Raw genomic sequence first — 56,164 nt, 5'->3', positions numbered from 1 at the left:
CATGACCGAGCTGTCGCTGGTGTGCGGCGACCTGCAACGGCGCGGCATCGGTGTGCTCGATATCAACCAGATCTACGCCGAGTTCGCCACCCAGGCCGACGGCCCGAGGCGCCAGCCGCCGTTCAAACTGGGCATCGTCGGTGGCGTCGGCCCTGCGGCCACCGTGGACTTCATGGGCAAGGTGGTCGCCCACACACCGGCTGGCAAGGACCAGGATCATATCAAGATGGTGGTGGAGCAGAACCCACAGATCCCTGATCGCACCGCCAACCTGTTGCGCGACGAAACCGACCCCACCCTGGCGCTGTACGCCACCTGCAAACGCCTGGAAAGCGCTGGCGCCCAAGCCATCGCGATCCCGTGCAACACCGCCCATGCGTTTGTCGAACGCATCCAGGCGCATTTGCGCGTGCCCATCGTCAACATGCTCAGCGAAACAGTGGAGTGGATCGTGAGCACCTACGGCAGTGGCCAGGCGGTTGGCCTGCTGGCGACCTCCGGCACCCTGCAAAGCCAGGTCTACCACCAGGCGGCGCGGCGTTCTGGGTTGCAACTCATCACACCCGGTTTCGATTACCAGGCGCTGGTGATGAAAGCGATTTATGGCGAGCGGGGTATCAAGGCTGGGTTTATCGAGGGCGTCTGCCGCGAGCAATTGCTGCTGGCGGCAGAGCATTTGTGTGAGCAGGGGGCGAGGGTGTTGATTTTGGGGTGTACGGAGTTGCCGTTGGTGTTGGCGCACAGTGAGTCGTTCCGGGTCGGCAACTATCGCGTTGCCTTGGTGGACCCCACCACAATTCTTGCGCGACGTTGCATCGGTCTGTCTTCAGATGGTCGCAACACTGTGTGAAACCTGGGGTAGGCGCCGTTAGGGCGCCCAATGATTAACAGTCATTTGCTGACAGCTGAGGGCGCCGATCGGTAAGTTTAACCCGTTTCTTTTGTTCCAGACCGCTGCCGGGCAAGGGCTGGTTTTGTACATCGGATGTTTTCGAGAAACATATTGGCCCACGTGGCCAAACTCATCCAGATAAGCAATGTATTGAGTCAAATTCGATTTCCCCATCCATGAGAAACACGAAAGCCCGTGCGATTTTTCGCAACGGGCCTCGGAAGGTGGGCACATGGTTACCCATATGCGTTGAGAAGGAATCTAGCGAAAAAGTGGCGCGGGCTCCAGTCGGTTGATGAGAATCAGGCAGATCCTACGCGTCATCAGGAAATTGCCTCGCTTGCATCAGCGCATCCCAAATTTCTCCAGCGTCGGCGCCAACCCCAGCAGGTCAACCGTACTTTTCCCTGCCTCCAGCCCCGCCCGAATCCCATCCTCCTTATCTTCCCGACTACGGCTCAATCGGATCACTTCTTCAACTCGATCCTGTTCCACCACCACCAGCCCATCGCGGTCGCCGATGATGATGTCGCCGGGGTTGATGTTCACGCCGCCTATCACAATGGGCACGTTGACCTTTCCCGGCTGGCATTTGTTGGTGCCCTTGATGCTCAGGCCGCGGGAAAAGGTCGGGAAGCCCATTTCGATGATGGCATTGGCGTCGCGCACGGCGCCGTTCATCACCAGGCCGACAATCCCGAGTTTCTGCGAGGCCAGGGTCAGCAGGTCGCCCCAGGGGCCGGCTTCCATGAAGCCCTTGGCGTCCACCACCAGCACATCGCCGGGTTTGGCTTTGGTCAGGGCATAGTGGATGGCCAGGTTGTCGTCGGGGCGGCAGTCTACGGTCAAGGCCGGGCCAGCCAGGCGCAGGCTCGGGTCGACCGGGCGCAGGCCGCTGTCCAGAGCGCCTTTCTGGCCCTGGGCTTCGTGGATGGTGGCGGTGCCCAGTTGTTTGAGGGTGTCGAGTTGGTCTTGGGTAACAGGCATGGTGGCGTTCCGTTTTTATAAGGGCTGTTCAAGCGGCTGGGGTGTGACGGCCGAGCCAGTCCAATGCTTGGGCAAGGCTCGGTTGTTCTTCGGTGATCGGTTCCTGCTCCAGGCCTTCGCTGCTGTGGCTGAAGCGCTGGCGCACGCCGCCGAGTACGCTGCTGGCAATGCCGAGCGAGGCCAGTTGGCGCTCGGCTTCTTCGACTTCATGCAAGCGCCGCGTGGCGTGCACCACGTGGGTGGACACGAGCATTTCCAGGAAGGCGGGCAGAGGTGCCTGGTCGATATCCTTGAGCACTTCATAGAGGGCAGGGCGCAGTTGTTGGCGTTCGGCCGCCAGCAATACGTCTACCGCGAGTGCTTCCATGCCTTTGGTGAAGACGCTGCGCAGGATTTTCAGCGTGATTGCATCGCCGGGTTGGCTGGCGGGCAGGGCGCGCGCGGTGGCCCCAGCGCTGAGCAACAGTTCGACAAAGGCATCCGCCTTGGCGCCGGAACACAGCAGCGGGGTCTTTTCGCGCAGGTAGGCAATAGCACCCATGATCGCCACATCTACGTAGTCGACCCGTTGCTGTGCGGCCTCTGCACCAGCCAGGCGCTTGCGCTCGGGGGCAGCGGTGGTGAGGTCGGCAAACAGCGTGCCGGGCTTGAGGTGCGCCATGCATTCGCGGGTCACTTCCAGGGACTGGGTGCCCACCACGCAGGACAGCACGCAGTCCGATTCGACCAGCCAGTCGCCGATGCCAGGGTGGATCTGCACACCCAATTCGTCCGCCAACCGTTGTGCAGCGGGTGCAATGCGTTGCTCACAGAACAGCAACTCCACGGTGGTACGGGACGCCAAGGCCTGGGCATAGCAACGGCCGACTTCGCCGAGACCTACGATTGTTATTTTCATGTCGCCTCCGGATTCAGGTGGCAATACAATTAAAATACAATTTAGGCGATTGCAAACGATTTTTGTACAAAGTGCGCGGACGGTACACTGTCATTGGTGTGCGACAAGCCTCAGAATCCGCTGCTGGCACTCCGGGGCAGAGCCCTGACCCACCTCGACACAGAAGGCAAACATGGCCAACGATCTCATCTACGAGACCTTGAGAAACCGCATCATCGCCGGCCAATACGAGCCTGGTACGCAGCTCAAGGAAGAACCGCTGGGCAAGGAATTCGGCCTGAGCCGCACGCCGGTGCGCGCGTCGCTGAAGAAGCTGGTGGACGACGGCCTGGCGGTGATCGAGGCCAACCGTGGGGTGTTTGTCGCCGGCTGGACCCAGTGGGACCTGGAAGAAATGTTCAGCTTGCGCGAGCTGCTCGAACCCCACGCAGCCTTGCTCGCCGCCCAGCGCGCGACCCCGCAGGACGTGGCTGAACTGCACCGTATCAACGCGCTGATGGCGGACGCCATTGCCAGCAAAGGGCCGGACGTGACCCTGCGCGTGCAGGAGGCCAACCGTGCGTTTCATGCCCAGGTGCTGGAGATCGCCCGCTCGCAGCGGCTCAAGTCGATGCTCGCCACCCTGATCGACATGCCGGTGATCACCCGTTCGTTTTTCCTTTACCGCCCGGCAGACCTGGAGCGCAGCCTGCAGCAGCACCTGGACATCACCTATGCCATCGAGCAGAACGATGGCGAGTTGGCCCAGCGCGCCATGCAAACCCATATCCGCATGGCCTACCTGCGCTTCATGGCGCGGCGCAGTGAGTCGCCCGTTCGTCGATAAAAAAATACAAAAATAAAACAATATGCGTTAGAGTCGGCGCCACGAGACCGGGCAATGACTCCTGCCTGACATTCACAAGGACCCGCAGAAAAACCAGACCTGAGGCGGCTGAAAAGGCCTCAGCGGGAGCCTGCACCCCGGATTCGACACACACGGCACATTCCAATAATAAAACCAGGTATCCCGTATGAGTATTCAGGTCCCCACCGCTGAAAAACCGTCGCGTTTCCGCTGGATCGTCGCAGGGCTGTTTTTTCTCGTGTACACCGTGGCCTCGGCTGACCGCGCCAACCTGGGCGTGGCCTTGCCGTTTATCCGCGAGGAATACCCGATGACCAACGCCGAAGCCGGCGCGTTGCTCAGTGTGTTCCTGCTGGCCTATGCCCTGGCGCAGATTCCCTCGGGTTTTGCCTCCAGCCGTTTCGGGGTGCGCAAGATCTTCTCGTTTTCGATGATTGCCACCTCGGTGTTCACCGCCTTGATGGGCACGGTCAATTCGGTGCTGGCCTTGAAGATCTACCGTTTTGCCCTGGGGATTGCCGAAGGCCCGCTGCCGATTGGTATCGCGTCGACCATCAACCAATGGTTTCCGGCCAAAGAGAAGGGCACCGCCACCGGTATCTTCCTGGCCGCGGTGAAGTTTGGCCCGGTGATCGTGCCACCGTTGTGTGTGGCGATCGTGGCGATGTGGGGCTGGCGCGAGATCTTCTACATCTTCGCCGTGCCGGGCATTGTGTTGTCCATTGCCTGGTACTTCCTCGTGGCCAACCAGCCGGCGCAAAGCCGCTTTGTGAATGCCGGCGAACTGGCGCATATCACTGATGAAACCAACAACGTCATCACCCAGAAAACCGAAGGCGCGCAACGGCACTTCAAGCGCCTGGACGCCTTTATCCGCGTCAAGCCGGTGGAACCTATCGCCACCAGCCGCGGGCTGTTTCGGTCCTGGAATGTGGTCGGTTGCGCCCTGAGCTACAGCTTTCAGGTGGGCATTACCATGGTGTTGTTGTCGTGGATCCCCACCTACCTGATGACGGTCAAGCAGTTCTCGATCATGAACATGGGCTTTGTCTCGGCGGCGCCGTGGGTGGGGGCGATCTGCGGCAACCTGCTCGGTGGCATCCTGTCCGACCGCGTGCTGGGGAAGCGGCGCAAGCCCGGCATGATGCTCTCGGCGTTGGCTACGGTCGGCACCATGTACGCGCTGATCAACTCACCGAATGACCCGACGTTGTACGCTGCGCTGCTGTTCCTCACCGGCACCTTGATCAGTATCGGTTATTCGTCCTACATGGTTTACCCGATGGGCCTGGCCACCAAGAAGACCTTTCCGATTGCCAGTTCCATCGTCAACATGGGCGGGCAATTAGGCGGTGCGGCGGCGCCGTTTCTGGTGGGGCTGCTGCTCGACAGTTATGGCTGGTCCCAGGTGTTCCTGTTTATGGCGATCGGCTCCTTTGCCAGTTTCCTGGTGCTGTTGACCATTGCCGAGCCGGTGCCGGTGAGCCAATGATGGTCATATTTTTAAAGTATCCAAACCCCGTTATTTAGATATTTTTCATAGGTGGACAGCACTGGTAGGCTCGTAAAAAAACAAGAGAAGCGCCCGGCCATGTCGATAAGCCTGTCCACCAAACCCTTCACCACATTGCTGGCTACCTTGGCCTTGATGGGCACGCTGACCAGTTGCGCCAAGGTCGACGTGCATAGCGAAAGCGCCGACAAACCCGAGGCCGATGCCCGTCAGGTCCTGCGCCTGGGCCACGATGGCAGTGCCTACCCGTTCCTGGTGTACGCCAACGCTGATCTCTACAACCCGCCCAGCACCATTGAGCGCGCGGTGGTGATCGTGCATGGCGTGCAACGTGACGGTGACCAGTACTTCAAGACCGGCCGCAAATTGCTCGGCAACGCCCACCTGAAAAACACCCTGTTGCTGGCGCCGAATTTCCTCACCCCCACCGACGCCGGCGTCAGCGACGACATGCCGCTGTGGCCCCGTGACAAATGGATGCACGGCATCGAGTCCCAATTCGGTCACAAAGGCATCCCGGCCTTCCAGGTACTGGACGATGTGGTCGCCTACCTGTCTGACCGCCAGCGTTACCCGGCGCTGAAGGAAATCGTGATGGTCAGCCACTCGGCGGGCGCGCAATTGATGCAGCGCTACGCGGTGGTGAATGACCTGGATGGCGGCCTCAAGGCCCACGGCTTGAGCATCCGCTACGTCGTTGCGAGCCCGTCGAGCTACGTGTATTTCGAAGAAAGCCGCCTGCAGGACGGCGTGTTCAAGCCCGTCGTGACCGTGATGTGCCCCAGCTACAGCCGCTATCGCTACGGTATCGACGGCGCCCCCGCGTACCTGCTCAACCAGCACCTCAGCAGCCGCCAGTTGTTTGCCCGCTATGCCGCGCGCGACATCACCTACCTGGTCGGCGCCCAGGACAACAACCCCACCAGCCGCGTACTCGACAGTTCCTGCGGTGCCAATTACCAAGGCGCAACGCGGTTGGATCGCCAGCTCAACTACGTGAGCTACGAGCAGTTCCTGTCCCGCCAGTGGCAGATTCCATTGCGCCATCCACAGCACACTCTCCCCGGGATCGGCCATAACGCGGCGCGATTGCTCGGCGATAAAGCCGTTGCACGGATGCTGTTTCCCTAAGCCTAGCCCTACGCTGCGTCTCGATAAAAACAATAAGAGAACTGTATGAGCCCACACTTCCCCTCCACCCGGGCGCCCCGCGCCTGGGGGCCTGGCGCGTTGTCGCTGCTGGCCGCTGCCCTGATCGCCGCCCAGGCCCAGGCCGATACGCTGCCTTCGTCCGGCACCTTGTTCGATAACAGCCGCTCGGTACTGCGCCCCACGGACAACGTGCAACCGGCGCCCCCCGGCAGCGTACGCATCGAAAGCCAGGGGGATGAGCCCGCGCCCACAGCCAGCACCTCGACCCTGCAACTGCAGGTCAAGCGCTTCGTGGTGAAGGGCAATCGCGAACTCAACGACGGGCAAGTGCAGGCCGCGTTGCAACCCTATGTGGGCAAGACGCTGGGTCTGGAAGGACTGCGCGAGGCCGCGGCGCAGGTCACCGCGCTTTACCGGGCGCGGGGCTACCTGGTGGCGCGCGCCTATCTGCCAGCCCAGGACATTCAAGACGGCCAGGTCGTCGTGGCGGTTTCCGAAGGGGTGATCGGCCAGGTCAGCACCCTGCCGGATTCCAATGTGCGCCTGCGTCCCGGCGTGCAGCAGCAGTTCGTCAATGCCTTGCCGGCGGGCACCATCATTCGCGAGCAGGACCTGGAGCGCGTGCTGCTGCGCCTGTCGGACATCACCGGGGTTTCGGTACACGCCATCCTGCGTCCGTCACAGCAACCGGGCGCCGCCGACATCGTGCTCAAGCTCAGCGAAATGACCGCCTGGACCGCCCGCGCCGCCATCGACAACTACGGCAACTACTACACCGGCGCCAACCGCCTGACCTCCAGCGTCAGCCTTAATGACGCGCTGGGGATTGGCGACAGTTTCACCGTCACCTCACAGAACTCTTTCGAAGGCCTGGACATCAAGGGCGTCGGCTACCAACAGCCGCTGGGCGCCACCGGCATCTCGGTGGGCGCCAACTATGCCGAGCTGGAATACAACATCGGCAAGAACCTCAAGGGCCTGGATGCGGACGGCACGGCCGAAGTGTCTTCGGTGTTTATCAACAGCGCCTTGCTGCGCTCGCGGGACAGCAACATCAGCCTCAACCTGGCCGAAGACCATCGGCGCTTCGAGGACTCGGCGGGCGGTTTCACGGTGAATAAATCTGCGGTGTTTCGCAGTGCCACGCTGTATGGCAACTGGCGTGATGCCTGGCAGGGCAACAACAGCTGGAGCCTGGCCTACGGCATCGGCGACCTGGATAAAAACACCGCCGCCGACGCCGCGCTGGATGCGCTCACCGCCAATGCAGCCGGACGCTACAAGAAAGCCAATGCCAATTTCAGTCGCCTGCAATACCTGGGCAACGGCTATTCATTGTTGGGTTCGTTGACCGGTCAGTGGGCCGACAAGAACCTTGATTCGTCGGAAAAACTCAGTCTCGGCGGCCCCAATGGCGTGCGCGCCTATCCCGTGGGTGAAGTGGCCGGTGACGAAGGCATCCTCGGCCGCCTGGAGCTGCGCAAATACCTCGGGCGCTTCAAAGGCGCGATAGCCGAGGGCACCTTGTTTGCGGATGCAGGCAAGGTCACGGTCAACAAGAACCCCTGGGACAACAGCGAAAACACCCTGACGCGCTACGGCTATGGCGTGGGCCTGAACCTCTACCACCGCGACCTGGTGATGAACGCCAGCCTGGCCTTCTCGCCCGGCGAAGACCCCACCAGCGACGACCGCGCCGCCAAGCGCCTGTGGTTCTCCATTTCCGGCTCGCCCCAAGCGTTTGCCGGGTTGGCCAGTGACATCGGTTCCAAGGGCGAAGACTTCGAAGTGGCCGAGACCGATACCGTGATCTACGGCAATATCGGCATTATCCCGGAGTACGTCGACCGCCATGGCTCAACCCCGGCCGCGCCCGCCGACCAGAGCCGTCTCGCCACCCCCAACGGGCGCAACATGGCCAGTTTCTGGCGGGCGCGCGACAACGTCTCGGCCATCGGCGTGCACGGCGGCTATGGCTTGACCGACGATTGGAAACTGCTGTGGCAGCTCGAATACGGGATCTCGATGAACTACATCGAGAGCAACGACAAAACACTGAACACCTCGGCGTCGCCCAGCACCAAGTTGCGCAACACCGGTGCGGCGTTCAACAACACCGACTACGGCACGCTGCTGTATGGGGTGTGGGACATGCCGATGAAAGAGTCCACCACCAGCCTCGACCCGTTCAACGGCAAGACCAGCGCGGCGTACTTCAACATCATCGGTTCGCCGGGGTTCAGTGCCGGGTTGTCGACCAACGTCAACGGCCCGCAAAGCTACAACGACACGGCCGTCAATGGCGATGCGGCGTTCAACCGGCGCCAGGCCGGCGTGGTGGAATACTGGACGCCGGTGTGGAACGGCCTGCAACTCAAACTGGCGTATTCGAACAACGGCATGCGCGCCGCCAGCGATGTGGACAAGGGCTATATCTACGGCAGCAGCCTGACCTACAACAACGGCGGCTTCATGGCGGTGGTCGCGGCCGAGCGGCACATCAACTACTTCGGCATTGCCGACCTGGGGCGCAACGCCCGTGGCCTGGGCAGCACCACCCATGTCACCGACGGTACTTCTTCGGATGACTTCAGCTTCCGCTACGGCCTGGCCTATGACTTTGGCGCGACCAAGCTCTCGGTGATCGCCGATGACCTGTCGTACTCCGAAGATGGCGTGATCAACAACAGCACGGCCACCAGCGACTTGTCCCACTACCGTCGCCGCGCCTACCTGCTGGGCGCGACCCACAAGATCGGCGCCTGGACCTTGAAAGCCAGCTATGGCAAGGCCCTGGCGGGCAAGTGCGAGATGATCCGCGCCACCCCCGTGGAGTGCGACACCCATGGCATGGGCGCCACCCAGTACGCGATGGGCTTCAACTACAAGCTGACCAAGAACATCGACCTGTTCTCCCAGTACGTGTTGCTGAAGAACCAGTCCCTGGCCAACTACAACTTCGCCTTGACCGGCGTGACCGCCGCCACCGGCTATTCGCCCGGCGTGGGCACCACCATCAGTGCCGTTGGCACTGGCATCAACTATTCGTTCTGAGGAGCCGGTCATGCGCCAACCCCATGTTCTCAAACCCCTGACGTTTGCCGTGCTCTGCGCCCTCTACGGCCTGGTGCCGATGCCCGCGCTGGCGCTGGACAACAACGCGTTGCCCACCAACGGCCAAGTGGTTGCCGGCAGTGGCGTCATCAGCAGCAACGGCAATGTACTCACGGTGAACCAGGGCAGCGACCGCCTGATCGCCACCTGGGACACCTTCAATATCGGCAAGAACGCCCAGGTGAACTTCCTGCAACCGGGCGCGTCGTCGGTGGCGCTCAACCGCGTGATCGGCAGCGACGGTTCGCAGATCCTTGGGCACCTGAATGCCAATGGCCAGGTATTCCTGATCAACCCCCAAGGCGTGTTGTTCGGCGCCGGCTCCATGGTGGACGTGGGCGGGCTGGTGGCCAGTTCGCTGAACATTTCCAACAGTGATTTCATGGCCGGCAAAAACGTGTTCGCCGGCCAGGGCGGCGGTGCGGTGGTCAACCAAGGCACGATCAGTGCGCGGGACGGCGGCAGCGTGGCGTTGCTCGGCGCCCAGGTGCGCAACGAAGGCACGGTGGTCGCGCGGCTGGGCTCGGTGGTGCTGGGCGGTGGGGAAAAGATCACCCTGGATTTCACCGGGGACGGCCTGATCAATGTCGAGGTCAACGACCCGGCCATCGGCGCCAGCGTGATCAATCGTGGCCTGCTCAGTGCCAACGGCGGCGCGGTGACCCTGACCGCCCGCGACTCCCAGGCCATGCTCAGCAACGTGGTGAACAACGAAGGTGTGATCGAGGCACGCAGCCTTCAACAGCGCAACGGCCGCATCATCCTCGATGGCGGCGACAGTGGCGTGGTGGTCAACAGCGGCGTGTTGGATGTCTCGGGTAAACAGAGCGGTGAGCGCGGCGGCAACGTGACGATGACTGGGCAATACGTCGGCCTGTTCGACAGCGGCCGTATCGATGCCGATGGAGACATCGGCGGCGGCACCGTGTTGATGGGCGGCGACTACCAGGGCAGCGGCAACCTGCACCAGGCCGACAGCACGTTCATGGGCAGCGATGCGCGCATCAGCGCGAATGCCCTGAGCCGCGGTGATGGCGGCAAGGTCATCCTGTGGTCCAAGGACAGCACCCGGTTCTACGGCGACATCAGCGTGCGCGGCGCCGGCAGCCAGGGGCGTGGCGGGTTGGTGGAAACCTCCGGGCATGCGCTGGATGTGTCCGGTATTGTCGACCTGAGTGCGGTGTCGGGGCAGGGCGGCAGCTGGTTGATCGACCCGTTCAACATCAATATCACCAACGGCGCCAGCACCGGCACCTCCACCAGTTCGCCGTTCACGCCGAATGCCGGGGCCAGTTCCAACCTGAGTTCGGCGACCCTTAATGCATCGTTGTCCGAAGGCGCAAATATCCTCGTGACTACGTCGTCGGGCGCTGGCACTTCGGGGGATATCAACGTGCTGTCCAACGTCAAGGGCGTCGGCAACGCCACCCTGACGTTGCAGGCCCACCGCAATATCGTGATGACCAACACCAGCATCAGCAATGGCACCGGCAAGACGCTGAACGTGTCGCTGGTGTCCAACTTCAACAACAGCGGCAACGGCTCGGTGGCGTTGAGCAACGCGAGCATCAGCACCAACGGCGGTAACCTGACCATCAGCGGCGCGGTGGATCCGGCGACGTCCTGGGCGAGCACCAACGTCAGCAATGGCGTGGGCATTTCGATGACCAACGGCACGCGCATCAGTACCAGCGGCGGCGACATCACTTTGCGTGGCGCCACCTCGTCGAGCCTGGCCGCAGGCTCCACGGCCACCGCGATCAACATCAGCCGCAGCACCCTGGATGCGGGCGGCGGTAACATCAGCATCACCGCCGTGCAGGCCAGCAGCACCGGAAGTGGTGATGCGTTTGTGCTGACGGGCGGCAGCAATATTCTCACCTCGGGTACCGGTTCCATCAGCGTCGACAGCACCAACCTGGGCATCGGCAACGGCACGCGGATCTTCAGCACCAGCAACACCATCGCTACCACCGGCAGCGGCAACCTCACCCTGCGCGGCAGTGCGGTGTCGGGCAGCGGCGTGCTGGTGTGTTCGACGGCAACGAGTTCGACGCAAACCTTGAGCGTGGGCAGCGGCACCTTGACGGTGCAAGGCACCGCCGATTCCGGGAAGGGCGTGTTCCTGGCGGCTTCCACCACGGGCGTGGTGACCCTGAGCGCAGGGGCGGGTGGCACTCTCGCTATCGACGGTTTCAGCGCAGGCGACTCCGGCACGGTGGTGAATTCCACGGGCACCAGCTCGGTGATCAACCTGACAACGCAGGATGGCAGCCTGTCCCTGAGCGGCACGGCCGGCGCGGCGTCAAGTGCGCCAGGCCTGAGCATCCGCAGTGGCGCCTCCGGGGCGGGCAATGGGGTGAATATTCTGTCCGGCAGCGGTGATATCCGCCTGCAAGGCACAGCGCTGGGAGCGGGGTCGGGGTTGTCGTTCAATGCCACCAATGCGCGGGGCTTCAACAACGTGATGAGCGGCGGCAGCGGCAACCTTACCGTCACCGCGCGCAGTGCCGGGGGTTCGGCATTGAGCTTCGACAACGGCGCCAACACCCTGCAAGTGGTGGACGGCACCCTGCGCCTGGATCTGGAGGCGCCAGCGGGCAATTACATCAGCCAGAGCAACGGCACCTCGTCGATTACCGCCACCGGTAATGGCGCGGTGTTGATCAATCGGGGCGGGTTGATCCACAACGGCTTGCTGGAGGCGACCAGCGAGCCGACCCGCCAGTATCATCAGGGCCAGATGGTCGGCGGAACCTGGAGCCAGGTGCTCAAGCCCACGGCCACCGACGAGGTGAGCATCGACGTGGTGCAACCGCTATGACCGACCAACCCTTTTCCCTGGAAGCCTTCGAATACCTTTGCTACAGCCGCGACCACGAAGGCGGCGCGCGCGAACTCGTGCGCCTGCTGCAATTGATCGACCGCAACTACGGCAAGTTGTCCGAACAGTTTTCCCTGAGCGTGTCGCCCGCGCTCACACCAGGAGAGCTGGAAAGCCACGTGCTGACGCGGCTGACCTGCGCCATTACGGCGCTGTTCTCCGACCCGACGTTCAGCCTCAGCCCCAGTGGCTTTGGCCAGTTGATCAACTTGCAGCGCTGGCTGTCGTCGTTGTTTGCCGCCAGTGCCTTTATCAACGGCGACCACATCCTGCGCTCGCTGAACCTGCTCGGGCCGCAGGGTAGCGACTACCGCATCACCGAGCAGAATTTGGTGAAGTTCTGCCTGCTGTACTCGCCGGAATCCCAGTTACCGCTGGATGTTGACCTGCTGTGGGCGCAGAATCCGACGTTGGCGGCGGCCCTGTTCATGGCATTGTTGTCGCCGCGCTTTCTCGGTACTCCGGCGGCGCACTCCAAGCGCGAGGCATTGCTGGCGTGGTTGCCGGGGCGTTTGGAACAACTCGACAGCCTGGATGCACTGCCGCTCAATGTGCTGCATGACGTGTACATGCATTGCAGTTACGCCGACTTGCCCGAGCGCCATCGCATCAAAGCGTCGATCAATACCTTGATCGAACGCAAGCTCGCCAGCCTGGGCATCCACAGCGTGCCCGTCGCCGTGGCGCCGCCGCGCGCCAAGCCGCTGATGCTGGTGCTGCTGGAATGGTTCTCCGGCGGGCATTCGATCTACCGCACTCACTCGCTGACGCTGCAGGCGGCGCGTCGGGATTTCCAGGTGGTGGCCGTGGGGTATGCGGCGAATGTGGATGCGCTGGGTCGCGAGGTGTTCGATGAATTTATCGAGCTGCGCGAGCCGGATGACCTGTTCGCGTGCCTGCGCCAGCTCACTGCCCTCGCCAGCGCACGCCGCCCCGAGGTGTTCTACATGCCCAGCGTCGGCATGTTCCAGGTCACGCTGTTTGCCAGTAACCTGCGTTTTGCGCCGTTGCAGGTGGCTGCGCTGGGGCATCCGGCGACCACGGCGTCGCGGCATATCGACCTGGTCAGCGTGGAGGAAGATTTTGTCGGTGACCCGGCGTGTTTTACCGAACGCCTGTTGCAACTGCCGGCCAATGGTCAGCCGTATCGGCCGTCCGCCATCCCCATCGACTTGCCGCACGTCATGCGTGAAGACCACGCCTGGGTCAACATCGCCATCGCCGCCACCACGATGAAACTCAACCCCACCTTCCTGCGCGCCTGCCAGGCGATTGCCGTGCGCACGTTGCACCTCTACGGCAAACGCGTGCGCTTTCACTTCCTGGTAGGCCAGGCCCAAGGGCTGTTGTTCCCGCAACTGGTGCGCTTGATCGAGCGTTATGTGGGCGATGCGACGGTGTACCCGCACCAGCCCTATGCCGACTACATGGCCACGCTGAACCGCTGCGACCTGTTCCTGAGCCCGTTTCCGTTCGGTAATACCAACGGCATCATCGATGCCTTCACGGCGGGTTTGCCCGGTGTGTGCAAGACCGGGCCGGAGGTGTTCGAGCATATCGATGAGGGCTTGTTCCGGAGGGTGGGGTTGCCCGATTGGACGGTAGCGCGCACCCATGAAGACTATGTGCAGGCGGCGGTACGGTTGGCGGGCGACTACACCGAGCGCGCCGATTTATACCGGCATCTGGGAACAGACGCACCACTGCAGCGCCTGTTCGGCGGTGAGCCCTATGCCTTGAGTGACGCGCTGTTGGCCAACCTGCCGGGCTTGCTATAGTTTTGCAGGCTTGAGTGGATACCCGGTGTCACCCCTATGAAGCGCCATTTCGAAGATTTGCAGCTGGGCAGTATCGAACTCTTCTGCCTCGCCGCCGAAGCCAGCAGCTTCACCGCCGCCGCGCAGGTGGCGGGTGTCACCCCGGCGGCCGTGAGTCGCAGCATCTCGCGCCTGGAAGAACGCCTGGGTTCACGCCTGTTTGTGCGCACCACCCGCAGCATCCGTCTTACCGACAGTGGTCGGACCTTTTTCGAGCAATGCCGCCAGGCCTTGACCCAACTGGTGGAGGCGCAGCAGGAAGTGATGGGCGCGCAGGCCGTGCCGTCGGGCTTGCTGCGTATCAGCATTCCCACCACCTACGCGCATCACCGCTTGCTGCCGCTGCTGCCCAGGTTTCGCGCGCTGTACCCGCAAGTTACGGTGGATATCCACATCAGCAACCGCAATATCGACTTTGTCGCCGAAGGGTACGACCTGGCCATCCGCGTGCGCGCCCAGCCGGACTCGTCGCTGATTGCCCGCCTGTTGGAAGACGGCGAACTGGTAGTAGTGGCATCGCCGTCTTACCTGAAGCGCGCCGGCATCCCACAGACGCTGGAAGATTTGCCCACCCACGAATGTATCCAGTACGAACTGCCGAGCAATGGCCGGCGCATCTCCTGGTTGTTCCAGGTAGACGGCAAGCCGCAGGAATATGCGGGGGAGGCGGGGTACAGTTGTTCCGACGATGTGCTCGGCGGCGTGACCCTGGCCAAGCATGGCGCGGGGTTGTTCCAGACCTATAAGTTTATCGTCGAGCAGGAGTTGGCCACGGGTAGCCTGGTGGAGGTGTTGCAACCGTTTGGCGGGCGTTCGCGGCCGTTTACCTTGTTGTATCCCCATGGGCGCTATGTGCCGCATCGGGTTAGGGCGTTTGTGGATTTCCTGATGCAGTGTCGGGACGAATGGGCGGCGCCGTAGAGGCGGCGATATCCCAGGTCAGCAGGAGTTGGCTGATTGCCGCGTCGATAGTGGCATGGGGCACGTTGTCCCGCGCCAGGATCGAAACGCCCTGCAGGAAGCTGTCAAACACCGTCGCCATCACCGCCGGGTCGAGCGTCTGCGGCAACTGGCCCAGGCGCGTCGCCCGCTCCACACACGCCACAATCCCCGCACGGGTGCGCCGCCGCGACTGGGTCAACCCATCCGCCACCCTTGCGTTCTCCGGGCTCGGCGCGCTCATCACCCCCAGCGCCACCATGCAGCCCTTGGGGTGGCCGTCTTCGCACTGCATGCGCGCCGACTGGCGCAGCGCTGTTTCAACCGCCTGACGCGGTAACAGGCTTTCGTCCCACAGGCATTCGGTGACCTGGGCGTAGGTCGCCAGGTAACGCTGCACGCATTCGTCGAACAGCGCCTCTTTGGAGCCGAACGCCGCATAAAAACTCGGTGCGGAGATGCCGCCACCCAGGCCGGCCTTGAGCTGGGCGAGGGAGGTGGCGTCGTAGCCGTGTTGCCAGAACAGGTGCAAGGCCTGGTCCACGGCGTGTTCGCGGTCGAAAGTGCGGGGGCGGCCCATCTGTGCCATGTCAGGTCTCCGGTGGATAGCGAGATAAATACTAGTCGATACATAAGTCGTTGACAACGTGATGTATACGCCTGCAACATTTATATCGATCAGTATCTAAGTCCCGTTCAAGGAGTTTCCCGTGACACCCTCACTTACGTTATCGGCGTCATCCGACCGCTTGCCCATCGGCGCTTTGCTCGCCCTGGCCATGACCGGCTTTATCTGCATCGTCACCGAAACCCTGCCGGCGGGCCTGTTGCCGTTGATCAGCGAGGGCCTGGAGATTTCGCCGTCGATGGCCGGGCAGATGGTCACGGCCTATGCGTTGGGCTCGGTGCTGGCAGTGATCCCCATGACCATCGCTACCCGCGGCTGGCGGCGGCGCAATGTGTTGCTGCTGACCATCATCGGCTTTTTGCTGTTCAACTCGATCACCGCGTTGTCGTCTCACTACGGTGTGACCCTGGTGGCGCGGTTCTTTGCCGGTGTGGCGGCGGGGCTGGCGTGGAGCCTGCTGGCCGGTTACGCCCGGCGCATGGTTGCGCCACACCAACAGGGCAAGGCACTCGCGCTGGCGATGGTCGGTACACCGATTGCGTTGTCATTGGGTGTGCCGTTGGGCACGTGGCTCGGTGGGCTGGTGGGGTGGCGCACGACCTTTGGCCTGATGTCCGCGGTAAGCCTGGTGCTGATTGCGTGGGTGCTGGTGAAAGTCCCGGACTACGCGCCTCAACCGGCGCACCAACGGCTGTCCCTGGGCAAGGTGCTGACCACGCCGGGCGTGCGGCCGGTGCTGGCGGTGGTGATCAGCTGGATGCTGGCGCACAACATTCTCTACACCTACATCGCGCCGTTCGTAGCGCCGGCTGGGCTGGCAGAGCGGGTTGACCTGGTGCTGTTGGTGTTCGGGGTGGCCGCGTTGGCGGGGATCTGGCTCACGGCCAAGTTGGTCGAGCCGCTGCTGCGCCAGACCGTGCTGGTGAGCCTGGTGACCTTTGCGGCGATAAGCCTGGTGTTCGGCTTCCTGGGCAATGTGCCCGAGGTGATTTATTTCGGCGTAGCGGTGTGGGGCCTGAGTTTCGGCGGCGCCGCGACCCTGCTGCAAACCGCCCTGGCCGATGCGGCGGGGGATGGCGCGGACGTGGCGCTGTCGCTGAATGTGGTGGCGTGGAACAGCGCGATTGCCGGCAGCGGTGTGGTCGGCGGGGTGTTGCTGGACACCTGGGGCGTGGCGTCGTTTCCATGGGCCATGCTGGTGTTGATCGGCGTATCGCTGGTGATCGCCTGGGGGGCCAGTGCCCACGGCTTCACGCCTGGCGCGCGGGATGCAGGAAAACCTACAGCAGCCGGGCACTAATCTGACATTCGTTAGTCAATAATCCTCGCAATATCATCCACTTGGCTCCGCTCGGCGGAGCCTGCCGCTTCACTTCCTTTCGAAGATTTAATGCATGTACCTACGCAAAATTGCCGTTGGGCTGACCGCCCTTGTTTTGCTTTCCTCTGGGGCCAACGCCCGAAGCTTGCCGGACCTCTATTCCAAGCAGGAAAAACAGCTCAACTTCGACAGCTGCGCCGACCTGTTCCCCGCCGCCCCGATCAAGACCGCCACCGTGCCGGCCGCGATGAAACCCCTGGCGCTGTGCTCCGACCATTTTGCGGTGCTTTACTCGCAAACCAGCAAGACGCCACTGGTGGTGGTCGAACGCCTGAATGCTGCGCTCCTGAAGGACGCCAAGGGCGAGGAGCGCACCAACCAGTTCTACGCCGACCCGCGCATTCCCAAAGGCGGCCGAGCGGAGTTGAGCGACTACCGCGCCCAGCATCCCGCCGTGGACCGTGGCCACCAATCCCCAGCTGCCGACGCGCCGAATGCCAACGCCATGGCGCAGTCGTTCGCGCTGTCGAACATGGTGCCCCAGGACCCCACGAACAACCGCAAGATCTGGAGCAAGGTCGAGGCTGACGTGCGCAAGTTTGCCGTGCGCGCCGGTGGCGATGTGTACGTGTTTACCGGCCCGCTGTTCGACCCTGGCTACGGCACCATCGGCGCCAACAAGGTCTGGGTGCCGACGCGCCTGTTCAAGCTGGTGTACGACGCTTCCAGCAAACGTGCCTGGGCGTATGTGCTGCCCAATGCCGAGACGCGCATTCAAAAACCGATGGATTATGAGACGTTTGTGAAGAGCACCGGGCTCAGGTTGTTGGGGGATCTTCCGGTGTCGGGGTCGGTGGGGCGGAGTTGACCAAGCCCGCTCACCACAATGTCTTGCCTTGGGGTTTATACTCGCGCCCATTCAAATCTACCGAGATATCCCATGAACACCTCTGTTCCTCTCGCTCCCGCGCGCGCGCCCGTCGCACCGTTGGTGGCCTTTATCATCCTGGTGCTGGGCGCCCTGTTCCTGCAAAACAGCGTCGGTTCGCATCAGGTGCTGTTGCTGGTGGTCGGCGCGGCACTCGGCTTGACCCTCTACCACGCCGCCTTCGGGTTCACCTCGGCCTGGCGCGTGTTCATCAATGATCGCCGTGGCGCCGGCTTGCGTGCGCAGATGGTGATGCTGGCGATCGCGGTGCTGTTGTTCTTCCCGGCATTGGGGGCGGGCAGTTTGTTTGGGCAGCCGGTGGTCGGGCTGGTGGCGCCGGCCGGGGTGTCGGTGGTGTTTGGGGCGTTCATCTTTGGCATCGGCATGCAGTTGGGCGGCGGCTGTGCGTCGGGCACGCTGTTCACCGTGGGTGGCGGCAATGCGCGCATGCTGGTGACGTTGTTCTTCTTTATCTGTGGCTCGCTGATCGCTACGCACCACGTGGACTGGTGGTTTGCGCTGCCGGCCTTCCCGGCGGTGTCCATCGTCAAGAGCTTCGGCGTGGTGCCGGCGATGGGCCTGAGCCTGGCGGTGTTTGCGATCATTGCAGTGGTGACCGTGCGGCTGGAGAAGGCTCGTCATGGTCAATTGGAAGAGGGTGTGAAAAGCGAACATCAAGGCCTGCGCCGCTTCCTGCGCGGCCCGTGGCCATTGGTGTGGGGCGCCATCGGCCTGGCCTTGCTCAACTACGCCACCCTGGCACTGGCGGGTCGGCCTTGGGGCATTACCTCGGCGTTTGCGTTGTGGGGCGCCAAAGTTGCCAGCGGCCTGGGAGTGGACGTGGCCAGTTGGGCGTTCTGGCAGATGCCGGGCAACGCCAAGGCGCTGGCTGCGCCGGTGTGGGAAGACATCACCAGCGTGATGGACATCGGCATCGTCCTCGGCGCGCTGTTGGCCGCCGGCCTGGCCGGGCGTTTCGCCCCCAGCCTGAAGATTCCGGCGCGTTCGCTGGTGGCAGCGGTAATCGGCGGCCTGTTGCTCGGCTACGGCTCGCGCCTGGCGTACGGCTGCAACATCGGTGCGTACTTCAGTGGCATCGCCTCGGGCAGCCTGCATGGCTGGGTGTGGCTGGTGGCGGCGTTCATTGGTAACAGCGTGGGCGTGCGGTTGCGGCCGTTTTTCTTCGCGGGTGAGCGGCCGCAGGTGGCGTTAAGCGGTTGCTGAGTCAGTCCTGAACGGAACTGTCTGGCGCCTGAGCCGCTTCAGCCGCCAGCTTTTCCCGGTCCGCCTTGCTGATGTATTTATCCTTTTTCTTCGGCGCCAATTTGGCGTTGGCCTTCTTGGCTTTTTCCTTGAAGAGCTGCTGGAGTTTTTTCTGGCGGTTCATGGGGTTCTATCCGGGTTGTTCAGGCTCGGGATGATACCAGCTTCGCCCACTGGGTCGCTTTTTAGCACCGATCTGTGCATTGAATCGCCTGTCCTTTCGCCAATAATCGGGTGTTCCACCGCACAACGGAAGACACTCGATGAGCCTCCACACCCGCACCAAACGCCTGACCGTCCCGCAATTGGTCGCCATGAAGGGCCAGCAGAAGATCGTTTCCCTGACGGCCTACTCCAGCGCCATCGCCAAGCTGATCGACCCGTGGGTCGATTTCATCCTGATCGGTGATTCCACGGCCATGGTCGGTTACGGCCGGTCTTCGACCTTGAGCATGCAGCTTGAAGAAATCATCGGCCATACCCGCGCTGTGGTCGACAGCACGCGCCTGGCGTGTGTCATTGCCGACATGCCGTTTGGCAGTTATCAGGAATCCAACGAGCAGGCCTTTCGCAATTGCGCGCAGGTGTTGGCGCGCACCGGCTGCGATGCGGTGAAGCTGGAGGCCAACCAGGCCTTGGCCGGGACTGTCGAGTTCCTGGTGGCGCGGGGAATTCCGGTCATGGCGCATGTGGGGCTGATGCCGCAGTTCGTCAATGTGATGGGCGGCTTCAAGGCCCAGGGCCTCACCGCCGAAACCGGCGCGCGGATTGCCGAGGACGCGCGGGCCAACCTGCAGGCGGGTGCGTTCAGTCTGGTGCTTGAGGGCGTGGCTGAAGGTGTGGCCCGTCAGATCACCCTCGACTCAAAAATGCCCACCATCGGCATCGGCGCGTCACCGGCCTGCGACGGCCAAGTGCTGGTCACTGAAGATGTGCTGGGCCTGGGCGGTGAACACCTGCCGCGCTTCGTCAAACAGTACGCGGATGTGGGGGCAGTGATCCGCGACGCCTGCGAGCGGTTTGCCGAAGACGTACGCCATGGCCGTTTCCCTGAGGCGCGGCACTGCTACGGGCTCTGACGAACCGCCTGCGACAACTGTTCGACGGCCTGGGCAATATCCTTGCTCCAATCGAGGGTGAAGCTCAGGCGCAGGTGCTGTTTCCAGCTGCCTTGCTGGCTGAACAGTTCACCAGGCGCAATCACGATGCGCTCGGTCAGCAGGCGTTCGAACACCCGGTGCATGTCGACCGGGCGCGTGGCCTCAAGCCAGAAGCATGCGCCGCCCTGTGGAATCGTCCCCTCAAACGCGCCATTGGCGTACTCGTCCAGCAGGGCTTTCATGCGGGTCATGCAGTCGTGCAACAAGCCCCGCAGTTTGTGCAGGTGCGCGTCGATGCGCTTGGACGTGAACAGCTTGGCAATCGCTTTCTGACGGATCGGCGAGAGGCGAAACGCCCGCTCCAGGAACACACGCTGCAACTGCGGCCCACACCCACGGCACAGCACATAACCGTAGGGGGCCTCCGAGCCGATCACCTTGTCGAACGTCGAGAAAACCAAGAGTTTCTGCGGGTCGGCAAAGTCACGGTAGCGCGCCGGCGGGGTCGCGAAATACAAGTCGCCGTACGTGTCGTTTTCGAACAGCCAGATAGCCCGTGCCGCCAGCCACCGGCAGATCTGCTGTTTATCCTCGGCTGGCATGCGGCTGCCGTGGGGAATGTTCACGGTGGATGACAGTACCGCCAGGCGGATGGGCTCACGTTCGAGCAGTTCATTGAGCACGCGCAGGTCGAAGCGGCCGTCGGCGTCGAGGTGCAGTTCGATCACGCGGATGTTCGCCGCCTGCAACTGGCGCAGGATGGCCCACGAACACGGCGACTCCACCAGCGCCACGCTGCCCGCCAGGCCCAGGGCGTTGAGCGATAGCTCCAGCACGCTGTGCAGATCTGCGCCGATGTACACCTGATCGGCCTGCCAGTAGTTGTCCGTGGCACGGGTGTAGCGTTCGGCCAATGCCGCGCGCAACTCGGGCTCGCCGAAGGGCAGGTACTGCGGTGTGAGGGTGCGCGGGTAGTGGCGGGCCAGTTCGCGCTCGATCATCAGCAACGGGTTTTCCAGCGACAGCAGGATGGCCGGGACGTCGGCGCTCAGGGCCAGCATGCCCGGTTGGCGGGAGGTGGCGAAGACCTGATCGAGCAGATTAGCTGAGCGTCCAGCCGACAGAGGCGCCGGCGTCAAACGGGTGAAATAACCCAGCTTGGGCTTGGCGACGATTCGGCCTTCATCCTCCAGCAGCGAATAGGCGTACTTGGTCGTCGACACCGATACGCCGAGGCGCTGCGCCAATTGGCGCAGCGACGGCAGTTTTTGCTCGGTTTGCGCAGGGCTGGCCTCGATCAACTCGACGAGGTAGCGATACACCGCTTGATAGGCGAAAGCGGTGTGCTTGGGGTTAGCCATGCGTGTTCAAGAGGTGACGGTCGCGTGCGCGTCAGCGCTCTGCGGCTTATGCATGACAAACGTTGCCTTTACCCGTTTGGATACCAGCATGTAAGGCACCCATACAAACAAGGCGAACAATGCCCGTGCCATTTCTTTTGCGGTGTTGTTGTCGAAGATGGGGTTATCCACCAGAACGAAGGAGCACGCCCAGGCATCAAGAGGCACGAACACAACCGATGCAATCACCGTGGCGATATAAACCTTGGGGAACAGGTAATGCTTGGTGAAGAACAGATAGACCAAATAAGCGTAGGTGGCCACAAACAATCCGTTGATCAGCGTTTCTGAAATCAGGATCGGCCCCCACAGTGGGCTATATAGGGGCAATCCCGGCGTACTGACGGCGGTGAATGTGCCATTTGTGAAAATCGGGTAATAAATGGTGAGGAGGTTAAAACTCAGGCGGATAATCGAGATGAACAGACCTATCCCGACCAATACGAGCCAGCCGCTTAGCCCCTTTAAATCTTTGCTTTCTTGCATGTCGTGCTCCGTGGGTGACTAACGTTTCGAATAATTGATCAATGGCTGGACGATTGGCGCAGAAACGCAGTGATCAGTTCTATCACCTGTTGTTGGATTTCCGCCCTCGGCCGCCCCCCCGTACCATCCCGGCAAATCATGCCATCGCCCGGCGAGCTTTCTTCAATCAGCTCCATCCCGCCCGGCTTGCAGATCGACATGAACGTGAAGTGAGTGGCATCGCCGATCTCCACGTACTGAGTCGAGGCTTTGGGCAGGCGCTTGACCAACGCGGCGGACTCCAGGTTAGGGTCCATGTCCTCTGTGGGCACGCCACCCGCAATCACCAAAGCCGGCACCGGAAGGGCGGCGAGACTGGCGTCGGTGAAGCCGGGCGCGAGGCCCAGGTCCAGGGACACAATGGCGGTGACGCGTTTATCGCTCAAGTCAGCGGCCAGCTTGGCTTTCCCTTCGGGCGTGCCGGCGGGGTTCATCTCGTGGTAACCAATGCAACCGCCGAGCTTGGGGTGTGCGTTGCAGGCTTGGGTGAACAAATCGGGATCGAAGCGTGCGCCGGCAATCTCCAGCACGGTCCAGCCACCGAGGGAGTGGCCGACGGCGGCAATGCGATTCTTTGCCACCGCGCCAAATTGCTTGGGCTGCGCCAGGACCGCGTCAATGGCGCGACTCAGGTCGGCCGGGCGCTTCCATAACTGAGCGGCGGCCTGCGGGCTACGGTCCTTGGTGGTGGTGCCGGGGTGATTGACCGCCGCCACGGTGTACCCTTTGTGCGCCAATGCACTGGCCAACCACACCTGTTTGCCCCAATTACCGCCGTAGCCGTGGGAGAGCACGACCAAAGGATGCTCACCGGCAGCCGGTGGTGCATCTGTCACCGCGAGGGCGCCGATGAACACCCCGTTGTCGGCGATCAGTTGGGGTTTGGCGGTGCTTGCAGCGGGATACCAGACCACCATTTCCAGCGGGCGGCTGGTCTGCGCGTCGGGCAGGGTGGTGGTTTTGAAGCCGACGGGGCTTTCGGTCGCGAGGGCGGGCGTGGTCAGGCAAAACACAAGCAGGGCGCGCAAGGCGGTTTTCATTGTTGTTATCTTCCTTGATTTTGGTCGCGCATCATTACCTGAAACCGATCGTCTGGGTACCCCCCTTAACCCTTGGTATTTGCCAACCCAACCCCATAACTGGCCTGTATCCATTGCGCGGAAGAACCGACCATGACCAACCCAACCGAAACCGCCATCCTCGCCGGCGGCTGCTTCTGGGGCATGCAAGACCTGTTGCGGCGTTACCCCGGCGTGCTGCACACCCGCGTCGGCTACACCGGCGGCGATGTGCCGAATGCCACCTACCGCAACCATGGCAACCATGCGGAAGCCATCGAGATCGTGTTTGACCCGGCGGTGATCAGTTATCGGCAGATTCTGGAGTTCTTTTTCCAGATCCATGACCCGAGCACACCGAACCGACAGGGCAATGATCGTGGGCCGAGTTATCGCTCGGCGATCTATTACCTGAGTGAGCAGCAACGGGACGTGGCCGAGGATACGGCAGCGGATGTGGATGCTTCGAAGCTATGGCCGGGCCGGGTGGTGACCGAGATTGAACCGGCCGGGCCATTTTGGGAGGCGGAGCCGGAGCACCAGGATTATCTGGAACGAATTCCCAATGGGTACACCTGCCACTTTATCCGGCCGAACTGGAAGTTGCCCAAGCGCGGTTAAGTCAGCGCAACGGCAAAAAATGAAGGGGCCGGATCAATCCGTCCCCTTCACGGTCAGCCAGCACAGGTCTGCTTGTCGATTTCGAACCGCCCCACTTCTTTTTCGTTTTTGCTGCCAAAAATATAAATCAAAGTGCCGCCCAGCGTGAGGATTGGCGAGCCTTTAGACATCTGCGCGGCGCAAACAACCTCGGTGATGTCGGCGAATGTCGCGTCCAGGTCAAAGCTATCGGGCTGGGTATCGTAGTTGACCAGCGTGTAATAGAACTTTATCGCGTGACTGTTGGCCGCTTCCGCCCGGTCGAACCTTATGTCCTCGTTGACCATCCAATTACGAGCCGTCGTTCGCGCGGTCAGGATGATCAGGTCGCTGAGGTAGCTGGGTTTGCTGGGCTCGGGTGTTTCTTCGAAGGCCTGTTTTATCAGCACGCCGGCCAAACCAACAAACAGCAAGCCCCACGCGGAATACCAAAACACTTTCCTGGTTTTTTCTGTTGCCACGTTGTTGTCTCCTAGACCCGTCACCTATTTCCCTAAATCCCCGACGGCCAGGACCTGCGGTGCATATTGGAGGTACCACGCACGTTGGCCGACAAGCAGGTCGCGGGCGAGTTCGAGCTCTCGCTCGGACATGGCGGCATAAACCCGCTCACTGCGGTCAACGTGTTGCACTTGGTTGTTGACCACTGTGTAGAGCGCCCAGCCTTTGCTTTCCATGCACAGGCGGCTGCCCTGATTGATGATTTGCGCTTCGGTGTAGCCCAGGGAGCGAAAGACCTGCACACCCTGGCCATTCTTTTGGTAGGTAGCGACCTGAAATTGAACACAGGTGTTCAGGCTTTCGCTGAACTGTGTAGCGGAAGACACGTTGTGAGGCACTTTGAAATAGACGTTGCCATCCTTGAAGTCCATATCCGCTCGATCGGAGACCACGCTTTGCGCAGAACTCAAATAACGGGTCTGAGGCGTCGAGGTCGATGCACAGCCGTTGAGGAGGCTGCCGACCACGGCCAGCGTAAGCAGAGAAAGGGTGATTCGCATCGAGACGTCCTTGAGGTGTTCCCAGGTAAATCCATTGGCCATTGAAGTCGGGCATAGCGCAGCTTTGGGAGGGCGGTGGCGCAGTGCGCAATGTTGACACAAACAGGGCTTTAACCGAAGAAACGCCTTCGTAGTGATGGGAGATCAGCGCTTTTCGTACGCCCTGTACTCATTCTGCAGCACGATATGGTCCGCCACGTACTTCGCATCGTGCCAAACCCCATAGATAAACGACGATGCCCTGTTTACCAGATTGGGCAACCCCAGGAAGTAGATCCCGCTCTGCGCGGAGATCCCGCGCTTGTGGAACGGCTCGCCTTTCTCATCGAATGCGTCCACCTTCAACCAGCTGAAATCGAACGTGAAGCCAGTGGCCCAGAGAATCGTGGTCACGCCCGCTTCAGCCAGGTCCAGGCTCACCATCGGATTCATCAAGCACTCAGGGTCAGGCAACAGTTCCCAGGCTTGCGGTTCCGGCGGAAACGGCAAGCCGTTGGCCTCGATATAGGCGTCTGCATCGCGCAGCACATCAAAGTAGGCGCGATCCCCTTCAGCTACGTTCCCGGCCAAGCCCGGTTGGAAGGTCATGACGCCGTCTTTCCAGTCCTGGGTGACGCCCACCAAGTGAATCCCTTGGTGTGCCAGTCGGCGGAAGTCGACGGTCTTGCCACCTTCATAGCCACTTACTGCAAAGGCCACGTGTTTTTTCTTCGGCTGGATTTTGACTTCATCCCACAGGCCCAGCGCACCCAGCCACCAACAGTAGTCACGGCCGCGATAGGCGCGGGGCGGGCGGTAGTGTTCGCCCACCGAGAGGTATACGGTCTTGCCGGCCTTTTGCAGTTCTTCGGCGATTTGTGAGCCGGAGGCGCCTGCGCCGACGACCAGTACAGCGCCTTCAGGGAGTTGACCGGGGTTCTTGTAGCTGGACGAGTGCAGTTGGTGCAGCGGCGCGGTGGTCGGGACGATGTCCGGGATGGAAGGGCGCTGGAACGGGCCGGTGGCAGCGACCACATTGGCGGCTTCGATCACGCCGGCCGATGTCGTCACCTTGAAGCCGGGTCGTCCCACATGACGTTCTACCTGTTGCACTTCTACTCCGGTGCGTACAGGCGCCTGCAACTTGTCCACGTACGCTTCGAAGTAGTCGGCCATGCGCTCTTTGGGGGGAAAGGCTTCCGGCGAAATGCCTTCGAATGTGAGGCCGGGAAACCGGTCATGCCAGGCCGGGCCGTTGGCGACCAGGGAATCCCAGCGCTCTGAACGCCAGCGTTCGGCGATGCGGTGGCGTTCCAGCACGATATGCGGCACGCCCATCAGCGACAGGTGTTCGCTCATGGCGACGCCGGCCTGGCCTGCGCCGACGACCAGGGTGTTGATTTTTTCGACGGACATAGACGGTTCCTGCACAGTCATTACGCGGTTTGGTCCAGCAATTCGGCCACGGCCGTCAGTGCCAGTTGGTAACCCAGCGCCCCCAGCCCGGCGATCACACCGGTGGCGGCCTTGGATACATAGGAGTGGTGCCGAAAGCTTTCGCGCTTCCAGATATTGCTCATGTGCGCTTCGATGATCGGCCCGTCGAAGGCCAGCAGCGCATCCAGGATCGGCACCGAGCTGTAGCTGAGCCCGGCGGCGTTGATCACGATGGCGTCGGCGTTCAAGCGTGCCTCTTGAATCCAGTCCACCAGCACGCCTTCATGGTTGCTCTGGCGAAAGTCCAGGGTCAGGCCCAATGTCGCGGCGAGGTTTTGGCAGCGGGCTTCGATGTTGGAGAAGCTCTCGCTGCCATAGGTGCCGGTTTTGTCCAGGCCGTAGAGGTTGGCGTTGGGCCCGTTGAGGAAAAACACGGTGTGGGTCATGGCGTACTCCAGGTTGTTCAGGGCTGCCAGTCATCCGGCACAACCGCAATCACGTCGATTTCCATCAACCACTCCGGCTGGCCCAAGCCTGAGATCACCAGTCCGGTCGAGATCGGGAATACGCCTTTGAGCCACTTGCCGACTTCCTGGTACACCGGCTCGCGATAGCGTGGGTCGATCAGGTAGGTGGTGGTCTTCACGATGTGTGACAGGTCAGAACCCGCCTCTTCCAGCAGTTGCTTGACGTTCTTCATTGCCTGTTCGGCCTGGGCGCGCGGGTCGCCCAAGCCCACCAGGTTACCGTCGAAATCGGTGCCGATCTGGCCGCGCACATAAATGGTGTTTCCGGCGCGCACGGCCTGGCACAGGTCATTGTCCAGCGCCTGGTTGGGGTAGGTCTGTTGGGTGTTGAACATGCGGATGCGAGTATGGGTCGGCATAACGGCAACTCATGGGAAACGGGATGCAGCCAGCTTCACACCGGCCCGATTGCAACGAAACCAGCATTTGCGCGGGGTAGTGCTTAGGAAAAACCGAAGCCCGTGCAGGTCATCGGTTGGCGCGTGACCCGGCACGAACCCTGCAACGCTCCCCGTACAGTCATTGTTGAGGGGCAGGCGTGATGCTCAGTCGTATTACTCAGCGTCAACTGGAGTATTTCGTTGCGTCGGGAGAGGCGGGCAGCATCAGTGCGGCCGCTGAACGCATCCATGTGTCGTCGCCTTCGATCTCGGCGGCGATCACCCATATGGAGGCCGAACTGGGCATCCAACTGTTTATCCGCCACCACGCCCAGGGCATTTCCCTCACGGCGGTGGGGCGCCTGGTGATGCAGGAAGCCAAGCTGATCCTGGAGCAGATGACCAACCTCTACACCATCGCCTCGGAGTCCTTGAACACTGTGCGCGGGCCGTTGCGGGTCGGCTGCCTGGCGTCGCTGGCGCCGATGATCACGCCGGAACTGGTGTTTGGTTTCGGCCGCGCGTTTCCCGGCGTGCGGCTGACGCAAGCCGAAGGCAACCATGAAGAACTGCTGGAAAAGCTGCGCAGTGGCGAGCTGGATATCGCCCTCACCTACGACTTGGTGACCAGCCCTGATATCGACTTCCAGCCCCTGGCCCAGCTGCCGCCGTATGTGATGGTGGGCGAGTATCACCCGCTGGCGAACTCGCCGGCCGTCAGCATGCAAGACCTTGAGGCTTACCCGGTGGTGCTGCTCGACACGCCGTGGAGCCGCGACTATTTCCTCAGCCTGTTTATCCAGGCCGGCACCACGCCGAACATCATCATGCGCTCCACCAACCTCGAAACGGTGCGCGCCATGGTGGGCAACGGCATCGGCTATTCCTTCGCGAATGCGCGACCCAAATCGAACCTGTCCCAGGACGGCAAACGGGTGATCCGCCTGCGCCTGGCCGGTTCACACCGGCCGATGCGCCTGGGCTACGCCACGGCCTGCAACACCCAGCCGTCGCGGGTGGTGTCGGCGTTTGCCGAGCGCTGCCGCATGTTTGTGTCCGACCAGTACATCCCCGGCATGGCGCCGCCGAGCTTTTTTGACCCGCATGCGGTGCGGGTCTTGAGTGGGGTGAGCTGATTTTCTCAGGTGTTCGCACCAAAAAGTGGCGAACGGGTCTTTTTGGGGCTGCTTCGCAGCCCAACGCGGGGCAAGCCCGCTCGCCACACACAGCCTTCTAGGCTGCATAGGTTCTGCCTACCCAGTGCCCCGGCTTTTACGAATTGACCCTAAGTGCCTCCCCCCACGACTCTGAACCCATCGATGTAGATCAACTTCTCAGGGCACAGCGACGATGACATTCGACTGGAATTACATGTTTGGTTTGCTGGGCGATGCCGAGTTCTGGCGTGCGACGTGGACGGTGATCAAGCTCAGTACCCTGACCTGGGTCTTGAGCATCGGCCTGGGCTTTCTGCTGGCGCTGGCCAAGCAGTCCAAGCATGGCCTGCTCAGCGTGCCGGCGCGCGGCTATATCTGGCTGTTCCGCAGCCTGCCGCTGCTGGTGCTGCTGATCTTTATCTACAACCTGCCGCAAGCGTTGCCCGGCACCTCGGCGGTCCTGGCTGACCCGTTCTGGTCCGGCCTGCTCGCGCTGGTGATCTGCGAGACCGCCTACGTGGCCGAGATCCATCGCGGCGGCCTGCTCTCGATTCCCAAGGGCCAGGGCGAAGCGGCGCGGGCACTGGGCCTGAAGTTCTTCGGCACGCAATGGCGCGTGGTGATTCCCCAGGCGTTGCGGGTGGCCTTGCCGTCGCTGGCCAACGAATACATCTCCATCGTCAAGCTCACCTCGTTGGTGTCGGTGATTTCCCTGACCGAGATCCTGATGGTCGGCCAGCGCCTGTATTCGCAGAACTTCCTGGTGATCGAGACCATGGCGGCGGTGGCGTTCTTCTACGTGTTCATCGTCACGGTGTTCGACTTCCTGCTCAAACGCCTGGAGCGCTTTCTCGACGTCAACCAGCGCAACGTGTCCCGTGTTCCCGATGCGGCGGTGCTGGCCCTGGCCACCCAACAGCGCACCGCCTTGGCGCGCCCGGCCACCAACGGCGAACCTGCGTTGCAGGCCGCGCGGCTGCACAAGGCCTACAACGATATCGAGGTGCTGGGCTCGGTCAACCTGCAGATCCAGCCCGGTGAAGTGGTGTCGGTGATCGGCCCGTCCGGCTCTGGCAAAACCACGCTGATCCGCCTGCTCAATGGCCTTGAGCAACTGGACAACGGCGAGATCAGGATCAACGGCCAGCCGTTCATTCACCTGAACAAAGTCGGCGCGCAGAAGCCCCAGTACATCGAGCACGCCGAGCATCGCCTGAACATCGGCATGGTGTTCCAGAGCTTCAACCTGTTCCCGCATTTGAGCGTACTCGACAACCTGCTGATGGCGCCCAAATACCATCGCCTGGGCGCGACCTCCGAGCTCAAGCAACAGGCCTACGCGCTGCTGCACAAGGTCGGCATGCTCGATCACGCCTGGAAGTACCCGCACCAGCTGTCCGGCGGCCAACAGCAACGCGTGGCCATCGCCCGCGCCCTGATGATGCGCCCACAGATCATGCTGTTCGACGAGCCCACCTCGGCCCTCGACCCAGAGAAAGTCAACGAAGTGCTGCAAGTCATCGAAGCCCTGGCCGAGGAGGGCATCACCATGGTGATCGTCACCCACGAGATGAACTTCGCCTTCAAGGTCTCCGACCGCATCGTGTTCATGGAGAAGGGCCGCGTGGTCTGCGACGACACGCCGGGCGCCTTGCGCAGCGGCCACAACCCACGCGTGGAGGCGTTCCTCAAGGACGTCTCGCTGGCGTGACCCCCTCAACGTTCAGGAAAAACACAATGATCGAGCAAGCGCACATCGAACAATTCCAGCGTGACGGTTTCTTGGTGGTCGAAGGCGTGTTGTCGCCGGAGGAAGTGGCCGCGTTGCAACACGATTTCGACCAGTGGGTCGAAGAAAGCCGCAGCCATGAGCAGGGTTGGGGTGCCACCGTCGATGGCCGCGAGCGCTTTGACTTGGAGGGCGATCACCGCGCCGATCACCCGTCGCTGCGCCGGGTCAGTTCGCCCACCGAGATTTCAGCGGCCTATGAGCGCGTAGCGTTGCACTCGCGCATGGCGGCGATTTCCGCGCAGTTGATCGGCGCTCATGGCACACGCTTCCACCACAGCAAGATCAACTCGAAACTGCCCCACACCGCGACTCAGGTGAAGTGGCACCAGGACTTCCTGTTCACGCCCCACAGCAACGACGACATCGTCACCGCCTTGCTGATGGTCAGCGAAGTGACCCCGGAAAACGGCCCGCTGAACGTGATTCCCGGTAGCCACAAGGGCCCGTTGTGGTCGCACTGGCAGCACCAGCGATTTACCGGCTCGGTGGACGACGCGGTCGTCGAAGAACACTGCCAGCAACCGGTGGCCTGCTACGGCCCTGCGGGCTCCGTGTGCTTCATGCACACCCGTCTGCTGCATGCTTCCAGCCCCAACGAGACCGAACTGCCGCGCACTCTCTTCATCAGCGTGTACGCCGCTGAAGACGCGCTGCCATTCGGCGAAAACCCTCTGCCCAGTGCACATGCCGGCGTGCTGGTGGCCGGTGAAGAAAGCGGCTTGGTGCGCTCCACCGAAAACCACGTGCGCTTGCCGCAAAAGCCTCGTGGCGCCTCGTTCTTCGTGCAACAGGCGGGACAAGATTCAGCCACTGCCTAACCCCCCTAAACCTTGCAGGTAATCACCATGACAGCGTTTCGTAAAAGTGTTCGTCCCCTTGCCGTGTGCCTGCTGGGCGCAGCGGTTGCGATGACTTCGTTGGCGGCTTCGGCGTTCCAGCAGGACGGCAAGATCATCGCCGGTTCCGACGTGACGTTCTTCCCCTATGAGTACATGGATAACAATAAGCCCGCAGGCTTTGACATCGAGTTCATGGACGGCCTGGGCAAGGTCATGGGCCGCAAGGTCGAGACCCTCGACACGCGGTTTCCCAACCTGATCACCGGCCTGCAAGCGGGGCGTTTCGATGTGACCAACTCGTCGATGTACATCACGGCGGAGCGGGTCAAGGTCATCGACATGATCCCTTACCTCAAGAGCGGCGAGTCGATCCTGACCCTCAAGGACAGCAGCTTCCAGCCCAAGACCCCGGAAGAGTTCTGCGGCCACAAGATCGGCTCCATGGGCGCCACGTCGTGGTTGGCGCAGATGAACAAGCTGTCGGCCGAGTACTGCGTGGCCAAGGGCTTGAAGCCAATCCAGATCAGCGAATACAGCACCGACCCGCAAACCACCCAGGCCCTGCTGGCTCACGCGGTTGAAGCGCAGATTACCGACGCCGCCGTGGCCCGTGGCGTGATCGACAAACTCGGCAGCCGCGTGGTGATTTCCTCCGACACCCTGATCTACCCGGTGCTCAACGGCTTCGGCGTGAAGAAGGGCAATGACACGGTGAAAAAGGCCTTGCTCGACGGCCTGGAAAAATACCGCGCCACGCCGGAATACGCCGCCTTGCTCAAGAAGTACAACTTCCAGGCACCCACCGATGCCGACATCGCGGCATTGATGCCGAAGTAAACCCATCAGCGCGTGCCGCATACCCGTGCGGCCGCGCCCTGCGGAGACCGATTCATGGCGTTATCCCACGAAGAACAGACGCGCATCGACTTGGCGACGACCTTTCGCATCATCGCGCACCTGGGCATGCATGAGGCAGTGGCCAATCACTTCAGCGCTGCCGTGTCGGCCGATGGCAAACAGTTTTTGCTCAACCCGAAGTGGAAGCACTTCTCGCGCATTCGCGCCAGCGACCTGCTGCTGTTGAACGCCGACGATGCGTCCTGTGCCGATCACCCAAACGTGGACGCCACCGCCTGGTCGATTCACGGGCAGATCCATCGCCTGCTGCCGCAGACCCGCGCGGTGCTGCATTTGCACCCGGTCTACACCACGGCTGTGGCGTGCCTGGCCAAGCCGCATATCCCGCCGATCGACCAGAACACCGCGCGCTATTTCAACCGCGTGGCGGTGGACGAACTGTACGGCGGCATGGCCGACACCGAGGCCGAAGGCGCGCGCCTGGCCGGGTTGCTGGATGGCAAAAGCCGGTTGCTGATGGGCAACCACGGCGTGATGGTCACGGCCGGTTCCATCGGCGAAGCGTTTGACGATATCTGGACCCTGGAGCGCGCCTGCCAGATCCTCGTCACCGCGTGGTCCACCGGGCAGCCGTTGCGGGTGTTGTCGGATGAAGTGGCGGAAAAAACCGCGCGGGGCTGGGAAGGCATTGCCGATTTCTCGCGCCAGCACTTTGAAGAAATGAAGCAATTGATGATCGACGCTGACCCTTCGGTGCTCGACTGAGGACTCCACATGACGTTTTCCGTTGTCGCCCGCTGCGCCGAGACGGGCCAGTTGGGCATCGCCATCAGTTCATCGAGCATTGCCGTGGGCGCGCGTTGCCCGTGGCTGCGGCCCGGCGTGGGGGCGGTGGCGTCGCAGAACATCACCTTGCCAAGCCTGGGGCCGCAGGTGCTGGACCTGTTGGAGCAGGGCTTGGCGCCAAGTGAGGCGTTGGCCGCCTTGGCTGGGCAGGATCACAGTGAGTACCGCCAGGTCACGGTGATTGATAACCAGGGCCGCACCGCGCATTTCAGTGGCGCGCAGACCCTGGGCATCCACCATGCGGTGAGGGGCGAGCAGTGTGTGGCGGCGGGGAATATGCTCGCCCAATCTGCTGTGATCGACGCCATGGTGGCGGCTTTCGAACAGGCCTCCGGGCCTCTGGCCGACCGCCTGCTGGCGGCGATGCATGCCGGTCTGGCGGGCGGTGGTGAGGCGGGGCCGGTGCATTCGGCGGCGCTGGTGGTGGTGGATGACCTCTTGTGGCCCATCGTCAATCTGCGGGTGGACTGGGCCGATGAAGACCCCATCGGTGCCCTCGATCAACTCTGGCAGGCCTATCGCGGGCAGTTGCAGGCCTACATCGATCGCGCCATCAACCCACAGATCGCCCCCGGCTACGCCGTACCGGGAGACGACCGATGAACAGCCGCGACCTGCTGGCGCAACTGGTGCGTTTCGACACCACCAGCCGCGAATCCAACCTGGCCATGATCGACTTTGTGCGCACGTATTTGCAGGGCCACGGCGTGGCCTGCGAGCTGCTCTACAACGAACACAAGAGCAAGGCCAATCTGCTCGCGACTATCGGTCCGGCAGAAGTGCCCGGCATTGTGTTGTCCGGGCATACCGACGTAGTGCCGGTGGATGGGCAGCGCTGGAGCGTGGCGCCGTTTGACCTCACCGAGAAAGACGGCAAGTTGTACGGCCGTGGCACGGCGGACATGAAGGGTTATATCGCCTGTGTGTTGGCGTGTGTGCCGGCCTTGGTGAACGCCTCGCTGCGCATGCCGGTGCACATTGCGCTGTCGTATGACGAAGAAGTCGGCTGCCTGGGTGTGCGCTCGCTGATCGAGCGATTCCATGATCAGCCGGTCAAGCCCTTGTTGTGCGTGATCGGCGAACCCACCGAACTCAAGCCGGTGCTCGGCCACAAGGGCAAACTGGCAATGCGTTGCCATGTGCACGGCGCAGCGTGCCATTCGGCCTATGCGCCGGCGGGGGTGAATGCCATTGAATACGCCGCGCGCTTGATCAGCGAGCTGGTGCGGCTCGGCGAAGCGCTGAAGGCGCCGCAGCATCTGGATCAACGCTTTGATCCGGCGTTTTCCACGGTGCAGACCGGCCTGATCAACGGTGGCAAGGCACTGAACATCGTCCCGCAGGACTGCAGTTTCGACTTCGAAGTGCGCTCCTTGCCGGCCCAGGACCCCTGGCAAGTTGCCCGGCAATTGCAGGTATACGCCGAGCAAACCCTGCTGCCGGCGATGCGGGCGGTGAGCGGGCAAGCGGCGATCAGCCTCAGCGAGTTGTCCAGCTATCCGGGTTTGGCCACGTCGCTGGAAAGCCAGGCCGCCGAGTGGGTGGCGCAGTTCTGCGGCTCAAGGGAATTCGGCACCGTGGCCTTTGGCACGGAAGGTGGGTTGTTCGACCAGGCCGGCATTCCCACGGTGGTGTGCGGGCCGGGCAGCATGGAGCAGGGGCACAAGCCGGACGAGTTCATCAGCGTGGAACAGTTGCAGGCCTGTGATCGGATGCTGGCGCGGGTGCTGGAGTTTGTGAGCCAGCCTTCAAACTAAGGTATACACGGCCCATACCCAGGTAGGATTCCGAGCGTTGTAGCCCCGTCGCACACTGTTTTGCAGGCGAGACATTCGCCTTCAAACAACAGGAGAGCGACCATGACAACCCTACTGAAAGCCCCGACCGAAGAACTGGTGCCGTCGCGCTACGCAGTGCGCGTCGGTGAAATTGATGTGCTGGTGATCAGTGACGGCGTGCTGCCGCTGCCGACCCAGACCATGTCCACCAACGCCGACCCCGCCGCCCGCGCGGCGTGGTTCAAGCAAATGTTCCTCGGCCCGGACGCGTTCGACTGGGCGCTGAATGTGCTGGTGGTGCGCAGCGGCGAGCAGGTGATTCTGGTCGACGCCGGCCTGGGCGGGCAATTTCCCGGTTTCCCACGGGCCGGGCAGTTTCCCAAGCGCCTGGAAGCGGCCGGTATCCCGTTGTCCTCGGTGACCGATATCGTGATCACCCATATGCACATGGACCACATCGGCGGCCTGCTGGTGGACGAGGTCAAGCGCAAGTTGCGTGCGGACGTGCGCATTCATGTGGCGGCCATCGAGGTCGATTTCTGGGCGTCGCCGGACTTCACCCATACCGACATGCCTGCGCCGGTGCCGGACGTGCTACGGGCTACGGCCCAGCAATTCATGGGGTTGTACAAGGACAATCTGCATACCTTCGACGATGAGCATGAAGTCGCGCCGGGTGTCATCGCCAAGCTCACCGGCGGCCATACGCCGGGGCACAGCGTGGTGTATGTGACCTCGGGTGGCGAGCGGTTGACCTTTGCCGGTGATGCGCTTTTTCCAGTCGCCTTCGAACACCCTGATTGGCATAACGGCTTTGAACACGACCCCGAAGAGTCGGTGCGCGTTCGCGTGCGGTTGATGAACGAAGCGGCGGCGAGTGGTGAGTTGTTCGTGGCCACCCACCTACCGTTTCCGTCCGTGGGGCGGGTGGTGGTGGAGGGGGATGCGTTTCGCTGGGTGGCTGCATTCTGGGATTACTGATCCTTGGCCACACCCACCCGCCACTGCGCAGGCGGCAAAATCCCATTCACCAGGTAATTCCCCACAATCCGCGATTTGTACACGCGCGGGTTGTGGTTCGCCAAGGTGCGCGCGTTTCGCCACAACCGGTCCAGCGCCTTGTTGCTGGCGGTGGCACTGGCGCCCAGCGCATCGAACAGCGCCGTGGTGGCCGCCAGTGTCGCATCAACCACCGGGTTCACTGCCAGGCACACTTCCAATTCAGCCAATGCAACCTGCGGGTCGTCATCGTGCAACGGCTGGTCATGGGCGATCACATAGCGGGCGGTGTATTCCAGTCGCTGCGCCGCTTGCTGGGCGATGGCTTGCGCGGCGTAGGCCTGGCTGGCGACTTCGCCGATCACTTGCAGCAGTTGCACGTCCTGGCCGGCAGTGTCGGCATTGCCGGTGGTGAAGGTGCGCGAGCGTTGGCTGAGTTCTTCGGCGCCACTGAGGGCGGCGCGGCGGGCGATGCCGGCGAGGGTGCTGAGGTGGTAGAGCTGGAAGAACGACTGGCCGTGGCCAAAGCGTTGTTGGGTGAGGCGTACCTCGTCGTCCACCACGGGCGCGTTGTCGAAGAGGCAGGTGCCGCTGGCGGTGAGGCGTTGGCCGAAGCCGTTCCAGTCATCGACGATTTGCACGCCCGGCGCCTTGAGGTCCACGACCACGCTGTAGATCGTGCCGTCTTCGCCGGTGGCGATGGTGTTGATCAAGTCGCTGTAGAGCGCGCCGGTGGTGTAGAACTTTCTGCCGCTGATGCGCAAGGCACCGGCTTCGTCACGGTGCAGGCGGGTTTCGAAATCGCCACGGGCCTGGTTGCCGACTTCGGTGCTGCCGGGGGAGAGCAGGGCACCCTGGCCGAGCCGGTCCAGCCACTTGGCGCGCCAGTCGAGGTCCTTGGCGCTGAGCACATCCTCACAGAAACCGAAGTGCCCGCGCAGGGCCTGGGTGATGTTGGAGTCGGCGGCGGACAGTTCCGTGAGCAACGCCAGCAGCTCGACCAGCGTTGCATCCTGGCCGCCGTAACTGGCTGGCAGGCGCCAGCGCGGCAAGCCCAAGGTGTTCAGTTGCTGGATCACGGTGGCGAGGCTGCCGCGTGTCTGATCCGCCACGGCCGCCTGCGCGAGAATCTGCGCAAAGAGCGGGCGAAACGGCGCGGCCAGTTGTTCGTAGCGGGCAGTGGGCGGTGCGCCCCAGATGTTCAAAGCGGGAATCGACATGCAATGGACCTTGCAGAAAATGGTTCAGGTGCTGGGGTCCAGTGGTCTGGTGAGCTCACCCTAACTCAGGCGCGGCGAAGTTTTTAATACGAAAAGCAGCTAGCGACCTGTACGACGGTTCTATCGATAGTGCCCAACAGTATTAAACCCCGCGCTTTTATTGCGTTAGCTTCTACGTCAAATGACCAGACTGCACGCCCACAGATGGTTGAACCAACCCTCCAACCCTGTGGGATTTTCCATGATCAACCGTCGAACACTGCTGTCCTTGCTGGGCCTGGCCTCTCTTGCACTGTACGGCCACTCGGCCGGCGCCGCCGAACCGCTGACCCTCACCGTGGGGGATCAGTTCTTCTCCAACCGTATCGTGCTGGAGCTGTCGGGCGAGCTGAAAGACCTGCCCTACAAAATCGACTTCAAACGTTTCAACACCGGCTCCCCGGTGGCCTCGGCCGTGGCCAGCGGTGCGCTGGATGTGGGCATCGTCGGCGATACCCCGGTGATCAGCCTGGCCGCCAATGGCGCGCCGGTCAAAGTGGTCGCCAGCACCCAGACCAGCCTCGACGGCGTGGGCATCGTGGCGCGTAAGGGTATTCAATCGGTGGCCGACCTCAAAGGCAAAACCGTTGCCATCTGGAACGGTTCGTGGAGCCAGCAACTGGCGTACAAGGCGCTGGATGAAGCCGGTGTGCCGCGCAGTAGCGTCCACTTCAAATACCTGCTGCCGGCCGAGGCCAGCCTGGCGCTGACCCAGGGCGACATCGACGCCTTCGGCACCTGGGAACCCTATGTGTCGCTGCAGGAAAAAGAAGGCAGCACCCTGATCCGCAACGCCAAGGGCCTGATGAGCGCGCCCACCTACATCGTCGCCTACGAGCCGGCCCTGGCGCAGAAAAGCGCAATCATCAAGGACTTCATCGCCCGCCTGACCCGCGCCCGGGTGTGGAGCAACACCCACGTTGATGAATATGCCGAAGCCTGGTCGAAGGCGAACCAGTCGGCACCGGAAATCGCCAAAGTGTGGTTCAAGCGCGACGCGATCAAGGTGCTGCCGATCTCGCCGACGATCATCAGCGAGGCCCAGGCCACGGCGGATTTTTTGGTGGATGCACAGATGTTGAAACAGCGGTATGACGTGGCGCCGTTGTTTGATCGGGTGCTTTAAACGCGGGGGAAATAAGCGCTCACAGTATCCACGGGCTGTTTGTACAGGTGCTGAACTAGGATTTTTGACTCCGGCGCTCACCGGAAACAAAATTCCACTGGCATCGACAAGGAGTAGCCAGTAGGCTACAAGTGATACTGTGACTAATTCAATCGGCAGGACGCCGGAGTTTGATACATGGCTCGACGGTATGCGGGATATTTGGGGGAAAACGGCGATTCTTGCTCGCTTGGACCGGGCGGAGGAAAACAATTTTGGGGATTGTGAATCCGTAGGTGACGGCCTGAGTGAGATGCGTGTGTTTGTCGGGCCCGGCTACAGGATGTATTTCGTGCGTACGGGAGTCACTGCCTACCTGATGTTGTGGGGGAGCGATAAAACCGACCAGAAAAGAGGAATCAAGCGGGCTAAAGAGATTCTTGATGCCCTGAGAGGTAGATGAAATGAGCGAATCGAAATTCAAACCCGAGGACATGCCGATCCTCGATCTGGATACGTCCGGCACTAGCGTCTATGAAGCGTCGCGCTTCCTCGACAGTCCGCAAACCATCAGTGCGTATCTGGCGCAAAGCATGAAGTCTCAAGACCCGCAGGTACTCATGAAGGCGCTTGCCGAGGTTGCCAAGGCCCAAGGTGTGAACAAGGTGGCGGAAGCGGCTGGGGTGAATCGGGAGAGCCTTTACAAAACCCTGAAGGGTGGCTCGAAGACACGCTATGAAACGATCCAGAAGCTGATGCTGGCGTTAGGGGTTGAGTTGACTGTGCGGCCGATTGCAGGAGCGAGCAAGCCCGCCCCTACAAAAATCTGAATCAGCGCACCAGGCACGGCTGCTTGTTGTTGAAGCGCCACCCTGGAATCAGAAACTGCATCGCCACGCTGTCATCGCGCGCGCCGAGGCCCATGCCTTTGTACACCTCATGGGCCTTGGCGACTGCGTCCATGTCGATCTCCACACCCAGGCCTGGCTTGCTCGGCACTTTCACATAACCCCCTTCGATCCTCAGTGGCGCCTTGGTCAGGTGCTGGCCGTCCTGCCAGATCCAGTGGGTGTCGATGGCGGTGATGTCGCCCGGGGCTGCGGCGGCGACCTGGGTGAACATCGCCAGGGAAATGTCGAAGTGGTTGTTGGAGTGCGAGCCCCAGGTCAGGCCCCATTCATGGCACATCTGCGCCACGCGTACCGAGCCTTGCATTGTCCAGAAGTGTGGGTCGGCGAGGGGGATGTCGACGGATTGCAGCTGGATCGCGTGGCCCATTTCGCGCCAGTCGGTGGCGATCATGTTGGTGGCGGTTTTCAGGCCGGTGGCACGGCGGAATTCAGCCATGACTTCGCGGCCCGAGTAGCCGTTTTCGGCGCCGCAGGGGTCTTCGGCGTAGGCGAGCACGTGGTGCTGGTCGCGGCACAGGCGGATGGCTTCATTCAATGACCAGGCGCCGTTCGGATCGAGGGTGATGCGCGCATCCGGGAAGCGTTCGGCCAGGGCGGTGACGGCTTCGATTTCTTCGTCGCCGCTCAATACGCCGCCTTTGAGCTTGAAGTCATTGAAACCGTACTTGGCTTTGGCAGCTTCAGCCAGGCGCACTACGGCGTCGGCCGTCAGGGCGGTTTCGTGGCGCAGGCGGAACCACTCGTCATCGCTGTCGGCTTCGTTGCGGTAGGCCAGATCGGTGGCGCTGCGGTCGCCCACATAAAACAGATAGCCGAGCATTTTTACCGCATCGCGTTGCTGGCCTTCACCGAGCAAGGCGGCCACCGGGACTTCGAGGAATTGGCCCAGCAGGTCGAGCAGCGCGGCTTCCATGGCGGTGACGGCATGGATGGTGATGCGCAGGTCAAAGGTCTGCAAGCCACGGCCGGCGGCATCGCGAGAGGCAAAGGTGCTGCGCATCTGGTTGAGGATGCGCTGGTACTGGCCGATGGGTTGGCCGATCACCAGGCTGCGGGCATCTTCCAGGGTTTCGCGGATGCGTTCGCCGCCGGGCACTTCGCCCACGCCGGTGTTGCCGGAGCTGTCCTTGAGGATGACGATATTGCGTGTGAAGTACGGGCCGTGGGCGCCGCTGAGGTTCAGCAACATGCTGTCGTGGCCGGCGACGGGGATGACCTGGAAGTGAGTAACGACGGGCGTAGTCATGGCAAGTTCCTGAATAAGCTTAAAGAGGTTTGCTGAGGGCGGCGCGGGTGGGCACGGCGCTCGGTGAAGCCAACACGGCAGAGGGCGCGGTCTTGGCGAAGAACACCAGGATCGCGGCGAGCACCGACGTGCCGGCCAGGCCATAGAGGCCGCCCTGGATCGAACCGGTGGTCTGCTCCAGGAAGCCGAACGTGGTGGGCGCAACGAAACCGCCCAGGTTGCCGATGGAGTTGATCAACGCGATCACGGCGGCGGCGATACGCACATCCAGGTAGCCCTGGGGAATCGGCCAGAACAGCGACGATGCCGACTTGAATCCGATGGCCGCAAAGCAGATCGCCACAAAGGCAAAGACCGGCCCGCCCGTGGTGGACATGAACATGCCCGCTGCCGCAATCAACAGCGCTGCCGCCACCCAGGCCTGCTGGAACTTGAACTTGCCCGACAACGACGCGAAGGCGTACATGGCGATGATCGAGATCAGCCAGGGGATCGAGTTGAAGAAACCGACCTGCACATCACTGAGGTCACCCATCTTCTTGATGATGCTCGGCAGCCAGAAAGTGGCGGCGTAGATCGTCAGTTGGATGCAGAAATACAGTGCGCAGAACAACAGGATCTGGCGGTCCTTGAGCAGCTTGCCGAGGGTCGGCTTGACGCTGGTGAGGGCCTCACGGTCGCGCTGTTCCTGGTCGATGGCATTGACCAGCGCGTCCTGTTCTTCGCGGCTCATCCATTTTGCGTCGTGAGGTTTGGAGTCCAGCCAGAACCATACAAAGAAGCCAATCACCACCGAAGCCAAGCCTTCAATGGCGAACATCCATTGCCAGCCGTGGAAGCCAAAGCCCTCGATCTGCAACAGCACGCCTGACAGCGGGCCGGAAATCAGCGACGCAACCGCCGAGCCACTCAAAAAGATCGCAATGGCTTTACCGCGTTCCACGCCAGGCAGCCAGCGCGTGAAGTAGTAGATCACCCCAGGAAAGAAGCCGGCCTCGGCCACCCCCAGCAGGAAGCGCAGGATATAGAAGTGGGTTTCGTTCTGGATGAAGGCCATCAGCGTGGCGACGATGCCCCAGGTGAACATGATACGAGTCAGCCAGATACGCGCGCCGACCTTTTGCAGCAGCATGTTGGAGGGCACTTCGAACAGGGCGTAGCCGATGAAGAACAACCCGGCGCCGAAGCCATAGGCGGCTGCGCCGATGCCCAGGTCATGCTCCATGTGCGTGCGCACAAAGCCGATATTGACCCGGTCGATGTAGTTGAGGATGAACATGATCACGAACAGTGGGAGCACATGGCGCTTCACTTTGCTCACGGCGCGCGCGAGGACGGGATCACTTTCGGGTGTGGCAGATACATGGATTGAATTGGTCACAATTCAAAACTCCCCCTGATTATTTTTATGCGGGTTTGCGTGTCTTGTTGATAGACATCATACAAGTAGGCTTCTTGAGATCGCAATCCAAGGGTGAGTGTTTTTCTTCTTATAACGCGGTGTAGAGAATAGGAGTTTCGGTTATTTAAGCCGTTAATGCTGGGGTTTGTGCCGCTTTTTGAGCGAAATGGTATCCGGTGGATGCCGTGAGAGGGGTATCTGTCAGAGAGGGGCTTAAGTTTGGTTGTCATACAAGTTAGGGGTTTTTTCAATCAACCCAGGCCTGACGCCGGGCTGGGTGGTAAGCTCCCCCCAGCTCAACCCCGTGGACCTGTTGCAATGCCCATTGAAAGTGGAATCCCCCTGCGTAAACGCTCCACCAACCTGGCCCAGGGCGTGGTCGATGCGCTGACCCAGCGCATCCTGCTCGGCCAGTTGAAACCCGGCGAAAAACTGCCCTCGGAATCCACCATCGTGCTTGAGCACGGCGTGAGCCGAACCGTCGTGCGCGAAGCGATCTCCAAATTGCAGGCGTCGGGATTGGTCGAGACCCGTCACGGCATCGGCACCTTTGTGCTGGCGCAACAGGCGCAGCAGGGCTTGCGCCTGCATGTGGACACGGTCGCCAGCGTGCGCAACATGCTCGAACTGCGCCTGGGTCTTGAGGTGCAAGCCGTCGCACTGGCCGCCGTGCGCCGCACCGACCAACAACTGGCCCACATGCGCCAGGCACTCGACGACTACCAGGCCTCCCTGGCCAACAACGACAGCTGTGTGGAAGAAGACAAACGCTTCCACCAACTGATCGCCGAGGCCACCGGTAATACCTTCTTCACCGAAATCATGCTGCACCTGGGCAATGCGATGATCCCGCGCACCCAGGTGAAGGGCGATGAACGTGGCGGCGCCGACTTTGCCCAACTGGGTCAATTGGCGAACCTGGAACATGAGGCGATCTTCAACGCGATCAAACGCCAGGACCCGGACGCCGCCCGCGCCGCCATGGTGCTGCACCTGACCAACAGCCGGGACCGTTTTTCGGGGGAGCAGGGGCGTTGAACGAACACACCTTATCCCTGCGCCTGGAGCGCGTCGCCGCCAACGTACCGGCAGGCGCGCGCCTGGCCGATATCGGCTCCGATCACGGTTATTTGCCGGTGGCGCTGATGCGTCGCGGCCTGATCACGGCGGCAGTGGCGGGGGAGGTCGCGACCACGCCCTTTCATGCGGCGCAACGCACCGTGCGCGACAACGGCCTGGAGCACCAGATCAGCGTGCGCCTGGCCGATGGCTTGGCGGCCATCGAAGCCCATGACGGCATCACTGCGATCAGCGTCTGCGGCATGGGCGGCGAGACGATCCGCGACATCCTCGAAAGCGGCAAGCGGCAGCTGAGTGGCAGGGAACGGTTGATCCTGCAACCCAATGGTGGCGAGCAACCGTTGCGCCAATGGCTGATGGACAACGGTTACTCGATCCTCAGTGAAGAGTTGCTGCGCGAGAACCGCTTCTACTACGAAATCATCGTCGCCGAGCGCGGTGAGGCAATGGTTTACACCGCTGAACAGCTGTACTTCGGCCCGTTGCAGATGCAGGCACGCAGCCCGGCCTTCATCGCCAAATGGCAACGTATGTTGCGCCAAAAGCACAAGACCCTGGCCAGTTTCGAACAAGCTCGGCAGGCCGTGCCGCAAGAGAAGCGACAAGAGATTGCCCAGCAGGCCAACTGGATTACCGCGTTACTGGCCTGATATCCCTTCATTCAAACCTGATGACCTAGGACACCCATAATGGCCGACGCCACTGACCCCACCTTCTACGACCGTGCCGACGCGCACATCGAACTGTCGAACGAGCAACTTCAGGTTCACGAAAACCTCGGCCAGGTCAGCGCCTCGATGATGTTCGGCACCACGCGCTTCAATGCCTGGGCCAGTGCGCGCAACTTCAAGTCCGGCGCGGAAATGGCCGATGCGCGGGAGGCGATGCTGAAGTACTTCTGTGACCAGTACCGGATGATGCTTGAGGATAATCTGGATGATCACATCAATAATTTTGGCCGGTACATGTCGACCCGATAAGCCACTGTTACAGCTCTGCACAGACCTTGAGTGCTTTTGCCCCATTTTCGCGCACGCTACGTGCGCGATTGCTTCCCGCGCCGCCTATCTTGGGCACGCCGACAGCGGCCCGTATCTTGCTTGAGCCAAGCTAATCAATGACATGGCATTTTGCCGTCAGTCATTTCAAGGCTTCACCCAGCGGTGCACCGCGTGGGTCGTTTTTGGGGAGTGGTCGGACATGCACAGCCTTTTGTCACCGGGTATCCGCTTGCTGGGGCGTTTTGGTTTTGCGCGCAAGTTCCAGATCCTGTTCTTCCTGTTCATGCTGCCCCTGGCGGGTAGCCTGTGGATGATCGGCTCGGACTATCGCGACAAATTAACCGTGATTTCCAGCGAGCAGTCCGGCGTCCGGCAACTGTTGGCCCTGGATGCGCTGGATGGCCAACTGACAGCCCAGCGCAACCTGGCCGCGCGCTGGAAGGCGGCGGACATTCTGCACGCGCCCACGCCAGCGGCGAAGGCGGCGATGGACAAGGTCGACGCTAACTTCCCGGTGATCCTGCAAAGCCTGCAAGCCCTGGGCGATTCGCTCAAAGCCCAGCACGTCAGTGCCGATATCCTCGCGCGCTTCGACGCCTTGCAAGCGACGGTCAAGGGCATGGACTCCCAATCCCTGCGCACCGTGGGCTGGTGGCCGGACGGTTACGACCGTTTCACCTCGGCCCTGACCGCGATGCAAACCCTGCGCGAGCAGATCACCCTGGACGCCGGGTTGATCCTCGACCCGTGGCTGGAAACCTACCTGCTGATGCAGATTTCCACCCAGCACACCCCCGACCTGATCGAGCGCATTGGCCGCATGGCCAGTGTCGGCCAGTCGTCCATTGCCTCGGGGCAGTTCACCTTGCAGAGCCGTTTGCAGATGCGTGACCTGCGCAGCCGCATCGGTGATGCGCGGGACCAGTTGGTCAAGGCCGCGGCCTCGCTCAAGGCCAAGCAGTATGCCGGGCTGGAACCCTGGACTGTGCAGTACGACAACAGCCTGCAACGCCTGGACAATGAGCTCAAAGTACTCGACGACGGCGTGTTTGGCGGCACCATCAAGCTCGACACGGCGGCCTTCGAAACCAGTGTCGACGGTATGCTCGACAGCCTGGGCGCGCTGCGTAACCAATCGCTCGATTCGTTGGATGCGCGCCTGGGTCACTACCGTGATCGCTCGTTGCAGAAGTTCGTGCCGGTGGCGGCGACCTTCAGCCTGTTGGCGCTGGCCGCGTTGTACCTGTTCATCTGCCTGCAAGCTTCGATCCGCCGTAGCGCCAGTGGCATCACCACCCTGGCCGAGTCGTTGCGGGACGGCAACCTGTGCGTCGAGGTGGCGGTGGAAGGGCGCGATGAACTCGCGGCCATCAGCACCGCGTTGAACGTGGCGGTGGTGCAGTTGCGCACCAGTCTATTGGGGGTCAATCACGAGACGCAGCAACTGGGTTCGGCGGTGCTGACCCTCAACTCCCAGTCGGGCAGCACCCTCACCGAAGTCGAAGACCAGCAACAACAAATCAGCCAGATTGCCGCTGCGGCCACCCAATTGGCCGCGACATCCCTGGGCGTCGCCAAAAGCTGCGAACAAGCTTCCGGCAGCGCCCAGCAGACCCGGCGCATCGCCGAAGACAGCAGCCGCGACAGCCAGCGCACCACGGCCAGCATCCAACAACTCAACCTGCGCCTGACCGACACCGCCGATGCGCTGGAGCAGGTCAGCCAGCAGGGCCAGCAGATTCAATCGGTGGTCGACACCATCCGTGGTATTGCCGAACAGACCAACCTGCTGGCGCTCAACGCCGCCATCGAAGCCGCCCGCGCCGGTGAGCAGGGACGGGGGTTTGCCGTGGTGGCCGATGAAGTGCGTAGCTTGTCGCAACGCACCCAGGCTTCCACGGCGCAGATCGCCGGCACGGTCGACAGCCTGCGCGCCACGGTCAGCCAGGCGGTCACGTTGATGGGCGCCGCGTGTGAACAGGCGCTGACGGATGCTGAATCCGTCACCGGGCTGGGCGCGCGCTTGGGCGAGATTGCCGGCGCGGTGCAGCACGTCACCGACACCTTGGCGCAGATCGCCACTGCCGTAGAGGAACAAGCGGCGACGGCGGATGAAGTGAGCGGCAATATCCAGCAAGTGGACCAGGCGGCCGGGCGTTTGCTCGACGGCGCACGGGCAGTGAACCGGGCGGCCGACACCCTGAGCAAGGGCAGCCAGGCATTGAGCGACAACACCGCGCGGTTTCGCCTGGGTTGAGCAGGTTTTTTGTGGTCAGCAAACTTCCTCTGGTGTGCCCGCTCGCCACAACAAGCCCACTCACCACAAGAGGTCCGCTTACCGCAACATCACGATCCGCAAGTCAGGAACCTTCGGCTTCTACAGGGCTCACTTACTAGGTCGCTCTGTTTCGTCGCCGAAAGGACTCCGCATGACTTCAGCCCCGCCAACGACCCTCCCGCACGGCCCCGTCACCCGCGAACTCAGCTTGCGCGCCGTCATCACCGGCAGCGTACTCGGCATCCTGCTCACGCCGTCCAATGTCTACGCCGGGTTGAAGATCGGCTGGTCGTTCAACATGTCGATCATCGCGCTGCTTATCGGCTACGCCATCTTTCAAGGCGTGGCCAAGCGTTCCACCGACCACCTGCCGTGGACCTTGCACGAAAGCAACATCAACCAGACCGTCGCGTCAGCCGCCGCGTCGATTATTTCGGGTGGGTTGGTGGCGCCGATCCCGGCCTATACCTTGCTGACCGGTAACCAGTTGGATGCCATCCCGATGATCGCCTGGGTGTTCTCGGTGAGTTTCCTGGGCATCTGGATCGCCTGGTATCTACGGCCCTCGCTGCTCAATGACAAGGCGCTGAAATTCCCCGAGGGCATGGCCACCCTGGAAACCCTGTTGCACATCTACAACCACGGTCGCGAAGCCGCGACGCGCTTGAAGGTGCTGCTCAGCGCCGCGTTGCTCTCCGGGCTGGTCAAGTGGGTGGATACCTTCATGTGGGCCTTCCCGCGCTGGTCGCCCAGTGCCCCGTTGGAGCGTCTGACGTTTACTGCCGACCCTTCGCTATTGCTGGTGGGCTTCGGCGGCATTATCGGCATTCGCGTGGGCCTGACCTTGCTGCTCGGCGCCTTGCTCGCCTGGGGTGGCCTGGGTCCCTGGCTGCTGGCGCAACAGTTGGTGACCTTGCCGGCGGGCAGCAGCGGCCCGCAGTTTGCCGCGTTGGTGGAGTGGTTGCTGTGGCCGGGTGTGAGCCTGATGGTGTGTTCCACCTTGGCCTCGCTGGCGATTCGTTTGTGGGCGTTGTACCGGTCCACTCACGCCAGCGGCGGATCAAGCTGGACGGTGCCAAAACCGGGGCCGGCGGCCGGTTTTGCGTTGGCGATCGTGCTAGTGGTGAGCTTGCAGGCGTTGCTGTTCGGCATCAATCTCGGCATGGCCTTGCTCACCATTCCCTTGGCGATCTGCCTCGCCGCCGTGGCTGCGCGCGTGGTGGGTGCCACCGGCATTCCGCCTATTGGCGCCATCGGGCAGCTGTCCCAGCTGAGCTTTGGCATCGTCGCGCCGGGGCAGGTGCCGATCAACCTGATGAGCGCCAACACGGCCGGTGGCTCGGCCGGGCAGTGCACCGACTTGATGAATGATTTCAAGGTGGGCAAGGCCATCGGCGCCACGCCGCATAAGCAGGTGATCGCGCAGATCCTGGGGATTTTCATCGGCAGTATCGTTGGCGTCTTCGCCTACCTGGCGTTGATCCCGGATCCGCAAACCATGCTGCTCACCGAAGAGTGGCCAGCCCCGGCGGTCGCTACCTGGAAAGCCGTGGCGCAAACCCTCACCCACGGGTTGGATTCACTGTCCACCAGCATCCGCTGGGCGATTGCCATCGGCGGCCTGGTTGGCGTAGTGCTCGGTGTGCTGGACAGCACCTTGCCAGCCCATCGCGCCCGCTTCCTCCCGAGTGCCGCCGCCCTGGGCCTGGCCTTTGTGCTACCGGCCTCGGTCTCGCTGATGATGGCCCTGGGCGCGATACTGACCTGGTTGGTGAGCTGCCGCTGGCCGAGCCTCACCGAGCGCTTTGCAATTACCGCCGCCGCCGGCTTGATTGCGGGGGAGAGCATCACCGGCGTAGGCGCTTCACTGTGGTCGATGGTGCACTGAAGCGTGGCTCGGCAGTTGCCGAGCCTGCCGCCAGGGCCTCAGGCGATCTTCACATTCATGGTGATCCTCGCGGTGAACACCTTCACGTCGCCCTCATCAAAAATATCCACCGGCACTATCTTGTCCCCTGCGGTGGACCAATCAATGCCGCTGCCATCCGCCACGGCGCGGATGTTCGTCTTGGCCTTCGCCAGGTATTCCACGGTCATGCCCTTGGGGATCCACTTGGCGCCTTGGGGGATCGACACGTCCGTCATCGTCCCACCCGCCAATTCCGCTGCGTTGCACAACGCAATGGCATGCACGGAGGCCAGGTGGTTGGTGATTTCCTTGCGAAACGGCACGTTGACCACCGCGTGCCCAGGCCGCAGCTCGGCGACTTGCGGGTTGATGGTGCTGAAGTAGGGCGCCACTTGGCAGGCCATTTGGCTAAACGCTGCAGGGCCTGCGCTGTTGAACAGGTTGAGAAACTGGCTCATGGATAATCCTCCTGATAATGAATACAGAATAATATTCTGTAACGGAACAATATTCCGTAAAATCCAGCCATGTCAAGCCGTGCCTTCTCTGCCGGCGGCTGTACCTTTAAACTCCGTACATTTGGCGAGCCACTTCATGCACGCACCTGATCTGATCGAGCGCACCTTCCCGGGCCGGCGCAGCGACCTCAAGCGCAGCATCCTGCGCGAGGCCCTGGCCAGCTTTAACGACGTAGGTATTGAAGCGACGAATATCGAAACCATCCGCGCGCGGTGCGAGACCAGCGTGGGCGCCATCTACCATCACTTCGGCAACAAGGAAGGCATCGTCGCCGCGCTGTTTTTTGCCGCGCTGGAAGATCAGGCCGCACTGCGGGAGCAACACCTCAAGCAGGCGCAAACCGCCCAGGCTGGCGTGGAAGCGCTGGTGCGCAGTTATGTGGAGTGGGTGGATGCGCAACCCGAATGGGCGCGCTTTATGTTCCAGAGCCGTTTCGCCGTGGCCAACGGCCCGCACAAGGACGAACTGCTCACCCGTAACAAACAGCGCAACGCGCAATTGACCGAGTGGATGAGCGACGAAGGCCGCCGTGAGGCGTTCAGCCATATCCCGGCAGAACTGCTGCTGTCGCTGATCATCGGCGCGGCCGAAAGCTATGCCCGTGCGTGGTTATCCGGCCGGGTCAAGCACAGCCCGAATCACTACGCCGCGTTGCTGGCGCAGGCGGCGTGGGCCTCGATCAGCCAAACGCCTCCACAATAAACGCCTCCAGGGTCGCCTCTTCGAGGATCTCCATGGAGAAATGCCCGAAACGCTTGGGCAGCCAGATAATGCGCCCCCCGGACGGCGATTGCAGGTTCTCGCGGGCCAGGGGCACGCCGTTTTCGTTCTCCGGCTGCACTCCGGCGGCGATCAGCTCGTCATAAGCGATCTCGATGTCTGGCGTGGTGTAGCAATGGCGGTAAATCATGCCTTCGCCGTGGGCGTCCAACAGTTCGCGCAGGTTGCCGGCGATCGGCTGGACCAGCATGAAGCGTTCTTGGCCCATCAGCACCACGGCATACCGCACATGCAGGCCGCCGCGTTCCCACACGAACGTCTTGGAAATGCGTGCCTTGAGAATGCGTGCGTAATAGGCACTGGCTTCTTCAAGGTTTTCGACCAGTATGTCGACGTGGCTGAATTTCAGATCCATGCTGTGCCTCCTCTCGAATCGATCCCCATGGTAACCACGGCGTCCGTCACGCAGAAAATTATTTGTCGGCACTCCCGAAGGCTGGCGTAGTCTGTTTCAAGACACCCCTCTCGCCCTGCGGAGCCTTCAATGATCATCGTCCACCACCTCAACAACTCACGCTCGCAACGCATCCTGTGGCTGCTCGAAGAACTCGGCCTGCCCTACGAGATCAAGCGCTACCAACGCGACCCGAAAACCAATCTCGCACCGCCGGAACTCAAGGCGATCAACCCGCTGGGCAAATCCCCGGTGATCGAAGACGGCGGCCTGGTGCTGATCGAGTCCGCCGCCATCATCGACTACCTGATCCGCCGCCACGGCCAGGGCCGCCTGCAACCGGACCCTGCCAGCGCCACGTACGACCATTACGTGCAATGGCTGCACTTTGCCGAAGGCTCGGCCATGTTGCCGTTGATGCTCAACCTCTACGTCGGCCGCCTGGGCGAGGCGGGTGCGCCGTTGCACCCGCGGATCGAATCGGAAGTCGCCAACTACCTCGGTTACCTGAACAACGTGCTCGCGGGCAAAGCCTACCTGCTTGGCGATGAGCTGAGCGGCGCGGATATCCAGATGAGCTTTATCGGTGAAATCGCCAGGGCTCAGGGCAAGTTGCAGGCCTACCCGAACCTGGCAGCGTGGGTGGAGAAATTCCAGGCGCGACCTGCGTATCGCAAGGCGGTGGAGCAGGGTGGGACGTATGTGTTTGCCCAGTGACTAACGCTGCTGCAACGCCACCTTCAGCCCCAGCCCCATAAACAGCGTGCCGATGATTTTGCCTTCCCAGCGCCGCAGTTTGGACAGCCCCTTGATGCCTCGGCTCAAGGGGCGGATGGCGAGGGCGAGCAGGCTGGTGTACACCGCGCTGAGCACCGAGAAGATCAGGCCCAGCACCGCGAACTGTACCAGCGACGAGCCGGCTTCCGGGTGGACGAATTGCGGCAGGAACGCCAGGAAGAAAATCGCGGTCTTCGGGTTGAGCACCTCGGCGCCCACCGCCTGGAAAAATGCCTGGCGCGGGGTGACGGCAGGCAAGGTCAGCCCCGCCTGTGTGCCGGTCTTGGCCATGAACGCGCGTACGCCCAGGTAGATCAGGTAGGCCGCACCGGCCCACTTCACCGCGTTGAACGCCGTGGCCGACGTCATCAGGATCGCCGACAACCCCAACGCCGCGCCCAGGGTATGCAGCAAGTCGCCGCACGCCACGCCCAGCCCGGTCGCCACGCCGACCTTGCGCCCGCCTTGCACGGTGCGGGTGATCACCAGCAGCACGGACGGGCCTGGAATCAGAAACAGGCCAATCACTACGGCGACATAGGTGATGAGGGAGGCGAGTTCAAACATGGCGGACGCTCTCGAAATAGGGCAAGCTCCCTCGCCACAGGTTACCTTTACCCTTTCTGCTTCTTAACTGACTGGCATTAGGCATGGTCCCCAGTTATCCCCAAGTGAATGGTGTTTACAACTGTTAACGGATTGAACGGCGCAATCGCTATAGGCTTTGGGGTGTCCGCCCTGGAGCCCATCGCCATGAACCTGCGAGCCACCGCCGCCACCTTGTTTGCTTTTGCGCTGCTGCTGCCGTCACCGGCCGAGGCCGCGACGCCGATCACCCACGTCGCCATCTACCGAGGCCCGGCGGGGTGTGACGACTGTTCCGAGAACGTGGCGAAGGCCCTGCAACGACTCAACCCCAACTATCACATCGATTTTGTGGGCGCGGATGAGTCGATCGACATCACGCCACAGACCCTGGCGCGCTACGATCTCTACGTGCAACCCGGCGGCGGCCAGGATATTCCCGCAGCGCTGCGCAGCCTGGGTGATGCGCGCAGCGAGGCCATCCGCAACTACGTCGCCCACGGCGGCCGCTATTTGGGCTTGTGCATGGGCGCCTACCTGGCGGATGACAACAACCTCGGCCTGATCCCCCAGGACCTCGACGGCGAAGCCGGCCGCCCCGGTTTCGAAGTGCCCGGCATCGCCGACGCCGCGGTGCAGGTCACGTGGGCGGGCAAGCCTGACCACGTTTTCTTCCAGGATGGCCCGTACTTTCCGAAAGGGTCGTATAAAACCATCGCCACCTACCGCAACGGAGACGTCGCGGCGGCGCGGTATACCTATGAAAAGGGCGTGGTGGTGCTGAGCGGCCCGCACCCTGAGGCCAGTCGGGAGTGGTTTGAAAATGCCGAGATCCCAGTGAGCAAAATGCCTGAAGGTGACCTGTTTGGTTCGTTGGTCCGCAGCTTTTGAGGCCCACCTGTTGCTTTGGAGTGAATAGGCCAGTCGGCGTCAGCGCACCACGTCCAGCGTCTGGATTTCATTCACATAGTGGGTCTGGCTCGACGTCGACTCCAGCGTCAGCGCCACGCCCAGATCTTCGATAAACGCGCGCGACGACGAGTAACCGTCCTGCTCGCAGGCCAACCGAATGGCATCGCCCGTCAGCGACGCAAACACCTGACGCGCCGGGAAGCGCTCGCCGACCTTGCAGGTCAAGGTGGTTTCGAGCGGTTTGTCGGTGGGCTTGACCGGCACGTTGGCCATCTTCAAGTGCGCACTCAGGGTCTGGCCCGGCGCCCAACTCGTCGGCAATTTCACCTCGGCCTCGCGGGTCTGCAGCACCTGGCCTTCGCCCACGCCGTTCATTTTCGACTTCAGCTGGATCAGGTCCGCCAGCATCAAACGGTCCACATTGAAGGCGGCGCCGTAGGCTTCATTCTTCACCAGCAAACCGCCCTCTGCCTTGAAGCGGATGGTGATCGGCGCGTCCTTGCCCGCGGCGTTCTTCGACAGGTAGCTGTAGCTCAACGTCTTGAACTTGGGTTGCAGCAGTGGTGCGTCGAGGCCCTGGAGTACGTTGGGTGGCACCGGCACATCACCTAGGTTGGTTTCAGCCACAGTGCGCGGGTAATCCACCGGTGCGATGTCCGGCCGCAACAGCGCCAGCAGCCCGGCATTCACGCCACCCTGCACCGAACAGCTCACACGGGAATACTTGCCCTCCGGCTCCACGATCAGCACTCGCTCCACATTGCGCAGCCCCGGCGCCTTGCCCGGCATCGGCTTGATCGCCTGCCAACTGTTGCCCACCTTCAACTCACTGCGCGTGTATTGCCCCTCGCCTTTTTGCAGTGCACCCGGTTGGTCGAGCAACGCCGCGAGGCGCGGGGCGACCTCATCAATGGTGCCGTCCACCGTAAAGCCCCAGAAGTAATACAGGCCCAGCGGGCCAAGATCGCTGACCTCATCGTTATAGGACAGCAGCTTCAACCCTGCGATGGCCGGCGCACTCACCGGCACGGCCGAGGCCTTGGGTTCGGTGCGGTCGCGCACCGCGATCCAGGTGAAGTCTTTCTCCTGCTTGAGCGGCGCATAGGCCTGCCAGGCGTCGCGATGGGTGTTCAGGCGGCTGAAGAACGTCTCGTCACAACGGGTGAAGGCCTTGAGCGTGTCGACCAAGGCGGCGTCATCGGCCTGGGCAAAGGAAGGTGCCAGCAGGGCAGACGCGAGCAGGGCAGCGGAAAACGGCAACTTCATTGGAGGGACTTCCTTATCGGCAGGCGAGGAACAGGGCCGGGGCATTATCCAGCAGTTGGGTGTCAGTCTCTAGTTGGCTGAGCGCATCAGGCGCAAACGCCAATTGCCGCCGTGCTGGGCGTGGCAGGCTTCTTCCGAGTCCAAGTGAACGCAACGCGCCAGTGGCACGGACGGGATCTCGGCATCCTGCAGTGCGGTGGCGGTCAACTCGCGGATACGCGCGTGCAGCCCTGTCGCCACGGCCTGCGCCTGGCTGGCGCGGGTGTCGAAGACCCAGGTGATGCGCAGGCTGCCTGGGAAGTCGGCGTAATTGACCGTGTGGGTCAACCATTCAAATCCTGGGATTTCGGCTTTGGCGGTTTCGCAGGCGTCGGTGAGCGCGGTGACAAGGCGGCGTTCGATGCGGGTGCTCTCGCGTTTGGATTGAACCATGGAAACCTCCGAACAAGACAAGCGCTATTCTTTGCGACCTTCGCACACCGCCTTCAAGCCCAGCACGGTCGTGGGCGTCTGGCCGATATGCGTGGTGGTGCTCACCACCATGTTCGCGCCACTGTCGCCTTCTAGGTGATACGGCTTGCCGTCGCAGACTTTCGCCGCTTTCTGGTTGATGTTTTCCAGCAGGCCTTCACGGGAATTGAAGATGCTGCCATGGCTGGTGATCATGTATTCGCCCGGTGCCACTTCGTTGGCGCCGGTGAAGGTGCAGCCGGCCAGGGTTAAGGTGATGCATCCGAGCAGCAGGCGTTTTTTCACGTCCATGTTCTCAAGTAGGGGGGAAAGGCCGGGAAGTCTACAACAATGCCAGGCTATTTTTCTGCGCTGTGAGAGCATGGCCGGGAAGAAGAGGGCGTCGTTAGAAAGGAGCATTAAATGAACAAAGCGCAACTGACCGCGCAGGCAGAAAGGGCCCCACACGGGCTGTTTTCGTGGAGCCAATTTGTCGCGCACACCGAGTTTCTGTGGCAGGACACCGTGCTGGTGGTGGACGCTGCCGCGTGGCAGCGCCAATGGTTCGAGCTGGAAATCATCAATGGCTTGGCATTGGCCGAGTGGGAAGAGCAGGGCAGGCCCGAGGACTTCTCTGCGCGTTGGCGTGAGGGCTATCAGCAGGAAGCCCTTGAACTGGTGAATGAGTTGCTGGGGCTGGCTGCTGATGTTTAGGGCCGTTTCGCTAGATGCCAGGATAAAGATCAGGAGGCGGCTGGTAGTTGGAGTCCTCGAAGCGGCTGTTGGTGTAATGCGTTTTGGCGGTAGGGCCGACGGGAGAGTACTTCACCTGCGGGTTCGGCGTGAGATGCCATCCAGTCCCGTCCTTGTCGCGCTCGATCAACGACGCTGACGCCGTGCAGCTGCCGCTGGACCCCGAGGTCAGACTGAACTGATAGTAGTGCCCGGCCTGGGGGACGAACTCCACAGTCACAAAGCACGACTGGGTTCGCGGCCCCTCCCAGAACATCCCCACATGGGTGTCAATGCCGGGCCGCACACGTGTTTCATAGTAGTCGGACGTCAGCTCCTGCCCGGCTTTGGGCATGCCCTGGTCCTGCGTATGGATGAACGGGAGCGGCCCGCTGCGGATAACGCCGCCTGAACGCACACCGTTTTCGTATTGGTAGAGATCGGCATGTTGCGTGAAATTGACGATGCGGACCCAGGCGGGATTCGGCTCGTTTTCAGGGGCGGTGAAGTAATGGGTCTGTGGGAAGTATTGGCAGCCTGCGAACAGCGGCAGTATCAGCAAGCAGAGCATAGGGCGTATCGACATGGCATGAGTCCTTTGCAACGTTGTCGTACAGACCATGAGAAAGCGCGCGCATTCCACCGCCGATGAAAGAAGCGTTCACCACCGAACGTCTGCCCATAGCGCGTGGTCACAGCTTTGCTGATAACCTGCTAATAGCTCAATGCCATTCCCTTGGTAGCCCCATGAAAACCCTACGCACCGCCTTCCCGGCCGCTTTCCCCCTGGGCGTTTCCCGTGACTCGGAAACCGCCCTGTCGGACATCGAATTCCTGCACCGCATCAGCCTCGACCTGATCGGCGAGCAAGACCTCGAAGCCCTCTACGGCAAGATCGTCGACGCCGCCGTGTCCATCACCGGCTCGCAGTTCGGCACCATGCAGCTGCTGTGCCCCGAAGGGCATCCGTCCGGCCATGGCGGCCAGTTGCAGCTCTTGTGTTCACGCGGCTTGCCACCGGAAGCGGTCGGGTTCTGGCAATGGGTGAGCCCCATGGCCTACAGCAGTTGCACCATGGCCCTGCAACTGGGCCAGCGCGCCATCATCCCCGACTTCGAAGAATGGCCCGACATCGCCGGCACCGACGACCTGCAAGCCTTCCGCAACACCGGCATCCGCTCGGCCCAGACCACCCCGTTGCTGTCGCGCGATGGCCGCCTGCTCGGCATGATCTCCACCCACTGGAGCACGCCGCACCAGCCGTCCGAACGCGACCTGCGCCTGCTCGACATCCTCGCCCGCCAAGCCGCCGACCTGCTGGAACGCACCATCGCCGACGAAGCCCTGCGCGAAGCCCAAGCCGAACTGCGCGCCCTCAACGAAACCCTGGAGCAGCGTGTAGCCGAACGCACCGCCATGCTCATGCAGGCCGAAGAAAAACTGCGCCAATCGCAGAAGATGGAAGCCGTCGGCCAACTCACCGGCGGCCTGGCCCACGACTTCAACAACCTGCTCGCCGGCATCTCCGGCGCGCTCGAGCTGATGAACCGCCGCATCACCCAAGGCCGCCTCAGCGACGTCGACAAATACATGGTCGCCGCCCAAGGTTCAGCCAAACGCGCCGCCGTCCTCACCCAACGCCTGCTGGCCTTCTCGCGCCGGCAAACCCTGGAACCGCGCGCCACCAACGTCAACACCTTGATGTACGGCATGGCCGAACTCATTCAACGCACCGCCGGCCCCGGCATCCAGATCGAAACCACCGGCGCCCCTGACGCCTGGACCGCCTTCGTCGACGTCAGCCAACTGGAAAACGCCCTGCTCAACCTGTGCATCAACGCCCGCGACGCCATGCCCCAAGGCGGCCGTATCCAACTGCAAACCAGCAACCACTGGCTCGACGCCACCGCCGCCCGCGCCTACGACCTGGCCGAAGGCCCCTACCTGCGCCTGAGCGTCACCGACACCGGCACCGGCATGTCCCCGGACGTGATGGCCCACGTATTCGAACCCTTCTTCACCACCAAACCCATCGGCCA

The 56,164-nt window shown here is 62.0% G+C and carries 56 protein-coding genes (1 of these 56 cut by a window edge); 34 read left to right on the top strand and 22 right to left on the bottom strand.

Annotation, left to right across the window (positions count from 1 at the left end; genetic code table 11):
• On the top strand, positions 1–850 hold the 3' portion of the coding sequence (locus HX823_RS20855) for an amino acid racemase (protein ID WP_177076418.1). The gene continues 602 nt to the left of window position 1, outside the view; only the last 850 of its 1,452 coding nucleotides appear in the window; its start codon lies off the left edge, out of view; it ends in the stop codon at positions 848–850.
• A gap of 387 nt (positions 851–1,237) precedes the next feature.
• Here HX823_RS20855 and HX823_RS20850 read toward each other — a convergent pair whose 3' ends face one another.
• Both HX823_RS20850 and HX823_RS20845 read right to left on the bottom strand, forming a co-directional pair.
• Positions 1,238–1,879 (bottom strand): 4-carboxy-4-hydroxy-2-oxoadipate aldolase/oxaloacetate decarboxylase, encoded by a 642-nt coding sequence (locus HX823_RS20850; RefSeq protein WP_038844322.1) that lies wholly within the window; start codon positions 1,877–1,879, stop codon positions 1,238–1,240.
• 28 nt (positions 1,880–1,907) lie between these two features.
• Positions 1,908–2,777, bottom strand: a complete 870-nt coding sequence (locus HX823_RS20845; RefSeq protein WP_177076416.1) for an NAD(P)-dependent oxidoreductase — start codon at positions 2,775–2,777, stop codon at positions 1,908–1,910.
• 172 nt (positions 2,778–2,949) lie between these two features.
• On the opposite strand from HX823_RS20845, the gene HX823_RS20840 reads away from it, so the two are divergent.
• The 7 genes from HX823_RS20840 (at position 2,950) to HX823_RS20810 (ending at position 15,025) form a co-directional block, all read left to right on the top strand.
• Positions 2,950–3,603 (top strand): GntR family transcriptional regulator, encoded by a 654-nt coding sequence (locus HX823_RS20840; protein ID WP_038844318.1) that lies wholly within the window; start codon positions 2,950–2,952, stop codon positions 3,601–3,603.
• Positions 3,604–3,790: 187 nt separating this feature from the next.
• On the top strand, positions 3,791–5,116 hold the full coding sequence (locus HX823_RS20835) for an MFS transporter (RefSeq protein ID WP_038844317.1): 1,326 nt from the start codon (positions 3,791–3,793) through the stop codon (positions 5,114–5,116).
• A 99-nt stretch (positions 5,117–5,215) separates the two neighbouring features.
• A complete protein-coding gene (locus HX823_RS20830) occupies positions 5,216–6,268 on the top strand; it encodes a hypothetical protein (protein WP_038844316.1) in 1,053 nt (350 codons plus the stop codon).
• Positions 6,269–6,313: 45 nt separating this feature from the next.
• On the top strand, positions 6,314–9,343 hold the full coding sequence (locus tag HX823_RS20825; protein ID WP_177076414.1) for a porin: 3,030 nt from the start codon (positions 6,314–6,316) through the stop codon (positions 9,341–9,343).
• Positions 9,344–9,353: 10 nt separating this feature from the next.
• Complete coding sequence (locus HX823_RS20820; RefSeq protein WP_177076413.1) at positions 9,354–12,227, top strand: S-layer family protein; 2,874 nt, start codon at positions 9,354–9,356, stop codon at positions 12,225–12,227.
• Positions 12,224–14,065, top strand: a complete 1,842-nt coding sequence (locus HX823_RS20815; RefSeq protein WP_177076411.1) for a peptide transporter — start codon at positions 12,224–12,226, stop codon at positions 14,063–14,065. Before HX823_RS20820 ends, HX823_RS20815 begins: the two co-directional genes overlap by 4 nt.
• Positions 14,066–14,101: 36 nt before the next feature.
• The gene (locus HX823_RS20810; RefSeq protein WP_177076409.1) at positions 14,102–15,025 is read left to right on the top strand and encodes a LysR family transcriptional regulator; all 924 of its coding nucleotides are present in this window, start codon (positions 14,102–14,104) and stop codon (positions 15,023–15,025) included.
• Here the strand turns inward: HX823_RS20810 and HX823_RS20805 are convergent.
• Positions 14,970–15,632: a TetR/AcrR family transcriptional regulator gene (locus HX823_RS20805; RefSeq protein WP_177076407.1), complete on the bottom strand. Its 663-nt coding sequence runs from the start codon at positions 15,630–15,632 to the stop codon at positions 14,970–14,972. The genes HX823_RS20810 and HX823_RS20805 overlap by 56 nt on opposite strands.
• 121 nt (positions 15,633–15,753) lie before the next feature.
• Between HX823_RS20805 and HX823_RS20800 the strand changes: the two genes are divergently transcribed.
• From HX823_RS20800 to HX823_RS20790, 3 genes are all read left to right on the top strand, one after another.
• A complete protein-coding gene (locus tag HX823_RS20800; RefSeq protein ID WP_177076405.1) occupies positions 15,754–16,971 on the top strand; it encodes an MFS transporter in 1,218 nt (405 codons plus the stop codon).
• A gap of 94 nt (positions 16,972–17,065) precedes the next feature.
• The gene (locus tag HX823_RS20795; RefSeq protein WP_038844304.1) at positions 17,066–17,860 is read left to right on the top strand and encodes a DNA/RNA non-specific endonuclease; all 795 of its coding nucleotides are present in this window, start codon (positions 17,066–17,068) and stop codon (positions 17,858–17,860) included.
• A gap of 72 nt (positions 17,861–17,932) precedes the next feature.
• Entirely contained in the window at positions 17,933–19,144 is a 1,212-nt protein-coding gene (locus HX823_RS20790; RefSeq protein ID WP_177076403.1) for a YeeE/YedE family protein, read from the top strand.
• 1 nt (position 19,145) lies between these two features.
• Here HX823_RS20790 and HX823_RS20785 read toward each other — a convergent pair whose 3' ends face one another.
• The gene (locus tag HX823_RS20785) at positions 19,146–19,307 is read right to left on the bottom strand and encodes a DUF2986 domain-containing protein (RefSeq protein ID WP_080642368.1); all 162 of its coding nucleotides are present in this window, start codon (positions 19,305–19,307) and stop codon (positions 19,146–19,148) included.
• 139 nt (positions 19,308–19,446) lie between these two features.
• Here HX823_RS20785 and panB point away from each other — a divergent pair, with 139 nt between their 5' ends.
• Positions 19,447–20,262 carry a 3-methyl-2-oxobutanoate hydroxymethyltransferase gene (panB, locus tag HX823_RS20780; protein WP_038844300.1) on the top strand — a complete coding sequence of 272 codons (816 nt, stop codon included), beginning with the start codon at positions 19,447–19,449 and terminating at the stop codon, positions 20,260–20,262.
• Here panB and HX823_RS20775 read toward each other — a convergent pair.
• Genes HX823_RS20775 through HX823_RS20765 form a run of 3 tightly spaced genes read right to left on the bottom strand, consistent with a single transcriptional unit; the run spans position 20,250 to position 23,248 of the window.
• The gene (locus HX823_RS20775) at positions 20,250–21,644 is read right to left on the bottom strand and encodes a PLP-dependent aminotransferase family protein (protein WP_177076401.1); all 1,395 of its coding nucleotides are present in this window, start codon (positions 21,642–21,644) and stop codon (positions 20,250–20,252) included. The two genes, panB and HX823_RS20775, sit on opposite strands and share 13 nt — an antisense overlap.
• Positions 21,645–21,650: 6 nt before the next feature.
• Positions 21,651–22,169 (bottom strand): DUF2569 domain-containing protein, encoded by a 519-nt coding sequence (locus HX823_RS20770; protein WP_177076399.1) that lies wholly within the window; start codon positions 22,167–22,169, stop codon positions 21,651–21,653.
• 38 nt (positions 22,170–22,207) lie between these two features.
• Positions 22,208–23,248, bottom strand: a complete 1,041-nt coding sequence (locus HX823_RS20765) for an alpha/beta fold hydrolase (RefSeq protein WP_177076397.1) — start codon at positions 23,246–23,248, stop codon at positions 22,208–22,210.
• A 132-nt stretch (positions 23,249–23,380) separates the two neighbouring features.
• Between HX823_RS20765 and msrA the strand changes: the two genes are divergently transcribed.
• Positions 23,381–23,887, top strand: a complete 507-nt coding sequence (msrA, locus tag HX823_RS20760; protein ID WP_033901009.1) for a peptide-methionine (S)-S-oxide reductase MsrA — start codon at positions 23,381–23,383, stop codon at positions 23,885–23,887.
• 53 nt (positions 23,888–23,940) lie between these two features.
• Here msrA and HX823_RS20755 read toward each other — a convergent pair whose 3' ends face one another.
• The 5 genes from HX823_RS20755 to HX823_RS20735 all read right to left on the bottom strand — a co-directional run bounded on the left by HX823_RS20755 (position 23,941) and on the right by HX823_RS20735 (position 27,229).
• On the bottom strand, positions 23,941–24,387 hold the full coding sequence (locus tag HX823_RS20755) for a hypothetical protein (RefSeq protein WP_177076395.1): 447 nt from the start codon (positions 24,385–24,387) through the stop codon (positions 23,941–23,943).
• A gap of 24 nt (positions 24,388–24,411) precedes the next feature.
• Positions 24,412–24,927, bottom strand: a complete 516-nt coding sequence (locus tag HX823_RS20750) for a hypothetical protein (RefSeq protein WP_157742055.1) — start codon at positions 24,925–24,927, stop codon at positions 24,412–24,414.
• Between the two features lie 144 nt (positions 24,928–25,071).
• Positions 25,072–26,322 carry an NAD(P)/FAD-dependent oxidoreductase gene (locus tag HX823_RS20745; RefSeq protein ID WP_177076392.1) on the bottom strand — a complete coding sequence of 417 codons (1,251 nt, stop codon included), beginning with the start codon at positions 26,320–26,322 and terminating at the stop codon, positions 25,072–25,074.
• A gap of 20 nt (positions 26,323–26,342) precedes the next feature.
• Positions 26,343–26,789: a type II 3-dehydroquinate dehydratase gene (locus HX823_RS20740; protein WP_177076390.1), complete on the bottom strand. Its 447-nt coding sequence runs from the start codon at positions 26,787–26,789 to the stop codon at positions 26,343–26,345.
• 17 nt (positions 26,790–26,806) lie between these two features.
• Positions 26,807–27,229: a RidA family protein gene (locus tag HX823_RS20735; RefSeq protein WP_016969985.1), complete on the bottom strand. Its 423-nt coding sequence runs from the start codon at positions 27,227–27,229 to the stop codon at positions 26,807–26,809.
• 182 nt (positions 27,230–27,411) lie between these two features.
• Between HX823_RS20735 and HX823_RS20730 the strand changes: the two genes are divergently transcribed.
• The 8 genes from HX823_RS20730 (at position 27,412) to HX823_RS20695 (ending at position 35,501) form a co-directional block, all read left to right on the top strand.
• Entirely contained in the window at positions 27,412–28,386 is a 975-nt protein-coding gene (locus HX823_RS20730; RefSeq protein ID WP_033901019.1) for a LysR family transcriptional regulator, read from the top strand.
• Between the two features lie 214 nt (positions 28,387–28,600).
• Complete coding sequence (locus HX823_RS20725; protein WP_033901021.1) at positions 28,601–30,118, top strand: amino acid ABC transporter permease/ATP-binding protein; 1,518 nt, start codon at positions 28,601–28,603, stop codon at positions 30,116–30,118.
• Between the two features lie 26 nt (positions 30,119–30,144).
• On the top strand, positions 30,145–31,017 hold the full coding sequence (locus HX823_RS20720) for a phytanoyl-CoA dioxygenase family protein (protein WP_177076388.1): 873 nt from the start codon (positions 30,145–30,147) through the stop codon (positions 31,015–31,017).
• Positions 31,018–31,044: 27 nt separating this feature from the next.
• Positions 31,045–31,875, top strand: coding sequence for an ABC transporter substrate-binding protein (locus HX823_RS20715; RefSeq protein WP_177003034.1), 831 nt, complete (start codon positions 31,045–31,047; stop codon positions 31,873–31,875).
• 54 nt (positions 31,876–31,929) lie between these two features.
• Complete coding sequence (locus tag HX823_RS20710) at positions 31,930–32,661, top strand: class II aldolase and adducin N-terminal domain-containing protein (RefSeq protein ID WP_177076386.1); 732 nt, start codon at positions 31,930–31,932, stop codon at positions 32,659–32,661.
• Positions 32,662–32,670: 9 nt separating this feature from the next.
• Entirely contained in the window at positions 32,671–33,345 is a 675-nt protein-coding gene (locus HX823_RS20705; protein ID WP_177076384.1) for a DUF1028 domain-containing protein, read from the top strand.
• Positions 33,342–34,499, top strand: a complete 1,158-nt coding sequence (argE, locus tag HX823_RS20700) for an acetylornithine deacetylase (RefSeq protein ID WP_177076383.1) — start codon at positions 33,342–33,344, stop codon at positions 34,497–34,499. Before HX823_RS20705 ends, argE begins: the two co-directional genes overlap by 4 nt.
• A 102-nt stretch (positions 34,500–34,601) precedes the next feature.
• Positions 34,602–35,501, top strand: coding sequence for an MBL fold metallo-hydrolase (locus HX823_RS20695; protein ID WP_177076381.1), 900 nt, complete (start codon positions 34,602–34,604; stop codon positions 35,499–35,501).
• Here the strand turns inward: HX823_RS20695 and HX823_RS20690 are convergent.
• Positions 35,495–36,739: an acyl-CoA dehydrogenase family protein gene (locus tag HX823_RS20690; RefSeq protein ID WP_177076379.1), complete on the bottom strand. Its 1,245-nt coding sequence runs from the start codon at positions 36,737–36,739 to the stop codon at positions 35,495–35,497. The two genes, HX823_RS20695 and HX823_RS20690, sit on opposite strands and share 7 nt — an antisense overlap.
• 241 nt (positions 36,740–36,980) lie before the next feature.
• On the opposite strand from HX823_RS20690, the gene HX823_RS20685 reads away from it, so the two are divergent.
• From HX823_RS20685 to HX823_RS20675, 3 genes are all read left to right on the top strand, one after another.
• A complete protein-coding gene (locus HX823_RS20685) occupies positions 36,981–37,904 on the top strand; it encodes an ABC transporter substrate-binding protein (protein ID WP_038842658.1) in 924 nt (307 codons plus the stop codon).
• 139 nt (positions 37,905–38,043) lie between these two features.
• Positions 38,044–38,346 carry a type II toxin-antitoxin system RelE/ParE family toxin gene (locus HX823_RS20680; protein ID WP_033901037.1) on the top strand — a complete coding sequence of 101 codons (303 nt, stop codon included), beginning with the start codon at positions 38,044–38,046 and terminating at the stop codon, positions 38,344–38,346.
• 1 nt (position 38,347) lies between these two features.
• Positions 38,348–38,713 carry an addiction module antidote protein gene (locus HX823_RS20675; protein ID WP_177076377.1) on the top strand — a complete coding sequence of 122 codons (366 nt, stop codon included), beginning with the start codon at positions 38,348–38,350 and terminating at the stop codon, positions 38,711–38,713.
• Position 38,714: 1 nt separating this feature from the next.
• Here HX823_RS20675 and gudD read toward each other — a convergent pair whose 3' ends face one another.
• Both gudD and HX823_RS20665 read right to left on the bottom strand, forming a co-directional pair.
• Complete coding sequence (gudD, locus tag HX823_RS20670; RefSeq protein WP_177076375.1) at positions 38,715–40,040, bottom strand: glucarate dehydratase; 1,326 nt, start codon at positions 40,038–40,040, stop codon at positions 38,715–38,717.
• Positions 40,041–40,059: 19 nt separating this feature from the next.
• Positions 40,060–41,421 carry an MFS transporter gene (locus tag HX823_RS20665; protein ID WP_038842650.1) on the bottom strand — a complete coding sequence of 454 codons (1,362 nt, stop codon included), beginning with the start codon at positions 41,419–41,421 and terminating at the stop codon, positions 40,060–40,062.
• Positions 41,422–41,760: 339 nt separating this feature from the next.
• Between HX823_RS20665 and HX823_RS20660 the strand changes: the two genes are divergently transcribed.
• The 5 genes from HX823_RS20660 to HX823_RS20640 all read left to right on the top strand — a co-directional run bounded on the left by HX823_RS20660 (position 41,761) and on the right by HX823_RS20640 (position 47,689).
• On the top strand, positions 41,761–42,480 hold the full coding sequence (locus tag HX823_RS20660; protein ID WP_038842647.1) for a FadR/GntR family transcriptional regulator: 720 nt from the start codon (positions 41,761–41,763) through the stop codon (positions 42,478–42,480).
• Positions 42,477–43,172 carry a tRNA (adenine(22)-N(1))-methyltransferase TrmK gene (locus tag HX823_RS20655; RefSeq protein WP_177076373.1) on the top strand — a complete coding sequence of 232 codons (696 nt, stop codon included), beginning with the start codon at positions 42,477–42,479 and terminating at the stop codon, positions 43,170–43,172. Before HX823_RS20660 ends, HX823_RS20655 begins: the two co-directional genes overlap by 4 nt.
• A gap of 39 nt (positions 43,173–43,211) precedes the next feature.
• The gene (locus tag HX823_RS20650) at positions 43,212–43,502 is read left to right on the top strand and encodes a DUF3144 domain-containing protein (protein ID WP_177076371.1); all 291 of its coding nucleotides are present in this window, start codon (positions 43,212–43,214) and stop codon (positions 43,500–43,502) included.
• Positions 43,503–43,644: 142 nt separating this feature from the next.
• Positions 43,645–45,780, top strand: coding sequence for a methyl-accepting chemotaxis protein (locus HX823_RS20645; RefSeq protein WP_371317972.1), 2,136 nt, complete (start codon positions 43,645–43,647; stop codon positions 45,778–45,780).
• 172 nt (positions 45,781–45,952) lie between these two features.
• On the top strand, positions 45,953–47,689 hold the full coding sequence (locus tag HX823_RS20640) for an OPT family oligopeptide transporter (protein ID WP_177076367.1): 1,737 nt from the start codon (positions 45,953–45,955) through the stop codon (positions 47,687–47,689).
• 38 nt (positions 47,690–47,727) lie between these two features.
• On the opposite strand, the gene HX823_RS20635 is transcribed toward HX823_RS20640, so the two are convergent.
• The gene (locus tag HX823_RS20635; RefSeq protein ID WP_177076365.1) at positions 47,728–48,168 is read right to left on the bottom strand and encodes a hotdog fold domain-containing protein; all 441 of its coding nucleotides are present in this window, start codon (positions 48,166–48,168) and stop codon (positions 47,728–47,730) included.
• 136 nt (positions 48,169–48,304) lie between these two features.
• On the opposite strand from HX823_RS20635, the gene HX823_RS20630 reads away from it, so the two are divergent.
• Positions 48,305–48,931: a TetR/AcrR family transcriptional regulator gene (locus tag HX823_RS20630; protein ID WP_033901054.1), complete on the top strand. Its 627-nt coding sequence runs from the start codon at positions 48,305–48,307 to the stop codon at positions 48,929–48,931.
• Here HX823_RS20630 and HX823_RS20625 read toward each other — a convergent pair.
• Positions 48,909–49,364 (bottom strand): VOC family protein, encoded by a 456-nt coding sequence (locus HX823_RS20625; RefSeq protein ID WP_177076363.1) that lies wholly within the window; start codon positions 49,362–49,364, stop codon positions 48,909–48,911. The two genes, HX823_RS20630 and HX823_RS20625, sit on opposite strands and share 23 nt — an antisense overlap.
• 129 nt (positions 49,365–49,493) lie before the next feature.
• Between HX823_RS20625 and HX823_RS20620 the strand changes: the two genes are divergently transcribed.
• Entirely contained in the window at positions 49,494–50,120 is a 627-nt protein-coding gene (locus tag HX823_RS20620) for a glutathione S-transferase family protein (RefSeq protein ID WP_177076361.1), read from the top strand.
• Here the strand turns inward: HX823_RS20620 and HX823_RS20615 are convergent, their stop codons facing one another.
• Positions 50,121–50,747, bottom strand: a complete 627-nt coding sequence (locus HX823_RS20615; protein WP_177076359.1) for a LysE family translocator — start codon at positions 50,745–50,747, stop codon at positions 50,121–50,123.
• Between the two features lie 186 nt (positions 50,748–50,933).
• On the opposite strand from HX823_RS20615, the gene HX823_RS20610 reads away from it, so the two are divergent.
• Positions 50,934–51,656, top strand: a complete 723-nt coding sequence (locus HX823_RS20610) for a BPL-N domain-containing protein (RefSeq protein ID WP_177076357.1) — start codon at positions 50,934–50,936, stop codon at positions 51,654–51,656.
• A 39-nt stretch (positions 51,657–51,695) separates the two neighbouring features.
• On the opposite strand, the gene HX823_RS20605 is transcribed toward HX823_RS20610, so the two are convergent.
• The 3 genes from HX823_RS20605 to HX823_RS20595 form a co-directional block, all read right to left on the bottom strand.
• The gene (locus HX823_RS20605) at positions 51,696–52,943 is read right to left on the bottom strand and encodes a hypothetical protein (protein WP_177076355.1); all 1,248 of its coding nucleotides are present in this window, start codon (positions 52,941–52,943) and stop codon (positions 51,696–51,698) included.
• 69 nt (positions 52,944–53,012) lie between these two features.
• Entirely contained in the window at positions 53,013–53,375 is a 363-nt protein-coding gene (locus HX823_RS20600) for a hypothetical protein (RefSeq protein ID WP_177076352.1), read from the bottom strand.
• Between the two features lie 24 nt (positions 53,376–53,399).
• Entirely contained in the window at positions 53,400–53,699 is a 300-nt protein-coding gene (locus tag HX823_RS20595) for a hypothetical protein (protein ID WP_038843425.1), read from the bottom strand.
• A gap of 117 nt (positions 53,700–53,816) precedes the next feature.
• On the opposite strand from HX823_RS20595, the gene HX823_RS20590 reads away from it, so the two are divergent.
• Positions 53,817–54,107 (top strand): hypothetical protein, encoded by a 291-nt coding sequence (locus HX823_RS20590; RefSeq protein WP_177076350.1) that lies wholly within the window; start codon positions 53,817–53,819, stop codon positions 54,105–54,107.
• Positions 54,108–54,117: 10 nt separating this feature from the next.
• Here the strand turns inward: HX823_RS20590 and HX823_RS20585 are convergent, their stop codons facing one another.
• Positions 54,118–54,711 (bottom strand): hypothetical protein, encoded by a 594-nt coding sequence (locus tag HX823_RS20585; RefSeq protein ID WP_177076348.1) that lies wholly within the window; start codon positions 54,709–54,711, stop codon positions 54,118–54,120.
• Positions 54,712–54,872: 161 nt separating this feature from the next.
• Here HX823_RS20585 and HX823_RS20580 point away from each other — a divergent pair.
• Positions 54,873–56,164 (top strand): GAF domain-containing protein (locus HX823_RS20580; protein WP_177076346.1); only part of this gene is annotated, 1,292 nt, incomplete at its 3' end.

Origin of the sequence: Pseudomonas sp. P7759 (genome assembly GCF_013386445.1) — a bacterium.
Lineage (GTDB): Bacteria > Pseudomonadota > Gammaproteobacteria > Pseudomonadales > Pseudomonadaceae > Aquipseudomonas > Aquipseudomonas azotoformans_A.
The sequence above is the reverse complement of the archived record's forward strand: the minus strand, read 5'-3'. Positions and strand labels throughout refer to the sequence as shown.

Coding starts and splice junctions, on each gene's coding strand:
- HX823_RS20615 (WP_177076359.1), bottom strand. CDS start 50,747: ATGTTTGAACTCGCCTCCCTCATCACCTATGTCGCCGTAGTGATTGGC.
- HX823_RS20815 (WP_177076411.1), top strand. CDS start 12,224: ATGACCGACCAACCCTTTTCCCTGGAAGCCTTCGAATACCTTTGCTAC.
- HX823_RS20765 (WP_177076397.1), bottom strand. CDS start 23,248: ATGAAAACCGCCTTGCGCGCCCTGCTTGTGTTTTGCCTGACCACGCCC.
- HX823_RS20745 (WP_177076392.1), bottom strand. CDS start 26,322: ATGTCCGTCGAAAAAATCAACACCCTGGTCGTCGGCGCAGGCCAGGCC.
- HX823_RS20810 (WP_177076409.1), top strand. CDS start 14,102: ATGAAGCGCCATTTCGAAGATTTGCAGCTGGGCAGTATCGAACTCTTC.
- gudD (WP_177076375.1), bottom strand. CDS start 40,040: ATGACTACGCCCGTCGTTACTCACTTCCAGGTCATCCCCGTCGCCGGC.
- HX823_RS20795 (WP_038844304.1), top strand. CDS start 17,066: ATGTACCTACGCAAAATTGCCGTTGGGCTGACCGCCCTTGTTTTGCTT.
- HX823_RS20730 (WP_033901019.1), top strand. CDS start 27,412: ATGCTCAGTCGTATTACTCAGCGTCAACTGGAGTATTTCGTTGCGTCG.
- HX823_RS20790 (WP_177076403.1), top strand. CDS start 17,933: ATGAACACCTCTGTTCCTCTCGCTCCCGCGCGCGCGCCCGTCGCACCG.
- HX823_RS20770 (WP_177076399.1), bottom strand. CDS start 22,169: ATGCAAGAAAGCAAAGATTTAAAGGGGCTAAGCGGCTGGCTCGTATTG.
- HX823_RS20695 (WP_177076381.1), top strand. CDS start 34,602: ATGACAACCCTACTGAAAGCCCCGACCGAAGAACTGGTGCCGTCGCGC.
- HX823_RS20830 (WP_038844316.1), top strand. CDS start 5,216: ATGTCGATAAGCCTGTCCACCAAACCCTTCACCACATTGCTGGCTACC.
- HX823_RS20720 (WP_177076388.1), top strand. CDS start 30,145: ATGATCGAGCAAGCGCACATCGAACAATTCCAGCGTGACGGTTTCTTG.
- panB (WP_038844300.1), top strand. CDS start 19,447: ATGAGCCTCCACACCCGCACCAAACGCCTGACCGTCCCGCAATTGGTC.
- HX823_RS20625 (WP_177076363.1), bottom strand. CDS start 49,364: ATGGATCTGAAATTCAGCCACGTCGACATACTGGTCGAAAACCTTGAA.
- HX823_RS20590 (WP_177076350.1), top strand. CDS start 53,817: ATGAACAAAGCGCAACTGACCGCGCAGGCAGAAAGGGCCCCACACGGG.
- HX823_RS20725 (WP_033901021.1), top strand. CDS start 28,601: ATGACATTCGACTGGAATTACATGTTTGGTTTGCTGGGCGATGCCGAG.
- HX823_RS20645 (WP_371317972.1), top strand. CDS start 43,645: ATGGCATTTTGCCGTCAGTCATTTCAAGGCTTCACCCAGCGGTGCACC.
- HX823_RS20605 (WP_177076355.1), bottom strand. CDS start 52,943: ATGAAGTTGCCGTTTTCCGCTGCCCTGCTCGCGTCTGCCCTGCTGGCA.
- HX823_RS20685 (WP_038842658.1), top strand. CDS start 36,981: ATGATCAACCGTCGAACACTGCTGTCCTTGCTGGGCCTGGCCTCTCTT.
- argE (WP_177076383.1), top strand. CDS start 33,342: ATGAACAGCCGCGACCTGCTGGCGCAACTGGTGCGTTTCGACACCACC.
- HX823_RS20825 (WP_177076414.1), top strand. CDS start 6,314: ATGAGCCCACACTTCCCCTCCACCCGGGCGCCCCGCGCCTGGGGGCCT.
- HX823_RS20715 (WP_177003034.1), top strand. CDS start 31,045: ATGACAGCGTTTCGTAAAAGTGTTCGTCCCCTTGCCGTGTGCCTGCTG.
- HX823_RS20650 (WP_177076371.1), top strand. CDS start 43,212: ATGGCCGACGCCACTGACCCCACCTTCTACGACCGTGCCGACGCGCAC.
- HX823_RS20735 (WP_016969985.1), bottom strand. CDS start 27,229: ATGCCGACCCATACTCGCATCCGCATGTTCAACACCCAACAGACCTAC.
- HX823_RS20835 (WP_038844317.1), top strand. CDS start 3,791: ATGAGTATTCAGGTCCCCACCGCTGAAAAACCGTCGCGTTTCCGCTGG.
- HX823_RS20585 (WP_177076348.1), bottom strand. CDS start 54,711: ATGTCGATACGCCCTATGCTCTGCTTGCTGATACTGCCGCTGTTCGCA.
- HX823_RS20775 (WP_177076401.1), bottom strand. CDS start 21,644: ATGGCTAACCCCAAGCACACCGCTTTCGCCTATCAAGCGGTGTATCGC.
- HX823_RS20620 (WP_177076361.1), top strand. CDS start 49,494: ATGATCATCGTCCACCACCTCAACAACTCACGCTCGCAACGCATCCTG.
- HX823_RS20750 (WP_157742055.1), bottom strand. CDS start 24,927: ATGCGAATCACCCTTTCTCTGCTTACGCTGGCCGTGGTCGGCAGCCTC.
- HX823_RS20610 (WP_177076357.1), top strand. CDS start 50,934: ATGAACCTGCGAGCCACCGCCGCCACCTTGTTTGCTTTTGCGCTGCTG.
- HX823_RS20690 (WP_177076379.1), bottom strand. CDS start 36,739: ATGTCGATTCCCGCTTTGAACATCTGGGGCGCACCGCCCACTGCCCGC.
- HX823_RS20660 (WP_038842647.1), top strand. CDS start 41,761: ATGCCCATTGAAAGTGGAATCCCCCTGCGTAAACGCTCCACCAACCTG.
- HX823_RS20740 (WP_177076390.1), bottom strand. CDS start 26,789: ATGACCCACACCGTGTTTTTCCTCAACGGGCCCAACGCCAACCTCTAC.
- HX823_RS20805 (WP_177076407.1), bottom strand. CDS start 15,632: ATGGCACAGATGGGCCGCCCCCGCACTTTCGACCGCGAACACGCCGTG.
- HX823_RS20600 (WP_177076352.1), bottom strand. CDS start 53,375: ATGGTTCAATCCAAACGCGAGAGCACCCGCATCGAACGCCGCCTTGTC.
- HX823_RS20705 (WP_177076384.1), top strand. CDS start 32,671: ATGACGTTTTCCGTTGTCGCCCGCTGCGCCGAGACGGGCCAGTTGGGC.
- HX823_RS20785 (WP_080642368.1), bottom strand. CDS start 19,307: ATGAACCGCCAGAAAAAACTCCAGCAGCTCTTCAAGGAAAAAGCCAAG.
- HX823_RS20845 (WP_177076416.1), bottom strand. CDS start 2,777: ATGAAAATAACAATCGTAGGTCTCGGCGAAGTCGGCCGTTGCTATGCC.
- HX823_RS20710 (WP_177076386.1), top strand. CDS start 31,930: ATGGCGTTATCCCACGAAGAACAGACGCGCATCGACTTGGCGACGACC.
- msrA (WP_033901009.1), top strand. CDS start 23,381: ATGACCAACCCAACCGAAACCGCCATCCTCGCCGGCGGCTGCTTCTGG.
- HX823_RS20850 (WP_038844322.1), bottom strand. CDS start 1,879: ATGCCTGTTACCCAAGACCAACTCGACACCCTCAAACAACTGGGCACC.
- HX823_RS20675 (WP_177076377.1), top strand. CDS start 38,348: ATGAGCGAATCGAAATTCAAACCCGAGGACATGCCGATCCTCGATCTG.
- HX823_RS20820 (WP_177076413.1), top strand. CDS start 9,354: ATGCGCCAACCCCATGTTCTCAAACCCCTGACGTTTGCCGTGCTCTGC.
- HX823_RS20640 (WP_177076367.1), top strand. CDS start 45,953: ATGACTTCAGCCCCGCCAACGACCCTCCCGCACGGCCCCGTCACCCGC.
- HX823_RS20840 (WP_038844318.1), top strand. CDS start 2,950: ATGGCCAACGATCTCATCTACGAGACCTTGAGAAACCGCATCATCGCC.
- HX823_RS20630 (WP_033901054.1), top strand. CDS start 48,305: ATGCACGCACCTGATCTGATCGAGCGCACCTTCCCGGGCCGGCGCAGC.
- HX823_RS20635 (WP_177076365.1), bottom strand. CDS start 48,168: ATGAGCCAGTTTCTCAACCTGTTCAACAGCGCAGGCCCTGCAGCGTTT.